The 46,413-nt window shown below is 69.2% G+C and carries 59 protein-coding genes and 1 pseudogene; 48 read left to right on the top strand and 12 right to left on the bottom strand.

The features are described 5' to 3' along the window. Positions 1–350: 350 nt before the first annotated feature. Entirely contained in the window at positions 351–1,079 is a 729-nt protein-coding gene (locus ABTY62_RS38515) for an SDR family oxidoreductase (RefSeq protein ID WP_352134021.1), read from the bottom strand. Between the two features lie 99 nt (positions 1,080–1,178). Next, a complete protein-coding gene (locus ABTY62_RS38510; RefSeq protein ID WP_352134020.1) occupies positions 1,179–1,847 on the bottom strand; it encodes a nitroreductase in 669 nt (222 codons plus the stop codon). Positions 1,848–1,997: 150 nt separating this feature from the next. Between ABTY62_RS38510 and ABTY62_RS38505 the strand changes: the two genes are divergently transcribed. Beyond that, positions 1,998–2,657, top strand: coding sequence for an FMN-dependent NADH-azoreductase (locus ABTY62_RS38505; protein ID WP_352134019.1), 660 nt, complete (start codon positions 1,998–2,000; stop codon positions 2,655–2,657). Positions 2,658–2,660: 3 nt separating this feature from the next. On the opposite strand, the gene ABTY62_RS38500 is transcribed toward ABTY62_RS38505, so the two are convergent. Together ABTY62_RS38500 and ABTY62_RS38495 are read right to left on the bottom strand one after the other, a co-directional pair. Further along, positions 2,661–3,146: a MarR family winged helix-turn-helix transcriptional regulator gene (locus ABTY62_RS38500; RefSeq protein WP_352134018.1), complete on the bottom strand. Its 486-nt coding sequence runs from the start codon at positions 3,144–3,146 to the stop codon at positions 2,661–2,663. Between the two features lie 19 nt (positions 3,147–3,165). Continuing rightward, on the bottom strand, positions 3,166–4,125 hold the full coding sequence (locus ABTY62_RS38495; protein WP_352134017.1) for an oxidoreductase: 960 nt from the start codon (positions 4,123–4,125) through the stop codon (positions 3,166–3,168). A 153-nt stretch (positions 4,126–4,278) separates the two neighbouring features. On the opposite strand from ABTY62_RS38495, the gene ABTY62_RS38490 reads away from it, so the two are divergent. Beyond that, positions 4,279–4,851 carry a TetR/AcrR family transcriptional regulator gene (locus ABTY62_RS38490; protein ID WP_352134016.1) on the top strand — a complete coding sequence of 191 codons (573 nt, stop codon included), beginning with the start codon at positions 4,279–4,281 and terminating at the stop codon, positions 4,849–4,851. A 13-nt stretch (positions 4,852–4,864) separates the two neighbouring features. Here the strand turns inward: ABTY62_RS38490 and ABTY62_RS38485 are convergent, their stop codons facing one another. Then, the gene (locus ABTY62_RS38485) at positions 4,865–5,689 is read right to left on the bottom strand and encodes a DUF3152 domain-containing protein (protein ID WP_352134015.1); all 825 of its coding nucleotides are present in this window, start codon (positions 5,687–5,689) and stop codon (positions 4,865–4,867) included. Positions 5,690–6,504: 815 nt separating this feature from the next. On the opposite strand from ABTY62_RS38485, the gene rpsJ reads away from it, so the two are divergent. The 33 genes from rpsJ (at position 6,505) to ABTY62_RS38320 (ending at position 26,305) form a co-directional block, all read left to right on the top strand. Then, entirely contained in the window at positions 6,505–6,813 is a 309-nt protein-coding gene (gene rpsJ, locus ABTY62_RS38480) for a 30S ribosomal protein S10 (RefSeq protein ID WP_003948644.1), read from the top strand. Positions 6,814–6,826: 13 nt separating this feature from the next. Next, a complete protein-coding gene (gene rplC, locus ABTY62_RS38475) occupies positions 6,827–7,471 on the top strand; it encodes a 50S ribosomal protein L3 (RefSeq protein ID WP_311726655.1) in 645 nt (214 codons plus the stop codon). A gap of 8 nt (positions 7,472–7,479) precedes the next feature. After that, positions 7,480–8,133 carry a 50S ribosomal protein L4 gene (rplD, locus tag ABTY62_RS38470; protein WP_352134014.1) on the top strand — a complete coding sequence of 218 codons (654 nt, stop codon included), beginning with the start codon at positions 7,480–7,482 and terminating at the stop codon, positions 8,131–8,133. Next, the gene (gene rplW, locus ABTY62_RS38465; protein WP_311726657.1) at positions 8,133–8,459 is read left to right on the top strand and encodes a 50S ribosomal protein L23; all 327 of its coding nucleotides are present in this window, start codon (positions 8,133–8,135) and stop codon (positions 8,457–8,459) included. The genes rplD and rplW overlap by 1 nt, the downstream gene beginning before the upstream one ends. Positions 8,460–8,506: 47 nt before the next feature. After that, positions 8,507–9,343: a 50S ribosomal protein L2 gene (gene rplB, locus ABTY62_RS38460; protein WP_089509694.1), complete on the top strand. Its 837-nt coding sequence runs from the start codon at positions 8,507–8,509 to the stop codon at positions 9,341–9,343. 12 nt (positions 9,344–9,355) lie between these two features. Continuing rightward, a complete protein-coding gene (gene rpsS, locus ABTY62_RS38455) occupies positions 9,356–9,637 on the top strand; it encodes a 30S ribosomal protein S19 (protein WP_014054167.1) in 282 nt (93 codons plus the stop codon). A gap of 46 nt (positions 9,638–9,683) precedes the next feature. Next, positions 9,684–10,031, top strand: coding sequence for a 50S ribosomal protein L22 (gene rplV / locus ABTY62_RS38450; protein ID WP_014054168.1), 348 nt, complete (start codon positions 9,684–9,686; stop codon positions 10,029–10,031). Further along, positions 10,031–10,861, top strand: a complete 831-nt coding sequence (gene rpsC, locus ABTY62_RS38445) for a 30S ribosomal protein S3 (RefSeq protein WP_352134013.1) — start codon at positions 10,031–10,033, stop codon at positions 10,859–10,861. The genes rplV and rpsC overlap by 1 nt, the downstream gene beginning before the upstream one ends. Before the next feature lie 5 nt (positions 10,862–10,866). Beyond that, positions 10,867–11,286 carry a 50S ribosomal protein L16 gene (gene rplP, locus ABTY62_RS38440; protein WP_311726659.1) on the top strand — a complete coding sequence of 140 codons (420 nt, stop codon included), beginning with the start codon at positions 10,867–10,869 and terminating at the stop codon, positions 11,284–11,286. Continuing rightward, on the top strand, positions 11,286–11,510 hold the full coding sequence (gene rpmC, locus ABTY62_RS38435) for a 50S ribosomal protein L29 (RefSeq protein ID WP_089509865.1): 225 nt from the start codon (positions 11,286–11,288) through the stop codon (positions 11,508–11,510). The genes rplP and rpmC overlap by 1 nt, the downstream gene beginning before the upstream one ends. Then, positions 11,510–11,794 carry a 30S ribosomal protein S17 gene (gene rpsQ, locus ABTY62_RS38430; RefSeq protein WP_352134011.1) on the top strand — a complete coding sequence of 95 codons (285 nt, stop codon included), beginning with the start codon at positions 11,510–11,512 and terminating at the stop codon, positions 11,792–11,794. The genes rpmC and rpsQ overlap by 1 nt, the downstream gene beginning before the upstream one ends. Before the next feature lie 101 nt (positions 11,795–11,895). After that, positions 11,896–12,264, top strand: coding sequence for a 50S ribosomal protein L14 (gene rplN / locus ABTY62_RS38425; protein WP_014178776.1), 369 nt, complete (start codon positions 11,896–11,898; stop codon positions 12,262–12,264). 3 nt (positions 12,265–12,267) lie between these two features. Further along, entirely contained in the window at positions 12,268–12,591 is a 324-nt protein-coding gene (gene rplX, locus ABTY62_RS38420; RefSeq protein ID WP_014178777.1) for a 50S ribosomal protein L24, read from the top strand. Further along, on the top strand, positions 12,591–13,154 hold the full coding sequence (gene rplE, locus ABTY62_RS38415; protein WP_352134010.1) for a 50S ribosomal protein L5: 564 nt from the start codon (positions 12,591–12,593) through the stop codon (positions 13,152–13,154). Before rplX ends, rplE begins: the two co-directional genes overlap by 1 nt. A 2-nt stretch (positions 13,155–13,156) precedes the next feature. Continuing rightward, the gene (locus tag ABTY62_RS38410) at positions 13,157–13,342 is read left to right on the top strand and encodes a type Z 30S ribosomal protein S14 (RefSeq protein WP_003948630.1); all 186 of its coding nucleotides are present in this window, start codon (positions 13,157–13,159) and stop codon (positions 13,340–13,342) included. A 211-nt stretch (positions 13,343–13,553) separates the two neighbouring features. Continuing rightward, positions 13,554–13,952 carry a 30S ribosomal protein S8 gene (gene rpsH / locus ABTY62_RS38405; RefSeq protein WP_352134009.1) on the top strand — a complete coding sequence of 133 codons (399 nt, stop codon included), beginning with the start codon at positions 13,554–13,556 and terminating at the stop codon, positions 13,950–13,952. Between the two features lie 21 nt (positions 13,953–13,973). Then, complete coding sequence (gene rplF, locus ABTY62_RS38400; RefSeq protein WP_352134008.1) at positions 13,974–14,513, top strand: 50S ribosomal protein L6; 540 nt, start codon at positions 13,974–13,976, stop codon at positions 14,511–14,513. A gap of 3 nt (positions 14,514–14,516) precedes the next feature. Next, on the top strand, positions 14,517–14,900 hold the full coding sequence (gene rplR, locus ABTY62_RS38395; protein ID WP_311726663.1) for a 50S ribosomal protein L18: 384 nt from the start codon (positions 14,517–14,519) through the stop codon (positions 14,898–14,900). A gap of 46 nt (positions 14,901–14,946) precedes the next feature. Next, positions 14,947–15,552: a 30S ribosomal protein S5 gene (gene rpsE / locus ABTY62_RS38390; RefSeq protein WP_311726664.1), complete on the top strand. Its 606-nt coding sequence runs from the start codon at positions 14,947–14,949 to the stop codon at positions 15,550–15,552. Between the two features lie 2 nt (positions 15,553–15,554). Continuing rightward, positions 15,555–15,737 carry a 50S ribosomal protein L30 gene (gene rpmD, locus ABTY62_RS38385; RefSeq protein ID WP_352134007.1) on the top strand — a complete coding sequence of 61 codons (183 nt, stop codon included), beginning with the start codon at positions 15,555–15,557 and terminating at the stop codon, positions 15,735–15,737. Position 15,738: 1 nt separating this feature from the next. Beyond that, entirely contained in the window at positions 15,739–16,194 is a 456-nt protein-coding gene (gene rplO, locus ABTY62_RS38380; protein WP_201882635.1) for a 50S ribosomal protein L15, read from the top strand. A 204-nt stretch (positions 16,195–16,398) separates the two neighbouring features. Next, a complete protein-coding gene (secY, locus tag ABTY62_RS38375) occupies positions 16,399–17,712 on the top strand; it encodes a preprotein translocase subunit SecY (RefSeq protein ID WP_352134006.1) in 1,314 nt (437 codons plus the stop codon). After that, positions 17,712–18,368: an adenylate kinase gene (locus ABTY62_RS38370; RefSeq protein WP_352134005.1), complete on the top strand. Its 657-nt coding sequence runs from the start codon at positions 17,712–17,714 to the stop codon at positions 18,366–18,368. The genes secY and ABTY62_RS38370 overlap by 1 nt, the downstream gene beginning before the upstream one ends. Before the next feature lie 117 nt (positions 18,369–18,485). Then, the gene (gene map, locus ABTY62_RS38365; RefSeq protein WP_352134004.1) at positions 18,486–19,322 is read left to right on the top strand and encodes a type I methionyl aminopeptidase; all 837 of its coding nucleotides are present in this window, start codon (positions 18,486–18,488) and stop codon (positions 19,320–19,322) included. Positions 19,323–19,471: 149 nt separating this feature from the next. Beyond that, positions 19,472–19,693 (top strand): translation initiation factor IF-1, encoded by a 222-nt coding sequence (gene infA, locus ABTY62_RS38360; protein ID WP_003956442.1) that lies wholly within the window; start codon positions 19,472–19,474, stop codon positions 19,691–19,693. Positions 19,694–19,721: 28 nt separating this feature from the next. Continuing rightward, the gene (gene rpmJ / locus ABTY62_RS38355; protein WP_003956441.1) at positions 19,722–19,835 is read left to right on the top strand and encodes a 50S ribosomal protein L36; all 114 of its coding nucleotides are present in this window, start codon (positions 19,722–19,724) and stop codon (positions 19,833–19,835) included. Positions 19,836–20,029: 194 nt separating this feature from the next. After that, positions 20,030–20,410, top strand: a complete 381-nt coding sequence (gene rpsM / locus ABTY62_RS38350; protein WP_089509683.1) for a 30S ribosomal protein S13 — start codon at positions 20,030–20,032, stop codon at positions 20,408–20,410. A gap of 66 nt (positions 20,411–20,476) precedes the next feature. Continuing rightward, a complete protein-coding gene (gene rpsK / locus ABTY62_RS38345) occupies positions 20,477–20,881 on the top strand; it encodes a 30S ribosomal protein S11 (protein ID WP_009715860.1) in 405 nt (134 codons plus the stop codon). Between the two features lie 28 nt (positions 20,882–20,909). Beyond that, a complete protein-coding gene (gene rpsD, locus ABTY62_RS38340) occupies positions 20,910–21,536 on the top strand; it encodes a 30S ribosomal protein S4 (RefSeq protein WP_311726670.1) in 627 nt (208 codons plus the stop codon). A gap of 123 nt (positions 21,537–21,659) precedes the next feature. Further along, entirely contained in the window at positions 21,660–22,682 is a 1,023-nt protein-coding gene (locus ABTY62_RS38335) for a DNA-directed RNA polymerase subunit alpha (RefSeq protein ID WP_311726671.1), read from the top strand. Positions 22,683–22,806: 124 nt separating this feature from the next. After that, on the top strand, positions 22,807–23,331 hold the full coding sequence (gene rplQ, locus ABTY62_RS38330; RefSeq protein ID WP_352134003.1) for a 50S ribosomal protein L17: 525 nt from the start codon (positions 22,807–22,809) through the stop codon (positions 23,329–23,331). A gap of 90 nt (positions 23,332–23,421) precedes the next feature. Further along, on the top strand, positions 23,422–24,300 hold the full coding sequence (truA, locus tag ABTY62_RS38325) for a tRNA pseudouridine(38-40) synthase TruA (protein WP_352134002.1): 879 nt from the start codon (positions 23,422–23,424) through the stop codon (positions 24,298–24,300). A 157-nt stretch (positions 24,301–24,457) separates the two neighbouring features. After that, positions 24,458–26,305 (top strand): laminin G domain-containing protein, encoded by a 1,848-nt coding sequence (locus ABTY62_RS38320; protein WP_352134001.1) that lies wholly within the window; start codon positions 24,458–24,460, stop codon positions 26,303–26,305. Here the strand turns inward: ABTY62_RS38320 and ABTY62_RS38315 are convergent. Both ABTY62_RS38315 and ABTY62_RS38310 read right to left on the bottom strand, forming a co-directional pair. After that, positions 26,280–28,382 carry a glycosyltransferase family 4 protein gene (locus tag ABTY62_RS38315; RefSeq protein ID WP_352134000.1) on the bottom strand — a complete coding sequence of 701 codons (2,103 nt, stop codon included), beginning with the start codon at positions 28,380–28,382 and terminating at the stop codon, positions 26,280–26,282. The genes ABTY62_RS38320 and ABTY62_RS38315 overlap by 26 nt on opposite strands. Positions 28,383–28,669: 287 nt before the next feature. Further along, positions 28,670–29,281, bottom strand: coding sequence for a TetR/AcrR family transcriptional regulator (locus tag ABTY62_RS38310; RefSeq protein ID WP_352133999.1), 612 nt, complete (start codon positions 29,279–29,281; stop codon positions 28,670–28,672). A 104-nt stretch (positions 29,282–29,385) separates the two neighbouring features. Between ABTY62_RS38310 and ABTY62_RS38305 the strand changes: the two genes are divergently transcribed. Both ABTY62_RS38305 and ABTY62_RS38300 read left to right on the top strand, forming a co-directional pair. Then, positions 29,386–29,949 carry an ester cyclase gene (locus tag ABTY62_RS38305; protein WP_352133998.1) on the top strand — a complete coding sequence of 188 codons (564 nt, stop codon included), beginning with the start codon at positions 29,386–29,388 and terminating at the stop codon, positions 29,947–29,949. A 179-nt stretch (positions 29,950–30,128) separates the two neighbouring features. Further along, positions 30,129–30,890: a hypothetical protein gene (locus ABTY62_RS38300; protein ID WP_352133997.1), complete on the top strand. Its 762-nt coding sequence runs from the start codon at positions 30,129–30,131 to the stop codon at positions 30,888–30,890. A gap of 107 nt (positions 30,891–30,997) precedes the next feature. Here the strand turns inward: ABTY62_RS38300 and ABTY62_RS38295 are convergent, their stop codons facing one another. Continuing rightward, entirely contained in the window at positions 30,998–31,870 is an 873-nt protein-coding gene (locus tag ABTY62_RS38295; protein WP_352133996.1) for a hypothetical protein, read from the bottom strand. Positions 31,871–31,942: 72 nt separating this feature from the next. Between ABTY62_RS38295 and ABTY62_RS38290 the strand changes: the two genes are divergently transcribed. The 5 genes and pseudogenes from ABTY62_RS38290 to glmM all read left to right on the top strand — a co-directional run bounded on the left by ABTY62_RS38290 (position 31,943) and on the right by glmM (position 36,707). Further along, positions 31,943–33,562 carry an ABC-F family ATP-binding cassette domain-containing protein gene (locus ABTY62_RS38290; protein ID WP_352133995.1) on the top strand — a complete coding sequence of 540 codons (1,620 nt, stop codon included), beginning with the start codon at positions 31,943–31,945 and terminating at the stop codon, positions 33,560–33,562. A gap of 6 nt (positions 33,563–33,568) precedes the next feature. Then, positions 33,569–33,926 (top strand): annotated as a pseudogene (locus tag ABTY62_RS38285) (P-loop NTPase family protein); the annotation flags it as partial. Positions 33,927–34,194: 268 nt separating this feature from the next. Continuing rightward, positions 34,195–34,638 carry a 50S ribosomal protein L13 gene (gene rplM / locus ABTY62_RS38280; protein ID WP_311726681.1) on the top strand — a complete coding sequence of 148 codons (444 nt, stop codon included), beginning with the start codon at positions 34,195–34,197 and terminating at the stop codon, positions 34,636–34,638. 41 nt (positions 34,639–34,679) lie between these two features. Continuing rightward, positions 34,680–35,195 carry a 30S ribosomal protein S9 gene (rpsI, locus tag ABTY62_RS38275; RefSeq protein WP_352133994.1) on the top strand — a complete coding sequence of 172 codons (516 nt, stop codon included), beginning with the start codon at positions 34,680–34,682 and terminating at the stop codon, positions 35,193–35,195. Positions 35,196–35,348: 153 nt separating this feature from the next. Further along, positions 35,349–36,707: a phosphoglucosamine mutase gene (glmM, locus tag ABTY62_RS38270; RefSeq protein WP_352133993.1), complete on the top strand. Its 1,359-nt coding sequence runs from the start codon at positions 35,349–35,351 to the stop codon at positions 36,705–36,707. On the opposite strand, the gene ABTY62_RS38265 is transcribed toward glmM, so the two are convergent. Beyond that, positions 36,704–37,660, bottom strand: coding sequence for a DUF389 domain-containing protein (locus tag ABTY62_RS38265; RefSeq protein WP_352133992.1), 957 nt, complete (start codon positions 37,658–37,660; stop codon positions 36,704–36,706). The genes glmM and ABTY62_RS38265 overlap by 4 nt on opposite strands. Before the next feature lie 21 nt (positions 37,661–37,681). Continuing rightward, positions 37,682–38,686: a type I pantothenate kinase gene (gene coaA, locus ABTY62_RS38260; RefSeq protein ID WP_352133991.1), complete on the bottom strand. Its 1,005-nt coding sequence runs from the start codon at positions 38,684–38,686 to the stop codon at positions 37,682–37,684. Between the two features lie 198 nt (positions 38,687–38,884). Here coaA and glmS point away from each other — a divergent pair, with 198 nt between their 5' ends. Next, positions 38,885–40,732 (top strand): glutamine--fructose-6-phosphate transaminase (isomerizing), encoded by a 1,848-nt coding sequence (glmS, locus tag ABTY62_RS38255; RefSeq protein WP_352133990.1) that lies wholly within the window; start codon positions 38,885–38,887, stop codon positions 40,730–40,732. A 7-nt stretch (positions 40,733–40,739) separates the two neighbouring features. Then, positions 40,740–41,108, top strand: a complete 369-nt coding sequence (locus ABTY62_RS38250; protein WP_311726687.1) for a holo-ACP synthase — start codon at positions 40,740–40,742, stop codon at positions 41,106–41,108. A 252-nt stretch (positions 41,109–41,360) separates the two neighbouring features. On the opposite strand, the gene bla is transcribed toward ABTY62_RS38250, so the two are convergent. After that, complete coding sequence (bla, locus tag ABTY62_RS38245; protein WP_352133989.1) at positions 41,361–42,254, bottom strand: class A beta-lactamase; 894 nt, start codon at positions 42,252–42,254, stop codon at positions 41,361–41,363. Between the two features lie 117 nt (positions 42,255–42,371). Between bla and ABTY62_RS38240 the strand changes: the two genes are divergently transcribed. Together ABTY62_RS38240 and ABTY62_RS38235 are read left to right on the top strand one after the other, a co-directional pair. After that, on the top strand, positions 42,372–43,238 hold the full coding sequence (locus tag ABTY62_RS38240; RefSeq protein ID WP_352133988.1) for a LysR family transcriptional regulator: 867 nt from the start codon (positions 42,372–42,374) through the stop codon (positions 43,236–43,238). Continuing rightward, a complete protein-coding gene (locus ABTY62_RS38235; RefSeq protein WP_352133987.1) occupies positions 43,235–44,134 on the top strand; it encodes a serine hydrolase in 900 nt (299 codons plus the stop codon). The genes ABTY62_RS38240 and ABTY62_RS38235 overlap by 4 nt, the downstream gene beginning before the upstream one ends. Here the strand turns inward: ABTY62_RS38235 and ABTY62_RS38230 are convergent. Next, positions 44,131–45,231 (bottom strand): hypothetical protein, encoded by a 1,101-nt coding sequence (locus tag ABTY62_RS38230; protein ID WP_352133986.1) that lies wholly within the window; start codon positions 45,229–45,231, stop codon positions 44,131–44,133. The two genes, ABTY62_RS38235 and ABTY62_RS38230, sit on opposite strands and share 4 nt — an antisense overlap. 142 nt (positions 45,232–45,373) lie before the next feature. Between ABTY62_RS38230 and ABTY62_RS38225 the strand changes: the two genes are divergently transcribed. Next, positions 45,374–45,991 (top strand): histidine phosphatase family protein, encoded by a 618-nt coding sequence (locus ABTY62_RS38225; protein WP_352133985.1) that lies wholly within the window; start codon positions 45,374–45,376, stop codon positions 45,989–45,991. Positions 45,992–46,036: 45 nt separating this feature from the next. Next, a complete protein-coding gene (locus tag ABTY62_RS38220) occupies positions 46,037–46,249 on the top strand; it encodes a DUF2283 domain-containing protein (RefSeq protein WP_352133984.1) in 213 nt (70 codons plus the stop codon). Positions 46,250–46,413 lie beyond the last annotated feature (164 nt).

Here is a 46,413-nt window from a genome sequence, read left to right as displayed (position 1 = left end):
CAAATCCCTCGCCGACTACCTCACCAAGGTCACTCCGCCAGCCACCGAAAACCAGCAAGAGACTTAAGCCCGCGATTTCCGGCGCATCACACTAGCGGGCCTGATGGGCGGCCCCGGATGCCGGACGCCGCTGCGGGCGGATGTGGTCAGGGGCGGAGGGTGAGTTCGGCCCAGACCGTCTTGCAGATCAGCTCGGGTACGACGCCCCAGCGGTCCGCCAACTCCTCGACGAGCAGAAGTCCGTGCCCGTTCTCGCCGGGGTCCAAGACCGCCCCCCCAGGGCCCCCGGCTCGCGTTCACGCCGGAGGCCTGGACCCGCTTCGTGGCGTACACGTCCGCACGCTGAGGCGTCAGGAGAGCCAGTCGGCGTAGCGGGTGGGGGCGAGGTGAGCCTGCTTGTCGGTGAGGACGTCGCCCTTGACGACGGCGAACATGCCGGCGGTGGGGTCGGTGACGACGGTGCGGTTGTCGCCCTTGTGGGAGAGGGTGATCCGGCCCAGCTCGTCCAGAGGGAAGATCTCGGGGCCGCCGATGTTGCGGATGCCGTTCAGCGGGGTGCCCGCGGCGACCTCCGCCACCGCGGCGGCCACGTCCTTGGCGGCGATCGGCTGGATCGGCGTGGCGGGCAGCCGGACGGTGTCGGCGTCGGCGGTCCAGGACATCGCCGCGTCCATGAACTCCATGAACTGCGTCGCCCGGACGATCGAGTAGGGGACCGGCCCGGCCGCGAGAATCTGCTCCTGGAGCGCCTTGGCCTGGTAGTAGTCCAGCTCCGGCACCTGGTCCGTGCCGACGATCGAGAGGATGACGAAGTGGCCGACGCCGCCCTTGTGGGCCGCGGCCAGGAGGTTGTCCATCGAGGTCTGGAAGAAGGCCGGGGAGGCTTCGTCGAAGGTCGGGGAGTTCGTCAGGTTGACGACGACGTCGGCTCCCGCCATCGCCTCGTCCAGCCCCTGGCCGCTGATGACGTCGACTCCGGTGGACTTCGAGTGCGGTATCGCCTCGTGCCCGGCGGCGTTCAGATTCTTGACGACCTGCGACCCGATCAGCCCGGTACCGCCGATGACTGCGAACCTCATGATGTTCCTTTCATTGCGATATATGTGTAATGCGCCACATGAACCACTATGCGGGCGCGACGGGAAACAGCGACTTGATCAGCTGAGGGCGGGGCGGCGTCAGTGGTCATCGACGAACGTGGCCGTCTCGTCGAGTGGCGCCCGGCGCATGCGGGCGTCATCCGCTGTGCCGTCCTCGTACCCGATCGACATGCCGCAGAAGAGGATGAGCTCGTCCGGGGGTGACACGACCTCCGCGACGCTCCTGTGGAACTTCGCCCATGCCATCTGAGGGCAACTGTGCAGCCCTTCGGCGCGGAGCAGCAGCATGACGGTCTGTAGATACATGCCGACGTCGGCCCATTGGGGCGCGCCCATGTCGCGGTCGATGTAGCAGAACAGCGCGGCGGGCGCGCCGAAGCAGTCCCAGTTCGCGAAAGCGGCTCTCTGGCGCGCCTCCAGGTCCTCGCGCGGAATGCCGAGGGCGCCGTAGCGCTGCTCACCGAAGGCGGATCGGCGCTCGCGGTACGGGGACTTCAGGGCGGGCGGGTACTGCTCGTACTCCGGCTCGTCCCAGGGGTCGCCTGCGGCCAGGCGTTCGCCGGCGCGCTTCTTGACCTCGGCCAGCGGCCCGCCGGTCAGTACGTAGGCGTGCCACGGCTGGATGTTCGATCCGGACGGCGACCAGGCCGCAGCGGACAGTACGCGCTCCAGCGTCTCCCTGGGGACGGGCCGGTCGGCGAATCCACGCACCGCCCGTCGGCTCGTGACCGCCTCATAGACGTCCATGATCGCCTGACTCCGCTCTGCTCGACGCGTCAGTCTTCGTTACATTCAAGATAGTATCACTCGATACCGTCTCGTGCTTAACTAACTCTGAGCGCGAATCCTCGGCTCCCTGTTTCCCTGCCTCTGGCACCGCATTTTTGGAGAAAGTCCATGGTCACGCTGCTGCACATCGACTCGTCCTTGCTCCCCGGCGAGGTGTCCTCGTCCCGTTCGATCGCGAACGTCTTCCGCAAGGCGTGGGAGGAGCAGCACCCGCAGGGCACGGTGATCTACCGCGACCTCGCCGCCGACCCTGTGCCGCACATCACCGCCGACGCCTGGTCTGCTGGTTTCACCGCCCCGTCCGAGCGCACTCCGGAGCAGTCCGCCGCGTTCGCCGCGCGCGAGAAGCTCATCGAGGAGCTGGAGCAGGCGGATGCCGTCCTGATCGGCGCCCCCATGCACAACTACTCGATCCCGTCGACTCTCAAGGCGTGGCTGGACAACGTGTTCCTGCTCGGCCGTACCGCGGGCGAGGCCCCCTCCGCCCAGGGCACCCCGGTCACCGTCGTCGCCAGCCGCGGCGGCTCCTACGCGCCGGGCACCCCGCGCGAGGGCTTCGAGTTCGTGCTGAACTACCTGGGGGCCGTACTCCAGGGCGCCCTCGGCCTGGACCTCGACTTCATCGTCCCGGAGCTCACCATGGCCCCCAGCAACCCGGCCATGTCAGAGCTGGTCCCCCTCTATGAGGCCTCCCGCGAGCGCGCCTTCGAGGAAGCGGCCGGCATGGCCAAGGAACTCGCGGAGCGCTTCGCCGCGAAAGCGGCGTGAGGCTTACGCCTCGTCGGCCGGGGGATGGGCGAACCGGGTCAGCAGATCCGTCAGCCGCTCGGGCTCGCCGGGGCCCAGTTCGGCAACCAGGCGCTCACCCAGCGGCTCCGCCGCCACATGAGCCGCTTCGAAGAGTTCGAGCCCCTGAGGCGTGATCTCCACGGCCCGCACCCGCCGGTCCCCCGGAACGGTCTTGCGTACGACCAGCCCCTTGCGCTCCAGGTCGTCCACGACCCGCATGATTCCCGCCTTGTCCGACCCTGTTGCCGCCGCCAGGTCGCGCTGCACCGTGGCGCCCCGGTTGACCAGCTCGATCAGCACGGCGAAATGCCGCAACTCGATGCCGAGCGGCCGGAGCGCCTCCGTCATCACCGAGGCCGCGCGCCAGTGTGCCCGGCGGAGCAGCAAGCCGAGAGCGAAAGGCGATTCGTCACCGGGGCGGTCGGTCGCGCGCGAGGCGGTGGGTCGGTGAGGAACGTCGGCGGTCATGAGGCCACCGTACAGCCGTCTATTCATTCGATACGGTTTCGCCTGAAACGAAATGGGCGTACCGCACGCCGGTGAGCTGTTCCGAGAGCAGCCACAGCCGGCGGGCTGTAGCGGAGTCGTGGATGGCGCGTTCGCGGTTGCGGAGGACGGGCTCGCCGCGGAGCTGGAACGGGCCGTCGGGCACGACGTAGCTCCCCCCGGGCAGGTCGGGGACGGTCGAGGCGTACAGGGAGGTCCTGGCGCCGGCCGGTGTGGGGCGGAAGGCGATGCGCAGGAGCAGACGCGTGAGGGTCGCGTATACGCGGCCCCGGGTGCCGTTGGCGCCGCCGGTGAGCACGTTGGAGCGGGTGAGGCCGGGGGCGACGGCCATGCTGCGCAGCCGCAGCCCGGCGGCGTCGGCCCTTCGCTGTAGCTCCATGGCGAAGTAGAGATTGGCCCGCTTGGACTGCACGTAGGCGAACGCCGTTCGGTAGCGGCGCTCGGCGTTGAGGTTGGTCATGTCGAATCGGGCGAATCGCTGGCCCTCGCTGCTGACGGTGACCACGCGCGGGTCGGCGGCGGCCAGCAGGTGCGGCATGAGGAGGCCGGTGAGCGCGAACGTGCCGAGGTGGTTGATGCCGAACTGGGACTCGAAGCCGTCGGCGGTCCGGGAGAACGGCACCATGGCGACGCCGGCGTTGTTGACCAGGAGATCGAGCCGGTCGTGGCTCCAGCACTCGGCGAAATCGCGGATGGATGTCAGGTCGGCGAGGTCGAGCGTGCGCAGTTCGGCGCGGGCGCCGTGGACTTCGGTCCGCAGCCGCTCCACCGCGCTCCGGCCGCGCTCGTGGCTGCGGCAGGCCAGGACGACATGGGCGCCGCGGCGGGTGAGTTCGCGAGCGGTGACGTACCCGATGCCGCTGTTGGCGCCGGTGACGACGACCAGTCGCCCCGATTGGTCAGGGATGGCTTGGGCGGCTGCCCGGGAGTCACCGGTCATGGGGGCCTCGATCCATGGGTCGGACGTATTGCAACTCGCAGTTGCGATAGCCTGATCCTGGCGCATGTTCCACCATCAACGCAACTAGGAGTTGCAATGGAGTCTGCTGGGTCGCCCTCAAGGCGCGCCCCCGCTGTCGGGCGAGGCAACAAGATGCGCGTCGCCGTGCTGGAGGCGGCCATCGCCGAGCTCACGGAGACCGGGTACGCGGCCCTGACCGTCGAAGGCGTCGCCCGACGGGCCGGTGTGCACAAGACGACGATCTACCGGAACTGGAAAGACGCTGACGGCCTTGTCGCGGACGCGCTGGCCGGCCGCTTCTCCGCGGACATCCCGATCCCCGACACCGGGGCGGTGGAGAGCGACCTGCGCGCGCTGGCCCGCTCCCTCGTCGCCACCATGACCACGCAAGCGGGCCGGGCCCTGCTCGTCACCGTCCTCTCGGACGCCGTACGCGTCCCCCAGCTCGCCGACGTCAAGCGCGCGCTCTTCGACGACCGCTTCCGGCGGGCGGAACCCGTGGTCACCCGAGCCGTTGAGCGGGGCGAACTCCCCGCGGACACCGACCCTGCCGAACTCCTGAAGGCCCTCGCCGCGCCGATCTACTTCCGGCTCGTGTTCACCGGCGAGCCGGTCGACGAGGCGACCGCGGACCAGGCCGTGCGCGTCGCGCTGGCCGCCGCGCAGGCTCGCGTGCTGCGGGCGGGAGGGCCGGGGGCCGGGTAGCCGTCACGTGCCGTTACGGGACCGCCGGGCCCCCGATGTACTCGCCGTCCCTGTCATAGGGCCACTCGTTGGCGACGCAGCCCTTCAGTCCGTATATCTGCTGCATCATCACCGGCGCCCGCTCGCCCTTCCCCCGGCAGGTCTCGTGGCCGTGGCCGATGCGGTGGCCGACCTCGTGGTTGATGATCAGGGCCCGGTAGCCGCTGATGGGGCCGGAGAACTCCGGGGAGCCGGTGTTCCAGCGCTTGAGGTTGACCATGATCTGGGTGCCGGCGTCGCAGTTGACCTCGCCGTGGGTGTCCAGGCCCACGGCGCCGCAGATCTTGTCGACCGTGTCCGGGGTGGCGATCTTCACCTCGAAGTCGGAGGGGCCGTCGGACACCAGCTGGAAGGAGTGGCGGCCGTCCCCGGTCCAGCCGCGCTTGTCGGCCAGGACCGCCGCGATCTCGGCCGCCGCGCGCTTCGGATCGATGCCGGTGCCCTTCTCCACCTGCACCTTGTACCGCCGCAGATCGCTTCCCTCGCCGATCACCGCGCCGGAGGACTTCGCGGTGACGAAGACGCCGGTTCCGGTGGTGGGGGAGTCCGCGCGGGACGGGGGCGAGGGTCTCGACGTGGCCGAGATGGCGTCGGGTGGCGGGGTCGACGGGTCCGCGGCGCGGGCCGTGCCGTTGCCGCCGTCGTCGCGTAAGGCGAACACGACGCCGGCGATCAGGGCCGCACCGGCGGCCAGCGCCACCACCACGTTCCGGGGACGGGTGCTCGGGGCGCGCCGCCGTCGCGAGGACGAGGCGGACGGGCCGGGGGTCTGCTCGGGGGCCTGCGCGGTGAAGGTCATGGGGCACTTCCAGCGGGTGAGGGCGGGGCGGGCGAATGGGCCGCGGCGGTCGGCCCGCGTGAGCGTGTCCGTGGCCCCCGGAGTGAAAATGCGTCGTGCGTTCCCCCGTTTCGACTCCCCCAGAGAAAGACGGACGGGGAGGGGCGCTGGTTGGCCTTTGCGCGCCCGCTGTGCGCGGCGTCACACGCCGGAGCGCACGTGGCGCACGACCAGGGCGCACGACCCGGCGGGTCGGCAGCCGGCCCGCCTGGTGCGCTCGTACGGCGTCCCGCCATCCCGCTGGCAGGATGTGGCGGTCCAGGGGTTCGGTGACGGCGTTGGCGACGACGTCGCCAGGTGCGGGGCGGCTCTGTTGCCCATGGGAGGGCGCGCCGTGGCTTCCGGGCCCTCGATGTATCGGCCCTTCAAGGGCCTCGGGTGCGCGCCGAGTTTGAAGAACCCCCCGCCAGGGGTACGCTTCCCGGCTTCCTGATTGGCATCCGGCATGGCCCGTGTGGCAGACTGTCCGGGTTGCTCGGTTGAGTGCCGATGCTGCGCGCCTCCCGCCGGGAGGACCGGAAGCGAGTCCCACAGTACTCGTCGCCCCTTATCAGGGGCGGACGTACGGGAATCTTCCGGGAAGTGTCAGCGGGGCCCCGGCTAGGCACCCGGTGGGTGTTCTTCCCCCACAACCCTCTTCCATAAGGGATTTCTCCTGCGGAGATTTGCCGGAGGGGGCGCGACACGCCCGACCGCGTGGGTCGGAGGTGAGGCGGGGAGGAACGGAAACCGACCGGGTTCCGGAGCGTTACGAGAGACAGGACTACGAAGCAGCCATGGCGGGACAGAAGATCCGCATCCGGCTCAAGGCCTACGACCACGAGGTCATCGACTCCTCGGCGAAGAAGATCGTCGAGACGGTGACCCGCACTGGTGCGTCGGTCGCGGGCCCGGTGCCGCTGCCCACAGAGAAGAACGTGTACTGCGTCATCAAGTCGCCGCACAAGTACAAGGACTCGCGCGAGCACTTCGAGATGCGTACGCACAAGCGCCTCATCGACATCCTCGACCCCACGCCGAAGACCGTCGACTCGCTCATGCGTCTCGACCTGCCGGCCGGCGTCGACATCGAGATCAAGCTCTGAGGTGACGCGCGAGATGGCTAAGCAGATCAAGGGCGTCCTGGGCGAGAAGCTCGGCATGACCCAGGTGTGGGACGAGAACAACCGCATCGTCCCGGTCACCGTCGTCAAGGCCGGTCCCTGTGTCGTGACGCAGGTCCGTACCGCTGACTCGGACGGCTACGACGCCGTCCAGATCGCCTTCGGCGAGATCGACCCGCGCAAGGTGAACAAGCCCCTCAAGGGCCACTTCGCCAAGGCCGAGGTCACCCCGCGCCGCCACCTGGTGGAGCTGCGTACCGCTGACAGCAGCGAGTACACGCTCGGCCAGGAGGTCACCGCCGAGGTGTTCGAGTCCGGTGTGAAGGTCGATGTGACCGGCACCAGCAAGGGCAAGGGCACCGCCGGTGTCATGAAGCGCCACGGCTTCAAGGGCCTCGGCGCCGGCCACGGCACCCAGCGCAAGCACCGCTCGCCGGGCTCCATCGGTGGCTGCGCCACCCCGGGCCGCGTGTTCAAGGGCCTGCGCATGGCCGGCCGCATGGGCAACGAGCGGGTCACCACCCAGAACCTGACCGTCCACGCCGTTGACGCGGAGAAGGGCCTGCTCCTGATCAAGGGAGCGGTTCCTGGTCCGAACGGCGGCCTCGTCCTGGTCCGTACCGCGGCCAAGGGGGCCTGAGGTAACCGATGAGCACCATTGACATCCTTTCGCCGGCAGGCGACAAGGCCGGGACCGTCGAGCTCCCCGCGGAGATCTTCGACGCGCAGGTCAGCGTTCCGCTGATCCACCAGGTCGTCGTCGCGCAGCTGGCCGCTGCCCGTCAGGGCACGCACAAGACCAAGACCCGCGGCGAGGTCCGTGGCGGTGGCAAGAAGCCGTACCGCCAGAAGGGCACCGGCCGCGCCCGTCAGGGCTCGACCCGCGCGCCGCAGTTCGCCGGCGGTGGCGTCGTGCACGGCCCCGTGCCGCGCGACTACAGCCAGCGCACCCCGAAGAAGATGAAGGCCGCCGCGCTGCGCGGTGCCCTCTCGGACCGGGCGCGCCACAGCCGCATCCACGTCGTGACCGGCGTGATCGAGGGCGAGGTCTCCACCAAGGCCGCCAAGACCCTGCTGGGCAAGATCAGCGAGCGCAAGAACCTGCTCCTGATCGCCGAGCGGAGCGACGAGGCCGCGTGGCTGTCCGCCCGCAACCTGCCCCAGGTGCACATCCTGGAGCCGGGCCAGCTGAACACGTACGACGTGCTCGTCTCCGATGACGTGGTCTTCACCAAGGCCGCCTTCGAGTCCTTCGTGGCTGGTCCCAAGGCCGCTGAGCAGACCGAAGGGAGCGCCGCCTGATGAGTGAGGCGACCGCTGTCACCAGCAAGACCTTCACGGACCACCGCGACGTTCTCGTCAAGCCGGTCGTGTCCGAGAAGAGCTACGCGCTGCTCGACGAGAACAAGTACACGTTCATCGTCGCGCCCGGCGCCAACAAGACCCAGATCAAGCAGGCCGTCGAGGCGGTCTTCTCGGTCAAGGTCACTGGGGTCAACACGATCAACCGGCAGGGTAAGCGCAAGCGCACCAAGACCGGTTTCGGCAAGCGCAAGGACACCAAGCGCGCCATCGTGACCCTCGCCGAGGGCGACCGAATCGACATCTTCGGCGGCCCGGTCTCCTAACGGAGATCGGAGCGTCCAGAAGTCCGGAATCTTCCGAGGACTGAGAAATGGGTATCCGCAAGTACAAGCCGACGACCCCGGGCCGTCGTGGCTCCAGCGTCGCCGACTTCGTCGAGATCACGCGGTCCACGCCGGAGAAGTCGCTGGTCCGCCCGCTGCACAGCAAGGGTGGTCGTAACAACGCCGGCCGCATCACGGTCCGCCACCAGGGTGGCGGTCACAAGCGTGCGTACCGCGTGATCGACTTCCGCCGTCATGACAAGGACGGCGTCCCGGCGAAGGTCGCACACATCGAGTACGACCCCAACCGCACCGCGCGCATCGCGCTGCTGCACTACGCCGACGGTGAGAAGCGCTACATCATCGCGCCGCGCGGCCTGTCGCAGGGCGACCGGATCGAGAACGGCCCCGGGGCCGACATCAAGCCGGGCAACAACCTGGCGCTGCGCAACATCCCGGTCGGTACCACGATCCACGCCATCGAGCTGCGGCCCGGCGGCGGCGCGAAGTTCGCCCGCTCCGCGGGTGCCTCCGTGCAGCTGCTGGCCAAGGAGGGCTCCTTCGCGCACCTGCGCATGCCCTCCGGTGAGGTCCGCCTGGTCGACATCCGCTGCCGCGCCACCGTCGGCGAGGTCGGCAACGCCGAGCAGTCGAACATCAACTGGGGCAAGGCCGGCCGTATGCGCTGGAAGGGCGTCCGCCCGACCGTGCGTGGTGTCGTGATGAACCCGGTTGACCACCCGCACGGTGGTGGTGAGGGCAAGACCTCCGGTGGCCGTCACCCGGTTTCGCCGTGGGGCCAGAAGGAGGGTCGTACTCGCTCGCCGAAGAAGGCCAGCAACAAGTACATCGTCCGCCGCCGCAAGACGAACAAGAAGCGCTAGGAGCGGGTTTAGATGCCGCGCAGTCTCAAGAAGGGGCCCTTCGTCGACGACCACCTGAGCAAGAAGGTGGATGTCCAGAACGAAGCCGGCACCAAGAACGTCATCAAGACCTGGTCCCGCCGCTCGATGATCGTCCCGGCCATGCTCGGCCACACGATCGCGGTGCACGACGGCCGCAAGCACGTCCCGGTGTTCGTCACCGAGTCGATGGTCGGCCACAAGCTCGGCGAGTTCGCGCCGACCCGCACCTTCCGCGGCCATGAGAAGGACGACCGCAAGTCGCGTCGTCGCTGATCTGCGGAACAAGCGAATGACTCAGACAGACACCGAAGGGACAACCATGGAAGCCAGGGCCCAGGCGCGGTACATCCGCGTCACGCCCATGAAGGCCCGCCGCGTGGTGGACCTCATCCGTGGCATGAGTGCCACGGAGGCTCAGGCGGTCCTGCGATTCGCTCCGCAGGCCGCGAGCGTGCCGGTGGGCAAGGTGCTGGACAGCGCCATCGCCAACGCCGCGCACAACTACGACCACACCGACGCCGACAGCCTTGTCATCTCCGAGGCATACGTCGACGAGGGCCCGACCCTGAAGCGGTTCCGTCCGCGCGCCCAGGGCCGCGCCTACCGGATCCGCAAGCGGACCAGCCACATCACCGTGGTCGTCAGCAGCAAGGAAGGAACCCGGTAATGGGCCAGAAGGTTAACCCGCATGGGTTCCGGCTCGGCATCACCACGGACTTCAAGTCCCGCTGGTACGCCGACAAGCTGTACAAGGACTACGTCAAGGAAGACGTCGCCATCCGCCGGATGATGACGAAGGGCATGGAGCGCGCGGGCATCTCCAAGGTGGAGATCGAGCGCACCCGTGACCGCGTCCGCGTCGACATCCACACCGCCCGGCCGGGCATCGTCATCGGCCGCCGCGGCGCGGAGGCCGACCGTATCCGCGGCGAGCTGGAGAAGCTCACCGGCAAGCAGGTGCAGCTGAACATCCTCGAGGTCAAGAACCCCGAGGTGGACGCTCAGCTGGTGGCCCAGGCCGTCGCCGAGCAGCTGTCCTCCCGCGTCTCCTTCCGTCGTGCGATGCGCAAGTCGATGCAGTCCACGATGAAGGCCGGTGCCAAGGGCATCAAGATCCAGTGTGGCGGCCGTCTCGGCGGCGCCGAGATGTCCCGCTCGGAGTTCTACCGCGAGGGCCGCGTGCCCCTGCACACGCTCCGCGCGAACGTCGACTACGGCTTCTTCGAGGCCCGTACGACCTTCGGCCGCATCGGCGTCAAGGTCTGGATCTACAAGGGCGACGTCAAGAACATCGCCGAGGTCCGCGCCGAGAACGCCGCCGCCCGCGCCGGCAACCGCCCGTCGCGCGGTGGCGGCAGCGACCGCCCGCAGCGCCGTGGTGGCGAGCGTGGCGGCCGCGGCCGTAAGCCGCAGCAGCAGAACGCCGCAGCCGAGGCCCCCAAGGCCGAGGCCGCGACCGCTGCTCCGGCTGCTGAGAGCACCGGAACGGAGGCCTGACCGACATGCTGATCCCTCGCAGGGTCAAGCACCGCAAGCAGCACCACCCGAAGCGGTCGGGTATGGCCAAGGGCGGCACCGAGCTGGCGTTCGGCGAGTACGGCATCCAGGCCGTCACCGCCGCGTACGTCACCAACCGCCAGATCGAGGCCGCGCGTATCGCGATGACCCGCCACATCAAGCGTGGCGGCAAGGTCTGGATCAACATCTACCCGGACCGTCCGCTGACGAAGAAGCCGGCCGAAACCCGCATGGGTTCCGGTAAGGGTTCGCCGGAGTGGTGGATCGCGAACGTCAAGCCCGGTCGGGTGATGTTCGAGCTGTCCTACCCGAACGAGAAGACTGCGCGTGAGGCGCTCACCCGCGCTGCTCACAAGCTCCCGATGAAGTGCCGGATCGTGCGGCGCGAGGCAGGTGAGTCGTGATGGCGGCCGGTACCAAGGCGTCCGAGCTGCGTGAGCTGAACAACGAGGACCTCGTTGGCAAGCTCCGTGAGGCCAAGGAAGAGCTGTTCAACCTCCGCTTCCAGGCGGCGACCGGACAGCTCGAGAACCACGGCCGGCTGAAGGAAGTCCGCAAGGACATCGCCCGGATCTACACCCTGATGCGGGAGCGCGAGCTCGGCATCGAGACGGTGGAGAGCGCCTGATGAGCGAGACGAATGTGACTGCTGAAACGAACGAGCGCGGCGACCGCAAGACCCGTGAGGGCCTTGTCGTCAGCGACAAGATGGACAAGACCGTCGTCGTCGCTGTGGAAGACCGCGTCAAGCACGCGCTGTACGGCAAGGTCATCCGCCGTACGAACAAGCTCAAGGCGCACGACGAGCAGAACGCCGCGGGTGTCGGCGACCGTGTCCTCCTCATGGAGACCCGGCCGCTGTCCGCGACCAAGCGCTGGCGCGTCGTCGAGATCCTCGAGAAGGCCAAGTAATCCCCTGAGGGCAGCAGCCCTCAGGCCAGTTCCGCCAGGCTCGGCAGGGGTCCGTATCACACGGCCCCTGCCGGGAACCGGCAGACGATCAGGAGATAGACGTGATCCAGCAGGAGTCGCGACTGCGTGTCGCCGACAACACAGGGGCGAAGGAGATCCTTTGCATCCGTGTTCTCGGTGGTTCCGGTCGCCGCTACGCGGGCATCGGTGACGTCATCGTCGCCACCGTCAAGGACGCGATCCCCGGTGGCAACGTGAAGAAGGGCGAGGTCGTCAAGGCGGTCATCGTGCGCACCGTCAAGGAGCGCCGCCGCCCGGACGGCTCGTACATCCGCTTCGACGAAAACGCGGCCGTCATCCTCAAGAACGATGGCGACCCCCGCGGCACCCGCATTTTCGGCCCGGTGGGCCGTGAGCTGCGCGAGAAGAAGTTCATGAAGATCGTCTCGCTCGCGCCGGAGGTGCTGTAACCGATGAAGATCAAGAAGGGCGACCTGGTTCAGGTCATCACCGGCAAGGACAAGGGCAAGCAGGGCAAGGTCATCCAGGCCTACCCCCGCGAGGACCGCGTCCTGGTCGAGGGTGTCAACCGGGTCAAGAAGCACACCAAGGCCGGGCAGACCGCTCGTGGCTCGAAGACCGGCGGCATCGTGACCACCGAGGCTCCGGTCCACGTGAGCAACGTTCAGCTCGTGGTGGAGAAGGACGGCAAGAAGGTCGTCACCCGCGTCGGATACCGCTTCGACGACGAGGGCAACAAGATCCGCGTTGCCAAGCGGACCGGTGAGGACATCTGATGACTGCCACCACCACCACTGCACCGCGCCTCAAGCTGCGCTACCGCGAAGAGATCCAGGGCAAGCTGAAGGACCAGTTCTCCTACGAGAACGTCATGCAGATCCCCGGTCTCACCAAGATCGTGGTCAACATGGGTGTGGGCGACGCCGCCCGCGACTCCAAGCTGATCGAGGGCGCCATCCGCGACCTCGCCACGATCACCGGCCAGAAGCCGGCCGTCACCAAGGCCCGTAAGTCCATCGCGCAGTTCAAGCTGCGCGAGGGCCAGCCGATCGGTGCCCACGTCACCCTCCGCGGTGACCGCATGTGGGAGTTCCTGGACCGCCTGCTGTCGCTGGCGCTGCCGCGCATCCGCGACTTCCGCGGTCTGTCGCCCAAGCAGTTCGACGGCCGGGGCAACTACACCTTCGGTCTCACGGAGCAGGTCATGTTCCACGAGATCGACCAGGACAAGATCGACCGGGTGCGGGGCATGGACATCACCGTGGTGACCACGGCGTCCAACGACGAGGAGGGCCGTGCCCTGCTTCGTCTCCTCGGCTTCCCGTTCAAGGAGAACTGACCGTGGCGAAGAAGGCTCTGATCGCGAAGGCCGCCCGTAAGCCGAAGTTCGGTGTGCGCGGGTACACCCGCTGCCAGCGCTGCGGCCGGCCCCACTCCGTGTACCGCAAGTTCGGCCTGTGCCGCGTGTGCCTCCGTGAGATGGCTCACCGTGGCGAGCTGCCGGGCGTGACCAAGAGCTCCTGGTAATCCCTCAAGAGGGATGAACCAGGACTCTCGGTAAGCAAATGGATGGCGGGAGCCCGCCCCACGATCCCGTAGGCTTGTGGGGTTGGGCACTCGCTGCCCAATATCGTCTTACTACGCCGTAGGTCCCCGCGCCGCACCCGTGCCCACAGTTGAGTTGGGTGAGAGGGATGGCGCAGATAGGAAACCCCGGCGAGAGAGGCCGAAGGCCATCATGACCATGACCGATCCGATCGCAGACATGTTGACCCGTCTGCGAAACGCGAACTCGGCGTACCACGACTCCGTCGGGATGCCGCACAGCAAGATCAAGTCGCACATCGCGGAGATCCTCCAGCAGGAGGGCTACATCACCGGCTGGAAGGTCGAGGACGCCGAGGTCGGCAAGAACCTCGTCCTCGAGCTGAAGTTCGGCCCCAACCGCGAGCGCTCGATCGCCGGCATCAAGCGGATTTCGAAGCCGGGTCTGCGGGTCTATGCAAAGTCCACCAACCTGCCGAAGGTGCTCGGCGGCCTGGGCGTGGCGATCATCTCCACGTCGCACGGGCTGCTCACCGACAAGCAGGCAGGCAAGAAGGGTGTGGGTGGGGAAGTCCTCGCCTACGTCTGGTAACCAGGGAACGGAGGAAGAGCCATGTCGCGAATTGGACGGCTGCCCATCCAGGTTCCCGCTGGTGTGGACGTCACCATCGATGGCCGTACGGTCGCAGTGAAGGGCCCCAAGGGTTCTCTCTCGCACACCGTCGCCGCGCCCATCGAGGTCGCCAAGGGTGAGGACAACAACCTCGTTGTCACCCGCCCGAACGACGAGCGTCAGAACAAGGCCCTGCACGGCCTGTCCCGCACGCTGGTGGCGAACATGATCACCGGCGTGACCCAGGGCTACAGCAAGGCGCTCGAGATCAGCGGTGTCGGTTACCGCGTCCAGGCGAAGGGCTCCAACCTGGAGTTCGCCCTGGGCTACAGCCACCCGATCGTGGTTGAAGCCCCCGAGGGCATCTCCTTCAAGGTGGAGTCCCCGACCAAGCTGAGCGTCGAGGGCATCGACAAGCAGAAGGTCGGCGAGGTCGCCGCGAACATCCGCAAGCTGCGCAAGCCCGACCCGTACAAGGCCAAGGGCGTGAAGTACGCGGGCGAAGTCATCCGCCGCAAGGTCGGAAAGGCTGGTAAGTAAGCCATGGCATACGGTGTGAAGATTGCCAAGGGCAACGCCCGTAAGGCTGCTGCCATCAAGCGCCGTCACATCCGCGTCCGCAAGCGGATCTCCGGTACCACCGAGCGCCCCCGCCTCGTGGTGACGCGCTCCAACCGTCACATGGTGGCGCAGGTCATCGACGACATCGCGGGCCACACGCTGGCCTCGGCGTCGACCCTGGACACGTCCATCCGTGGCGGCGAGGGTGACAAGAGCGCGCAGGCCAAGCAGGTCGGCGCCCTGGTGGCCGAGCGGGCCAAGGCGGCGGGCGTCGAGGCCGTCGTGTTCGACCGCGGTGGCAACCAGTACGCCGGGCGTATCGCCGCTCTGGCGGACGCCGCCCGCGAGGCCGGGCTGAAGTTCTAGCCCAGGTCCCTACGCACAGCGGACTTAAACGAGAGAGGTAAATCCAATGGCTGGACCCCAGCGCCGCGGTGGCGGCGCCGGTGGCGGCGAGCGGCGGGACCGGAAGGACCGGCGGGACGGCGGCGCTGCTGCCGAGAAGACCGCTTACGTCGAGCGCGTTGTCGCGATCAACCGCGTCGCCAAGGTTGTGAAGGGTGGTCGTCGCTTCAGCTTCACCGCGCTGGTCGTGGTGGGCGACGGTGACGGCACCGTGGGTGTCGGTTACGGCAAGGCCAAGGAGGTGCCGGCCGCCATCGCCAAGGGTGTGGAGGAGGCCAAGAAGCACTTCTTCAAGGTCCCCCGGATCGCCGGCACCATCCCCCACCCGATCCAGGGTGAGAAGGCCGCGGGCGTCGTGCTGCTCAAGCCGGCTTCGCCCGGTACCGGTGTGATCGCCGGTGGCCCGGTGCGCGCCGTGCTGGAGTGCGCGGGCATCCACGACGTGCTCAGCAAGTCGCTCGGCTCGTCGAACCCGATCAACATCGTGCACGCCACGGTGACCGCTCTCCAGGGCCTTCAGCGCCCCGAGGAGATCGCGGCCCGCCGTGGTCTGCCGCTCGAGGACGTCGCCCCCGCCGCTCTGCTGCGGGCGCGTGCCGGGGTGGGTGCGTAAGCATGGCCCGCCTGAAGATCACGCAGACGAAGTCGTTCATCGGCAGCAAGCAGAACCACCGCGACACCCTGCGTTCGCTCGGCCTCAAGCGGCTCGGCGACACGGTTGTCAAGGAGGACCGCCCCGAGTTCCGCGGCATGGCGCAGACCGTGCGGCACCTCGTGACGGTCGAGGAGGTCGACTGACATGGCGGAGAGCAACCCGCTGAAGGTCCACAACCTCCGGCCCGCCCCGGGCGCCAAGACCGCCAAGACCCGTGTCGGTCGTGGTGAGGCGTCCAAGGGTAAGACCGCCGGTCGTGGCACCAAGGGCACCAAGGCCCGCTACCAGGTTCCGGAGCGCTTCGAGGGTGGGCAGATGCCCCTCCACATGCGGCTCCCGAAGCTCAAGGGCTTCAAGAACCCGTTCCGCACCGAGTACCAGGTCGTGAACCTGGACAAGCTGGCCGCGCTCTACCCGCAGGGTGGCGAGGTCACGGTGGCCGACCTGGTCGCCAAGGGCGCGGTTCGCAAGAACCAGCTCGTCAAGGTGCTTGGCTCCGGTGAGGTCTCCGTGGCGCTCCAGGTGACGGTCGACGCCGTCTCCGGCTCCGCCAAGGAGAAGATCACCGCTGCCGGAGGCACGGTCACCGAACTCGTCTGAGAACGGTGGCACACCTGGCCGGGGATGCCCCAGATACGGGGCATCCCCGGTTGGTCGTTCCAAGGGGGGCCAGGTCGCCGGTAAGGTGGCGTGCGTTGTTACCTTCCGCGCGGCCCGTGCTTGCGCGGGCCCTGGCCGATAAGTATTCGTCGATCCTCAAGACCGTCACCTCTCGCGCCTGACGCGGGGGGCGCAGGAGGCACCGTGCTCACCGCGTTCGCCCGGGCGTTCAAGACGCCCGACCTGCGCAAGAAGCTGCTGTTCACGCTGGCCATCATCGTGCTGTTCCGGCTCGGGCAACATATCCCGATCCCGGGCATTAACTATTCGAACGTCCAGACCTGCATCAATCAGGCCAAGGGCCAGCAGGGCCTCTTCGGCCTGGTCAACATGTTCAGCGGCGGCGCGCTGCTGCAGATCACCATCTTCGCGCTCGGGATCATGCCGTACATCACGGCGAGCATCATCCTTCAGCTGCTGACCGTGGTGATCCCGCGCCTCGAGGCCCTCAAGAAGGAGGGCCAGTCGGGTCAGGCGAAGATCACACAGTACACCCGCTATCTGACCGTGGCTCTCGCGATCCTTCAGGGCACCGGCCTGGTGGCCACCGCCCGCAGCGGCCAGCTCTTCCAGGCCTGCACGGTCGGCAACCAGATCGTCAAGGACGACGCGATCTTCACCACGGTCGTCATGGTGATCACGATGACCGCGGGCACCGCGCTGATCATGTGGCTCGGTGAGCTGGTGACCGACCGCGGCATCGGTAACGGCATGTCGATCCTGATGTTCGTCTCGATCGCGGCCGGGTTCCCGAGCGCCATGTGGACGATCAAGCAGCAGGGCAAGATCATGGGGGGCTGGCTGGAGTTCGGCCTGGTCGTCCTGTGCGGCCTGGTCATGGTCGGCCTGGTGGTCTTCGTCGAGCAGGCACAGCGCCGCATTCCGGTCCAGTACGCGAAGCGCATGATCGGCCGTCGCTCTTACGGCGGTACGTCGACCTACATTCCGATGAAGGTCAACCAGGCGGGTGTGATTCCCGTCATCTTCGCGTCCTCGCTGCTCTACATTCCCGCGCTGATCGTTCAGTTCAGCGGGTCCAAAGCGGGCTGGGCGCAGTGGATCCAGACCAACTTCGTCAAGGGCGATCACCCGTACTACATCGCCACGTACTTCCTGCTCATTGTCTTCTTCGCTTTCTTCTATGTGGCCATCTCCTTCAACCCCGAAGAAGTTGCCGACAACATGAAGAAGTATGGTGGGTTCATCCCGGGCATCCGGGCGGGTCGTCCCACGGCGGAGTATCTGAGCTACGTGCTGAACCGTATTACGTGGCCGGGTTCGCTCTATCTGGGACTGATCGCCCTGGTGCCCACGGTGGCGCTGGTGACGCTCAATGCCAATCAGAACTTCCCGTTCGGCGGAACCAGCATCCTGATCATCGTGGGCGTCGGCCTGGAGACCGTGAAGCAGATCGAGAGCCAGCTTCAGCAGCGACACTACGAAGGGTTCCTCCGCTGATGCGAATCGTCCTCGTCGGGCCTCCTGGGGCTGGCAAGGGTACGCAGGCCGCGTACCTCGCCAAGAACCTGTCGATCCCGCACATCTCCACGGGGGACCTCTTCCGCGCGAACATCAGCCAGGGCACTCCGCTCGGCCGGCAGGCGCAGGAGTACATGCGGGCCGGGCAGCTGGTGCCGGACGAGGTCACCATCGGCATGGCCGAAGACCGGATGCGTCAGCCGGACGCCGCGCCGGGCTTTCTCCTGGACGGCTTCCCGCGGAATCTGGCCCAGGCCGAGGCACTGGGCGAGTTCCTCCGGGACAACCAGATCTCGCTGGACGCGGTGCTGGACCTGGAGGTCCCCGAGGACGAGGTCGTCCGGCGCATCGCCGGGCGGCGCATCTGCCGCAACGACAGCAGCCATGTCTTCCATGTCACCGGCGCCCCGCCGAAGACCGAGGGCGTGTGCGACGCGTGCGGCGGCGAGCTGTACCAGCGCGAGGACGACAGCGAGGAGACGGTTCGCAAGCGGCTGGAGGTCTACCACCGCGAAACCGAGCCGATCATCGACTACTACAAGGCCAAGGGCCAGGTCGTGACGATCCCCGCGCTGGGCAAGGTCTCCGAGGTCACCCAGCGGGCCATGGACGCGCTGGCGGCCAAGGCGGCCTGAGGCAGCCTGGAAAGATCCGGCCAACGGCCGCGGTGCCCATCGGGCGTCGCGGCCGTACTGTTGAGCAGGCGGCTGGGCACTACACACACATGGCGGAAACGCGGGAAGGCAGTCCTAGTGGTGGAGATAAAGACCCCCGAGCAGATCGCGAAGATGCGTGAGGCGGGACTGGTCGTCGCGGCCATCCACCAGGCGACGCGCGAGGCGGCCGTCCCCGGCGCGTCGACCAAGGACCTGGACGACGTCGCCCGCAAGGTGATCGCCGACCACGGCGCCAAGTCGAACTTCCTCGGCTACGGGGGCTTCCCCGCGACCATCTGCACCTCGGTGAACGATGTCGTGGTGCACGGCATCCCGGACCGCGAGACCGTCCTCAAGGACGGCGACATCATCTCCATCGACGCGGGCGCGATCGTGGACGGCTGGCACGGCGACGCCGCCTTCACCGTCTTCGTGGGCGAGGGCCACGCGCCCGAGCTGTTCGAGCTGAGCCGGGTGACCGAGGAGTCCATGTGGGCCGGCATCGCCGCGGTCCGCAAGGGCCACCGCCTGATCGACATCTCCAAGGCCATCGAGGGCTACATCCGGCGCCAGCCGCGCCCGGCCTCCGGCAAGTACGGGATCATCGAGGACTACGGCGGCCATGGCATCGGCAGCCAGATGCACATGGACCCGCACCTGCTGAACTATGTCTCGAAGAAGCGCGGCAAGGGCCCGCGGCTGGTGCCCGGCTTCTGTATCGCGATCGAGCCCATGGTGAGCCTGGGCACCGCGAAGACCCACGTCCTGTCCGACGACTGGACGGTCAAGACGGACGACGGCACCTGGTCCAGCCACTGGGAGCACACGGTCGCGCTGACGGAGGAGGGTCCGCTGGTGCTGACGGCCGTGGACGGCGGGGCGGCGAAACTGGCCGAGTACGGCATCCAGACGGCGCCGGACCCGCTGGCGTAAGATCCCGACCGGCTTAATGATCTATGGGACCGGGCAGACTGCCCTGGATTCGTGTTTCTCGAGGCGCTGACGTAGACTGACACGTCGGCTCACGCGTGTCCTTCGGCATGTCGCGAACCGATCAAGGTAGCCGATCCCGAAAGCAGGACATGGCCAAGAAGCAAGGCGCCATCGAAATCGAGGGCACCGTGATCGAGTCTCTGCCGAACGCGATGTTCAAGGTGGAGCTTCAGAACGGTCACAAGGTCCTCGCGCACATCAGCGGCAAGATGCGCATGCACTACATCCGCATCCTGCCCGATGACCGGGTCGTCGTGGAGCTGTCTCCGTACGACCTGACGCGCGGACGGATCGTCTACCGCTACAAGTAGATCTCAAGACCCGGAGAACCTCACACCCATGAAGGTCAAGCCGAGCGTCAAGAAGATCTGCGACAAGTGCAAGGTGATCCGCCGCCACGGTCGGGTCATGGTCATCTGCGACAACCTGCGCCACAAGCAGCGCCAGGGCTGACGTACGCCTGGCCGCACGACCTGCACTTCGCAGTTTCTTCGCGCGACGCGTAACAATACGTACATACGCAGTCACCCGTGCCCGCTCCGGCGGGGACGACACCCCCGGTCGGAGGCCGGGGACCCGGCGGCCGCCGCGCGGCGGCGGGGAGTGGTGCTGCGGAAGACCTCCGACAACCATCTGGAGCCAGATTCATGGCACGCCTCGCAGGCGTAGACCTCCCGCGCGAGAAGCGCGTCGAGGTCGCCCTGACCTATGTCTTCGGCATCGGCCGCACCCTTGCCCAGCAGACCCTCGCCAGCACCGGCGTGAACCCGGACACCCGCGTTCGCGACCTGGCTGAAGAGGACCTGGTCAAGATCCGCGAGTACGTGGACAACAACATCAAGACCGAGGGTGACCTCCGTCGCGAGATCCAGGCCGACATCCGCCGCAAGGTCGAGATCGGCTGCTACCAGGGTCTGCGTCACCGCCGCGGCCTGCCGGTCCACGGTCAGCGCACCAGCACCAACGCCCGCACCCGTAAGGGCCCGCGTCGCGCCATCGCCGGTAAGAAGAAGCCGGGCAAGAAGTAGTCCGCACCGGACGCTGTTCAAGCGGTCCGGCTGTAGGACCGACCACCTCCACGGGAGATACACCGAATGCCTCCGAAGAGCCGTACGGCCGGCGCCAAGAAGGTGCGCCGCAAGGAGAAGAAGAACGTCGCCCACGGGCACGCTCACATCAAGAGCACGTTCAACAACACCATCGTCTCGATCACCGACCCGACCGGGAACGTGATCTCTTGGGCCTCGGCCGGCCACGTCGGCTTCAAGGGCTCGCGCAAGTCGACTCCGTTCGCCGCGCAGATGGCCGCCGAGTCGGCCGCCCGCCGCGCGCAGGAGCACGGCATGCGCAAGGTCGACGTGTTCGTCAAGGGTCCGGGCTCCGGCCGTGAGACCGCGATCCGCTCGCTTCAGGCCACCGGCCTGGAGGTGGGTTCGATCCAGGACGTCACTCCGACTCCGCACAACGGATGCCGCCCGCCCAAGCGTCGGCGCGTCTGACCAGCTGAAGTAGGAGAGATACCAGAAAATGGCGCGTTACACCGGGGCCGACTGCAAGCGTTGCCGTCGGGAGAAGCAGAAGCTCTTCCTCAAGGGGAGCAAGTGCGAGAGCGCGAAGTGCCCGATCGAGATCCGTCCTTACCCCCCGGGTGAGCACGGTCGCGGGCGCACCAAGGACAGCGAGTACCTGCTGCAGCTCCGTGAGAAGCAGAAGGCCACCCGCATCTACGGTGTCCTTGAGAAGCAGTTCCGTGGTTACTACGCGGAGGCGAACAAGAAGACCGGCAAGACCGGTGAGAACCTTCTTCGCATCCTCGAGTCGCGGCTGGACAACGTGGTCTACCGGGCCGGCTTCGCCAAGTCCCGCGACCACGCCCGGCAGCTGGTTCGCCACGGCCACATCAACGTGAACGGCCGCAAGACCGACATCCCGTCGGCCCGCGTCGCCGTGAACGACATCATCGAGGTTCGCCCGAAGTCCCGGACCATGACCCCCTTCCAGGTGGCTCAGGCCGAGGCCGGCGAGCGCACCGTGCCGGCGTGGCTGGAGGCCATTCCGTCGCAGCTGCGGATCCTCGTGCACTCGCTGCCCGAGCGCCAGGTGATCGACACCCAGGTGCAGGAGCAGCTGATCGTCGAGCTCTACTCGAAGTAAGCACTACTCGAGGTAGTAGCTCGGGTTACGGGCGGTACGAGCCGTTTGGCCCGTGCCGCCCGTACCATCGTCAGTACAGAGGGCGTCATATAGCGGGCGCCCACGACTGAAGGACCGAACACCATGCTGATCGCTCAGCGTCCCTCGTTGACCGAAGAGGTCGTCGACGAGTTCCGCTCCCGGTTCGTGATCGAGCCGCTGGAGCCGGGCTTCGGCTACACCCTCGGCAACTCCCTGCGTCGTACGCTCCTGTCGTCGATCCCCGGCGCTGCTGTCACCAGCATCCGGATCGACGGGGTCCTGCACGAGTTCACCACCGTGCCGGGCGTCAAGGAGGACGTCACCGACCTGATCCTCAACATCAAGCAGCTGGTCGTCTCCTCGGAGCATGACGAGCCGGTCGTGATGTACCTGCGCAAGCAGGGCCCGGGTCTGGTCACCGCCGCCGACATCGCGCCGCCGGCCGGTGTCGAGGTGCACAACCCCGACCTGGTCCTGGCCGCGCTGAACGGCAAGGGCAAGCTGGAGATGGAGCTGACCGTCGAGCGCGGTCGCGGCTATGTCTCCGCCGTGCAGAACAAGCAGGTCGGCCAGGAGATCGGCCGGATTCCGGTCGACTCGATCTACTCGCCGGTGCTCAAGGTCACGTACAAGGTCGAGGCGACCCGTGTCGAGCAGCGCACCGACTTCGACAAGCTGATCGTCGACGTCGAGACCAAGCAGGCCATGCGTCCGCGTGACGCCATGGCGTCGGCCGGTAAGACCCTGGTCGAGCTGTTCGGTCTGGCGCGTGAGCTGAACGTGGACGCCGAGGGCATCGACATGGGTCCGTCCCCGACGGACGCCGCCCTGGCCGCCGACCTGGCGCTGCCGATCGAGGAGCTCGAGCTCACCGTCCGCTCGTACAACTGCCTCAAGCGCGAGGGCATCCACTCCGTGGGTGAGCTCGTGGCGCGCTCCGAGGCGGACCTGCTCGACATCCGCAACTTCGGCGCCAAGTCGATCGACGAGGTCAAGGCGAAGCTGGCCGGCATGGGCCTGGCCCTCAAGGACAGCCCGCCCGGGTTCGACCCGACCGCCGCCGCCGACGCCTTCGGCGCCGACGACGACGCGGACGCCGGTTTCGTGGAAACCGAGCAGTACTGAACCACCGGGCCCCGGGCTCTGAGCCCGGGGCCCTCGGTTCTGCCCAGAACTTCCGGCGGGCGCTCGCCCGTCGGTAACTGACACCGGTACCTCATACGGCCGGTGCAGACCCAAGGAGAAACACATGCCGAGGCCCACCAAGGGCGCCCGTATGGGCGGCAGCGCTGCGCACGAGCGGCTCATGCTGGCGAACCTCGCCACCTCGCTGTTCGAGCACGGTCGCATCAAGACCACCGAGGCGAAGGCCCGCCGCCTGCGCCCGGTCGCGGAGAAGCTGATCACCAAGGCGAGGAAGGGCGACCTTCACAACCGCCGTCTGGTGCTCCAGACCATCCGTGACAAGAGCGTCGTGCACACTCTCTTCACCGAGATCGGCCCGCGCTACGAGAACCGGCCGGGTGGCTACACCCGCATCACCAAGATCGGTAACCGCCGGGGCGACAACGCGCCTATGGCGATCATCGAGCTGGTCGAGGCGCTGACCGTGCAGCAGCAGGCTGTCGGCGAGGCCGAGGCCGCCACCAAGCGCACCGCGAAGGACGCTGCCGGCGACCAGGCGCTCGAGGGCCTGAAGAAGGACGAGGCCGCCGAGGCCGAGGCTCCGGCGGAGGCCGCTGAGGCCCCGGCGGAGGAGTCCAAGGACGCCTGAGCGTCGTTCTGACGGCTTCGCGGCTTGAGGTGACGGGCCCGCTCCCAGCGACTTGGGGGCGGGCCCGTCCTGCATGGAGAGGATTTCCGGGTGACGGACGAGGCGCCCGAAGGCTACGTACGTGTCAGGCTGGACCTGTCGTACGACGGCACCGACTTCTCGGGCTGGGCCAAGCAGCGCGGCCGGGACACGGTGCGCACCGTGCAGGGCGAGCTGGAGAGCGCCCTACAGGTCGTCATGCGCATGCAGGACCCGGTGGACCTCACCGTCGCCGGCCGCACCGACGCGGGCGTGCACGCGCGCGGCCAGGTCGCCCATGTCGACCTCCCGGAGCCCATCTGGGCCGAACACCGCGAGAAGCTGCTGCGCCGCCTGGCCGGCCGGCTCCCGCACGACATACGCGTCTGGTCCGTGGCGGAGGCCCCGCCCGGCTTCAACGCCCGATTCGCCGCCATCTGGCGCCGCTACGCCTACCGCGTCGTCGACCACCCCGGCGGAGTCGACCCGCTGCTGCGCGGCCATGTGCTGTGGCACGACTGGCCGCTGGACGTGGACGCCATGAACGAGGCCGCGCAGCAGCTCCTCGGGGAGCACGACTTCGCGGCGTACTGCAAGAAGCGCGACGGCGCGACCACCATCCGCACCCTCCAGCACCTCAGCTGGGAGCGCGGCGCCGACGGCATCATCACGGCGACCGTCCGGGCCGATGCCTTCTGCCACAACATGGTCCGCTCCCTGGTCGGCGCCCTCCTCTTCGTCGGCGACGGCCACCGCCCGGCGGACTGGCCCGCCAAGGTCCTCGCTGCCGGAGTCCGCGACTCCGCGGTCCATGTCGTCCGCCCCCACGGCCTGACCCTCGAACAGGTCGGCTACCCGCCGGACGACCAACTCGCCGCCCGCAACCGCGAGGCCCGCAACAGGCGTTCGCTGCCGCTGGCGCATCCGGTGCCTGGGGCGGGCTGCTGCTGAGAGTCAGCAGTACTGTTGGCCCGTTACCGCCTTGTACACGCACGCCTGTTCGGGAAGTCTCCCTTGCGCCAGATGATCTGATCACAAGGGGTGGGGAATGCGACAGCGAGACGGAAGAGACGGCCACAGACACAGACGCTGGGTGCGCGCCGGGTCGGTGACGGCGGCGCTGACCATGTTGGTCGCAGTGGGGGTGGCGGACTTGCCGGCCGGGCTGCCGTTCGGGGCGACTTCGGCCGCCGCGGCGGAGACCCAGCCGGTGACCATCACCTCGGACCGGTATCCGGACGACAAGCAGTGGTATGACGGCGCGGGAGAATACGGCAGCTTCACGCTCGACGCCGCGTCCCCCGACGCGGTGAAGTACCAGTACGAACTGACCGGTCAGGGCCGGGCAACCCTAACCCCGTCTGTTCCTGGCGGTCCCGTGACCTTTCGTTTCATGCCGGAGAACGCAGGTGTGTATCACCTGTCCGTGAGGGTGTACGACAGCGAGGGTTCCACCGTGGGGACGGGCACTTCCTGGTTCCTGGTCGCCTCGGGGCGGGCTCCCAAGGCCGCTTGGCGGCTCGACGACCCGGAGGGGGCGGAACAGGCCCAGGGCAGCGGATCCGCCCTGTCGGCCACGGCCGGGCCGGGCGTGACGTTCGGGCACCCGGGCCACGGTTGGAACACCGGTACGGCGGCGGCCCTGGACGGCACGAGCGATGCGTACCTGGACGCGGGTGGGTCGGCGCTCGACACGCGTAAGGCGTTCGCGGTGGGGGCCTGGGTGTATCTGCCCGATCGGCCGTCCCGCTCGATGACCGTGGTCAGCCAGGACGGCACCGACGGGCCCGCCTTCGCCCTGGGATATGACGATGAGGCAGGTTCCTGGGCCTTTCGCGCGTCGCCCGCCGAGGGCAGGTCCTTGTCTTGGACGGTGTCGGGTGGTGCCGCGCCGCGGCAGAGCTGGATCCATCTCCTGGGGGTGTACGACGCCGAGGCGGGCAGCCTCCGGCTGTATGTGAACGGGCGCCTGGTGAAGGAGGACATCCGGCCTGGCCGTACGGTGGCCGGCGGTACCGGCGGCTTGCAGATCGGGCGCGAGAGGTCCGGCTCCGGCTACGCCGGCCATCTGCGGGGTACCGTGGCGGATGTGCGGGCGTACGACCGCGTCGTCCCCGCGCCCGGCGCCGAGGAGTTGGGCACTGTGGAGCCGCACCAGGTCGCTTACTGGCCCCTTGAGTCCGCCGCTGGCGGCGTCGCCCCCGACATGGATCCGAAGCGACCGGACGAGCCGGCGGGAGCGGGGCTCTCACTGCACGGCGGCGCGTCGATCTACACCCCGGCGGATCCCGGGTGTGACCCCGGCATGGACCCGGACTGCGTGGTCGATCCGAATGCGTATGCCCTCAGCGGTAACGGGCATCTGGCCCTGAACGGCACCAGCGCGTTCGCCGGCCGGGCCGCCGGGCTGCTGGCGCCCGAGGACAGTTTTTCGATCGCTGCCCGAGCCCGGCTGTCGTCCCTGGACACGGATGGGAACCAGACGGTCCTGAGCCTTTCCGGTCAATCGGCCCAGGCTGCGGTGGTGCGTTACTCGCCCTTCACGCAGAGGTGGGAGCTCGCGGTGACGAGTCGGGACGACAGCGGAGCCACGGTCAGCACGGCCCGGGATGTGGGCACATACCCCAGCGACGCGGGTATCGGCGATTACCTGGCGCTGGTGTACGACGCGGCGGCCCGCGAGGTTCGGCTCTATGTCAATGGGGAACTGGCCGGCGCGGAGACCCTGTGGGTCAATTCCTGGGACCTCTCCACGACGCGCCTCGACGTCGGCCGGGCTGCGACCGGTTCCGACAGCAGTGACCACTTCTCTGGGGCCGTCGACGAGGTGCGTGTCTTCCAGGGGGCGCTCGGCAAGGAGGCGGTGTCGATGCTCTCCCTCCTTGAGTCCGGCTCGAACATCTTCGAACCTGGGGACCCCACCTCCGGGCTCACTTCCCGGGGCTCGGGCACGTGACCGCCAGGTTGTTGGCCTTGGTGAGGTAAGGGCGGATGCCGTCGGTGGACGGGTAGAGGTCCGTCTTGTTGCGGTCGACGATGTCGCCCATGATCCGGCCGACGCGGAGCGGAGCCGCGTCGGCCGGGACCCCGGCCTCCGGCCCGAGACGGAGCGTCAGGTCCCAGACCGGGGCCTTGGGCGAGTCCGTGTGGGCCTCGCGGATCCGGTCGTACGGGATGGTGGCGCGGAACTCGGCCGGGCCGAGGGCGGTGACGGGGATGGTGAAGGGGCGGGACGGGCCGCCGCGGGGGACGGCCAGGACGGTGGGGGTCGCGCCCGCGGGGAAGGCGGTGCCGTGCAGGGTGCCGGCCACGTTGAGCGCCTCGGCGTCGGCGTGGATGGTGCGGGCCTCGGCGTGGGCCTGGCGGTGCCAGGTGCGCAGGGCGAGATGGCCGCCCACGGTGCGATACGGGATCCACCAGGAGAACGGGGCGTCGGGCGACGGATCTTCCAGGTCCAGCAGGCCGCGCCCCTCCGCGAAGCGGCAGACCACCCGGCGGCGGGCGCCGTCGCCGGGGCGTATGACATGCAGGTCCCAGCGCCCCTCCGCGAGGGTGAGGGCGCGGCGGTCGAGCAGCGCGGTCCAGGGGGCGTCGTCGGTGGCGGGGGGACGCAGGGGCAGGGTGAGGAGGGCGGCCCCCTGGCCGTCGTGGTCGTCGCGGCGGGTGAGGGTGAGCGCGAGGTGGGTGCCGCGTACGTCCGTACGGTCGATCAGGACGGTCAGGTTGCCGTCGGCGTCGACGCGGCATGAGGCGCTGGGGCGCAGCGGCTTGCGGATCAGCTGCTTGACCGCGCCCTTGAGTGCGGTCTTCAGGGGCGTCCCCGGGGTGGCGAGCCCCCGCAGCGGGCCGCGGCCGCGCCGGGTGGCGGGGGCGGACGTGCCGCGTGCCTCGTAGAGCTGCGTGAACAGTTGCTCGTACGCCTCCGCCACGCGCTCAGGCGCGTACCGCTGGGCGGCTGTGCGGGCTGCCGCGCCCATGGTGCGGCGCAGTTCGTCGTCCTCGATCAGGCTCAGCAGCCCCTTGGCGATGGCGTCGCTGTCGCCGACGGGGACGAGGAGTCCGTCCTGGCCGTGAGTGATGATCTCGCCGGGCCCGTGGGGGCAGTCGGTGGCGACGACGGGCACGCCGCAGTGCATGGCCTCCACGATCGTCATGCCGAAGGACTCCTCGCGCGAGGTGACGGCGGCGATGGAGCCCTTGGCCCATTCGGTTTCGATGGGGGAGTGCGCGCCCATGAGCGTGACGTGGTCGGCCAGGCCGAGTTCGTCGATCCGGCGGCGGAGGATCGGCTGCTGGGGGCCGCGGCCGTAGAGGCGCAAGTGCCAGTCGGGGTGTTTGGCGGCGACCGTCGCCCAGGCCTCCACCAGCAGGTCGTACCGCTTGACGGGGATGAGCCGGCCGGCCGCCACGACCAGCTTCGCCGAGCCGTCGGAGGGCTCGACCTCGGTGGCGGGGACCCCGTTGGGCAGCCCGACGATACGGGTGGCCACGCCGGGCAGATGGGCGCGGTGCGTCGCCGCGTCGGCCGCCGAGACGGTGGTGTACGCGTCCAGGCGGGCGATCGCGGCGTCGCAGGCGGCGCGGAGGGCGGCCTCGTGGGTGCCGTAGATCCGGTGCTCCTGCCCGATCGGCAGACAGCGGCCTGCCTGCCCGAACTCGGCGAGGTAGATCACGAGTCCGGGGCGGGTCGCGATGACCACGTCGGCGTCGGTGTCCGCGAGGTAGGCGGCGAGGCGCTGGTCGGTCAGCGCGTTGAAGTTCGTGGTGCCCTTGGCCTCGGCGGCGGGGATGTGCGCGGTGGGGCGGGTGAGCAGGGGGTCGTCCGCGTCGCTCGTCTGCGCGTCCGGGCGCCGGTCGATCAGAGGGGTGATGCGGACGGCGGGGTGGAGGGGGAGGCTGGGCGCGTCGTGGGTCCGCATGACGGTGACGATCTCAACGGTGTGGCGGGCGGCGAGCGCGCCGGCCATGTTGAAGGTCGTGCGGATGGTGCCGCCTATGCCGTACGCGTTGTGCAGCAGGAATGAGATCTTCATGGTGATGTAGGCGCGGCCTGGGCGGACCGTCGCGCCGCTGCCTCCCGTTCAGCTTCACGTAATGCGCTCAACTCGCAAACCACTGTGAAACACGCCCACATGAGCCCGGTATGGGGCCGGTATGGGTTCGGTAAGCATCGATCGGTCGGTAAGACCGTTGGGCGCGGGAAAGGTTGCTTATGCGGCAGGTGATATGCGATGCCCCACATCTGGGCCGTCCAGCACAACCTTCCGCGAGGGTCGGGCGTCGCGGTCGCCTCGACGGGACGACCCCGCCCGCCGCCGGCTCAGCGAAGAGTGGCGATCGCCGTACGGCAGAGGACGCTCTCGGCCTGATCCCACGACCAGCCGTTCTCGACCACCAAGGTGCGCCAGCCGGTGGGGCCGAACCAGAACCACAGCAGGCCGGCCGTCTCCTGCACGGTGCGGGAGGGCGCCGGAGCGAGCGTGTGCAGGTGATGGGCGGCGGCGGTGAGTGCGTCCCGGTACGCGGCGGTGGCGCGCTCCCACAGTGCCTCGCCGCTTTCATGGACGGGCAGCGCCTTGCGGATCGCCTCGTGCACCGTGAACTGGCCCTCGTTCCCCATGCGGGTGCCCTGCGCCAGCGCCTTGAGGACCGCCTCGGGTGTCCGGAGGGCGAGTATCTGCCGCATGGCCTGCTCGTAGCCGGAGTCGGCTACGCCCTGGTCCACGATCCGATCCAGGATGTCGCCCTTGCTCCCGACACTCGCGAAGACGGTCTTCGCGGCGACCCCGGCCGCTGAGGCGATGTCCGCGACCGTGACACGGCCATAGCCGCGCTCGGCGAAGAGCTCTGTGGCCTGCCGGAGGATCAGCGCACGCGTCTGCGCGGCAGCCTGCTCGCGCAAGGGGGAGACGTAGGTGCGCTTCGACGCCATGGTGCCATCTTAGCGAGCGTCATTACATGAATGGAGTATTCATTAGGTTCCATGTAACCTCAATTCCTCAATGAGCCGTCACGGGCGCGAGAGAGGTATGAGCAATGAACGTCACGGATCTGGCCCACGGGCTCTTCCGCGTACTTGAGACGGGAGACGCGGCACTGGCGGCCGACGTGGTGCACGACGACTTCCACAACCGGGAAGCGGTCGTCTCGCCCCCGGCCTGCGCGACTCCGGGGCCGTCGGGGGTCCTCGCCTCGGGCGCGTGGATGCGGTCGGCCTTCAGCGACCTGCGCTTCCCCGTCCTCGGCACGGCCCGCGACGGCGACCAGGTCTGGGTGCGGCTGCGCATGCAGGGTCGCCATACGGGCCCCTTCGTCCGCTTCCGCGAGGGCGCCCTCGACCAGGCGATACCCCCTACCGGGCGCGAGATCGACTTTGAACAGATCCATGTGCTCGGCCTGCGCGACGGCAAGGTGGCCGTGCACGAGGCGGTGCGCGACGATGTCGCCATGCTCGGGCAGCTCGGCATCTTTCCGCCGACGCCGGCGATCGCGGTACGTATGCTCGCCTGGCGAGTGACCGGACGAGCCGCCCGCGCGGCCGCACACGTCACGGCACAGGCGGCCGACGCGGCCGCCCTTCTTGCCCCCGCGCCGGTGTGAGGGGTTCCCGGCCCCGCCGCTGGACGGCGCGTTGGGCCGTTGCGATCTCGTGATCAGGCGAGGGGCAACCTTTTCGGCGATACCGGATCGTCATGGAAACCGCTGTTCGATCGCGCGCAACCCGTTGTTTGATGACCCCAACCGCGATCGCGGGAGAATCAACAAAGGGTGGACAAAAAGTGAGTAAGTCTGTGTCGCGCGTCGTGCTGGCGGTCACGGCCGTGGCGGCGCTGGGGTTGGTGACCGCGTGCAGCGGCGACTCCGACGGGGACAAGAAGTCCGACAAGTCGTCAGAGCAGACGACGGAGAAGACGCCGGGCGGCGACAAGGCGCTCGCGGCGCCGCTCTCGAAGGCCGATCTGGACAAGGCCGTGATCGTGAAGGCCGACGTCAAGGGCTTCGAGGTCGAGAAGATGACCGACAAGGAGTACGCGGACGGCGGAGCGGCCAAGGCCGCGAAGACCGAGTGCCAGCCGCTGGCGCAGATGATGGGGGCCGAGCAGAACCCGGTGCCGAAGGCCTCGGCGTACGCGACGTTCGCCTCCGGCGCCGCCGCGGGCGGCGACGACGCGGATCTGGGCCTCACGGGCATGATCCGGGTGTCCTCGTACGCGGAGGCCGGCGCCGAGCAGACCATCTCGGACCTGCGGGGTGCCCTCAAGACCTGCGCCGGTGGGTTCAAGGCGACCGACGGGTCCGGCGACAAGGCGGACATCTCGAAGGTGGACACGCTGACCGCGCCGAAGCTCGGCGACGAGGCGCTGGCCTACACGGTGACCGACAAGCAGGAGGGCGCCGCCGTGAAGTTCACCGTCGTGCGCTCGGGCACGCACCTGTCCGTGTTCTTCGGCGTGAACATCGCGAACCCCGCCAAGTCCGAAATCCCGGAGGCCGTGGTCTCGGCGCAGGTCGCCAAGTTGGAGAAGGCCCTGAAGGCCTGAAGCCCCTGACGGGTTGCAGCCCCTGACGGGCTGAAGCCCCTGACGGGTTGATGTGACGCCCCGCCCGACCCCGGCTGCGGAGACCGGGGTCGGGCGGGTGCGCGGTGTCAGTTCGAGGCCGTCGCCGCCGCCGACGCCTGCTGGTTGCCGCGCTCCAGGATGCGGCGGAAGGCGTAGTCCGCGATATCGCGCCCCGCCTCCAGCGCCTTGGTGTCGGAGGAGGTCACATCCGCGCCGGAGGTGTATCCGGCGATGGTGAAGTAGGCGTAGCGGCCGATGGCGTTGGCCGAGGCGCGGCAGTCCGACTGGCGGCAGAAGGCGGGCACGCCGCCGCCCGACAGGGACGCCACATTGGGCCCCGCCTGCTCCTTCGCCCGCTCCGCCGCCGCCTTGGTGTCGAAGACGGCGATGCCGACGGTGACCGCGACCCCGTCCTTCGAGTACGTCGCGCGGAAGAGTTGGCGGCAGCCGTTGCCGGTGAGGGCGGGGACCAGGCTGCCCTGGGCCGCCGTGGCACAGCTCTTGGTGGCCGCGGTGGAGCCCTTGGCGTACTCGCGGCCGTTCCCCACGGCCTTCTTGTCGGGGAAGAGAGTGCCGGTGCTGATGGGCGCCTTGTCCCGCTGCGCGCTGGAGAGGATGTCCAGCGGCTTCGGCGGGGCCGGCGGCGCGACGTCGGAGAACGTCGGCTCAGGGGTCGGGGACTCGCTCGGCAGGTCCTGGGGCGCCGGCAGCTGACTGGCCGACTTGTCGGACTTGTTGGCGGACTTTCCCTTGTCGCCGCTGCTGATCACGGCCGTGGCCACGATCGCCCCGACAGCGGCCGTCGCGAGCACCCCGCCGCCGATGAACAGCAGCTTGCGGCGGCGGCCGCGCCTGGCGCTGTCGTCGGCCAGCGCCGCCCAGTCCGGCGTCGGCGGCTGAGCACCCCCGGGCCCGTAGCCTCCCCCGGGCCCATAAGGCCCCCCTTGCCCAAAGCTCATGGCGCGCATCTTAATCCGCGCAAGTGTTAAACCGGTTGGTCCGGTACGCGCCCGGAGGTCACAATCCGGTCCATGGGACATGTGGAGGCAGGACATCTCGAGTACTACCTCCCGGACGGACGGGTGCTGCTCGGGGATGTGTCGTTCCGGGTCGGCGAGGGCGCCGCGGTGGCGCTGGTGGGGGCCAACGGCGCCGGGAAGACCACGCTGCTGAGGCTGATCGCGGGCGAGCTCAAGCCGCACGGCGGCTCGGTGACGATCAGCGGCGGGCTCGGCGTGATGCCGCAGTTCGTCGGGTCCGTGCGGGACGACCGGACGGTGCGGGACCTGCTGGTCTCGGTCGCGCGGCCGGGCATCCGGAAGGCCGCCGAGGCGGTGGACGAGGCCGAGCACGCGATCATGACCCGGGACGACGAGCCCGCGCAGATGCAATACGCCCAGGCGCTCAGCGACTGGGCCGAGGCCGGCGGGTACGAGGCCGAGACGGTGTGGGACATGTGCACCATGGCCGCGCTCGGCGTTCCGTACGAGCGGGCGCAGTGGCGCCAGGTGCGGACCCTGTCGGGCGGCGAGCAGAAGCGGCTGGTGCTGGAGTCGCTGCTGCGCGGCGCCGACGAGGTGCTGCTGCTGGACGAGCCGGACAACTACCTCGACGTCCCCGGCAAGCGCTGGCTGGAGGAGCGGTTGCGGGAGACCAAGAAGACGGTGCTGTTCGTCTCCCACGACCGGGAGCTGCTGGCCCGCTCCGCCGAGAAGATCATCAGCGTGGAGCCGGGCCCGGCGGGCAGCGACGTCTGGGTGCACGGCGGCGGCTTCGCCACGTACCACCAGGCCCGCAAGGAGCGCTTCGCCCGCTTCGAGGAGCTGCGGCGGCGCTGGGACGAGGAGCACGCCAAGCTGCGGCAGCTGATGCTCACCTTCAAGCAGAAGGCGGCGTACAACTCCGACATGGCCAGCCGCTACCAGGCCGCGAAGACCCGGCTGCGGAAGTTCGAGGAGGCGGGCCCGCCGCAGGAGCCGCCGCGCGAGCAGGACATCCGGATGCGGCTGAAGGGCGGCCGCACCGGCGTGCGCGCGGTGACCTGCCAGGGGCTGGAGCTCACCGGCCTGATGAAACCGTTCGACCTGGAGGTCTTCTACGGCGAGCGGGTGGCCGTGCTCGGCAGCAACGGCTCGGGCAAGTCCCACTTCCTGCGGCTGCTGGCGGGGGACGAGGTCGGCCACACGGGCGCGTGGAAGCTGGGGGCACGGGTGGTGCCCGGCCACTTCGCGCAGACCCACGCCCACCCCGAGCTGGACGGACGCCCCCTCGTCGACATCCTGTGGACCGAGCACGCCAAGGACCGGGGCGGCGCGATGAGCGCACTGCGCCGCTATGAGCTGGAGCGCCAGGGCGACCAGCGCTTCGACAAGCTGTCCGGCGGCCAGCAGGCCCGCTTCCAGATCCTGCTGCTGGAGCTCGCGGGGGCCACCGCGCTGCTGTTGGACGAGCCGACGGACAACCTGGACCTGGAGAGTGCGGAGGCGCTTCAGGAGGGGCTCGAGCGGTACGAGGGTACGGTGCTGGCCGTGACGCACGACCGGTGGTTCGCCCGGTCCTTCGACCGTTTCCTGATCTTCGGGGCGGACGGGGTGGTGCGGGAGGCGCCGGAGCCGGTCTGGGACGAGGGGCGGGTGGCCCGCAAGCGGTGAGCCGCGCTGCGCCGCTATGAGCTGGAGCGCCAGGGCGATCAGCGCTTCGACAAGCTGTCGGGTGGGCAGCAGGCGCACGGGGGTCTGGGGGTGTCCCCCAGAAGGAAGGGGTCAGATCCTGCTGCTGGAGCTCGCGGGGGCCACCGCGCTGCTGTTGGACGAGCCGACGGACAACCTGGACCTGGAGAGTGCGGAGGCGCTTCAGGAGGGGCTCGAGCGGTACGAGGGTACGGTGCTGGCCGTGACGCACGACCGGTGGTTCGCCAGGTCCTTCGACCGTTTCCTGGTCTTCGGGGCGGACGGGGTGGTGCGGGAGGCGCCGGAGCCGGTCTGGGACGAGGGGCGGGTGGCCCGTAAGAGGTGAGTGGTGCGGTGGCGGCCGGGGGTGTTTTGACCCGTGCGGGGGCGGGCCGGTATTCTGCCAGTTCGTTATGCGTATTGGCTTGCTCGTTCTCACGTGAGAGGCCGTTACGCCGGTCCACCGGGCCGATGACCAGCGGCAGGCACTCGGTTGCGTCACCGATGTGCGGCCAAGGCTGTCGTGATCGTCCGGGTGGCCTTGTTCGGACCCGTCCCCTCGGTCCTGGCGGACCTGGGGAGACCCCATCACTGAAGAAGCGAAGGCAACGACCGTGCGTACGTTCAGCCCCAAGCCCGGCGACGTCCAGCGTCAGTGGCACGTCATCGACGCCACCGACGTCGTCCTGGGCCGCCTGGCCTCTCAGGCAGCCACCCTTCTCCGGGGGAAGCACAAGCCGGTGTACGCGCCGCATGTCGACACTGGTGACTTCGTCATCATCATCAACGCCGACAAGGTGCACCTCTCCGGCAACAAGCGGACCCAGAAGATGGCGTACCGCCACTCCGGCTACCCGGGCGGTCTGCGCTCCATCCGCTACGACGAGCTGCTGGACAAGGCTCCGGAGAAGGCCGTCGAGAAGGCCATCAAGGGCATGCTCCCCAAGAACACCCTGGGCCGTCAGATGCTCTCGAAGCTGAAGGTCTACGCGGGTGACCAGCACCCGCACGGCGCTCAGCAGCCGGTCCCGTTCGAGATCACCCAGGTCGCGCAGTAGTCCCGGCCACCCCCTAAGACGAAAAGAATCTGAGGAGCATCGTGGCCGAGACCACCGCCGAGACCCCCGTCGAGACCCCCCTCGACGTCGAGGAGTACACCACCGAGAGCGTGGAGACGATCGAGTCGGAGTACACCTCCGAGTCGCTCGCTTCCCGCTTCGGCGAGCCGCAGCCGGCCGCCGGCACCGGGCGCCGCAAGAACGCCATCGCCCGCGTCCGCATCGTGCCGGGCAGCGGCCAGTGGAAGATCAACGGTCGCACCCTTGAGGACTACTTCCCCAACAAGGTGCACCAGCAGGAAGTCAACGAGCCCTTCAAGGTGCTCGAGCTGGACGACCGCTACGACGTTGTCGCCCGCATCTCGGGTGGCGGCGTCTCCGGTCAGGCCGGTGCGCTGCGCCTGGGCATCGCCCGCGCGCTGAACGAGGCGGACGTGGACAACAACCGCGGCCCGCTGAAGAAGGCCGGCTTCCTGACCCGTGACGACCGCGCCACCGAGCGTAAGAAGGCCGGTCTGAAGAAGGCCCGCAAGGCGCCGCAGTACAGCAAGCGCTAATCACGGCTTCGCTGCTCATGCGGCGGCTTGCCCGCTCGTTCGAACGCCCCGGCGGCACCACCCGTGCCGCCGGGGCGTTCGGCTATTGGCACCAGGGGGCGTATACCTACAAGCAAGCTTCCGCCCCCCAGCTCGTAATCTCGGAGGACACCAGTGGGACGACTCTTCGGTACGGACGGTGTGCGCGGTGTCGCCAACGCCGACCTGACGGCTGAGATGGCGCTCGGCCTGTCGGTCGCGGCGGCGCATGTGCTCGCCGAGGCGGGAACCTTCGAAGGCCATCGGCCGGTGGCGGTGGTCGGAAGGGATCCGCGCGCGTCCGGGGAGTTTCTGGAGGCCGCCGTGGTGGCCGGGCTGGCCAGCGCGGGCGTGGACGTGGTGCGGGTGGGCGTGCTGCCCACGCCCGCCGTGGCGTTTCTGACCGGGGAGCGGGGCGCGGACCTCGGCGTGATGCTGTCCGCCAGCCACAACCCGATGCCCGACAACGGCATCAAGTTCTTCGCGCGCGGCGGCCACAAGCTCGCCGACGAGCTGGAGGACCGGATCGAGAACACCTACCGCGCGCACGCCTCGGGCGAGCCGTGGGACCGGCCGACCGGCGCGGGCGTGGGCCGGGTCCGCGACTACGACGAGGGCCTCGACAAATACGTCGCCCACCTCCTCGGCGTCCTCCCCAACCGGCTCGACGGGCTGAAGATCGTCATCGACGGGGCACACGGCGCGGCCGCCCGCGTCTCCCCCGAGGCGTTCACCCGGGCCGGTGCCGAGGTCATCACCATCGGCACCGAGCCGGACGGGCTCAACATCAACGACGGCTACGGCTCCACCCACCTGGACCCGCTGCGGGCCGCCGTCGTCGAGCACGGGGCCCACCTGGGCATCGCGCACGACGGGGACGCCGACCGCTGCCTCGCCGTGGACGCGGCGGGCGAGGAGGTCGACGGCGACCAGATCCTCGCCGTGCTCGCGCTCGCGATGCGCGAGGCGGGCACCCTGCGCGAGAACACGGTCGTCGGCACCGTGATGTCCAACCTGGGCTTCAAGCTCGCCATGCGGCGCGAGGGCGTCGAGCTGGTCCAGACGGCGGTCGGCGACCGCTATGTGCTGGAGGAGATGAAGGAGCACGGCTACGCCCTGGGCGGCGAGCAGTCCGGCCACGTCATCGTGCTCGACCACGCGACCACCGGCGACGGCACCCTGACCGGGCTGCTGCTGGCCGCCCGGGTGGCCGCCACCGGCCGTACGCTGGCCGACCTCGTGGGCGTCATGGAGCGGCTGCCGCAGGTGCTGATCAACGTCCGGGACGTGGACAAGTCCCGGGTCGCCTCCAGCGCCGAGCTGGCCGCGGCGGTGACCGACGCGGAGCGGGAGCTGGGCGAGACCGGGCGGGTGCTGCTGCGGCCGTCCGGGACCGAGCCCGTGGTGCGCGTGATGGTCGAGGCCGCGGACATCGACCAGGCCCGGTCGGTCGCGGGGCGCCTGGCGGACGCGGTGAAGTCCGCGCTCGGCTAGGCCCGCTCTCCCCGCAGCCGCCGCAGCGCTCGGTCACGCTGCTTGGCCCAGAGGAACTTCTGGGCCAGCAGTGTGAGCGTGCCGGCGACCACGATCCCGGCCAGATTCAGCAGCAGCTGCTCGGTCGAGCCCCACATCTGGTCGATCTCGCCGTAGCCGAGCGCCACCGCCGCGTTGGCCGCGGCCGGCACCGTGGTGACGGAGATCGCCACGCCGACCAGCGCCCCGGACTTCGCCGAGGTCAGCGAGAGCGTGCCGGCGATGCCCGCGAGCAGGGCCACGACGAAGGAGAACATATCCGGCTTCCAGATGAAGTCGGTGTTCGGACGGGCCCGCTCCAGCTGTTCCCTGGTGAACAGCCCGAAGGCGTCCATCAGCACACTGAAGCCGGTCGTCAGCACCATCGCCACCGCGAAGCCGACGACCAGCGCGATCGTCGATCGGGCCGCGAGCCGCGGGGTCCGCTGGACCAGCGCGGTGGACAGGCCCGCCAGCGGGCCGAACTCCGGGCCGACCGCCATCGCGCCCACGATCAGGATCGCGTTGTCGAGCACCACACCGCAGGCCGCGATCATCGTGGCCAGGACGAGGAAGGCCAGGAAGGTCACGGAGAGCGTGGACTCCTCGTGGGTGGCCTCGGCCAGCTGCTCCCACAGGACGGCGTCCGCGCCCTCGCCCGGAGCTTCCTCCTCCGCCTTGTCGGCCCGCTTGGACAGCGACAGGTCGATGTTCTCCACGGCTATCGAGCCGTCGGCGTCCAGGCCCAGCGCGCGCAACTCGCCCAGCAGGGCATCACCCGCCTCGCGCGCCACATCGACCGTCACCACATCGCCCACCGGGTTGCGCGCGGCGCCCGGCAGCACCACGAGATGAGTGGTGCCCACCGTCTGCTCCACGGTGTGCACCACCTTCTCGGTGCGGTCGGCCGGGACGATCAGCCGAAGGTGTAGCACGGTGATGCTCCAGTTCGTGTCTCAGAGTTTGCGGAGGGACAGCCGCCGGACCTTGTGGTCCGGGCCCTTGCGGAGCACCAGCGTGGCACGGCCGCGGGTGGGTGCGACGTTCTGCTGAAGATTGGGCTGGTTGATCGTGCGCCACATCATCCGGGCGTAGTCCAGCGCCTCGTCCTCCGAGACCTGGGTGTACTTGCGGAAGTACGAGGACGGGTCCTGGAAGGCCGTCTCGCGCAGCTTGCGGAAGCGGCCCAGGTACCAGCGCTCGATGTCCTCGGCGCGGGCGTCGACGTACACGCTGAAGTCGAAGAAGTCCGCGAGACCGACGCGGGTCAGCCCGTCCTTGCCGGGCAGCGCGGGCTGGAGCACATTGAGCCCCTCCACGATCAGGATGTCCGGGCGGCGCACGGTCAGCCGCTCGTCCGGCACGATGTCGTAGATCAGGTGCGAGTAGACGGGCGCCGACACCTCCTCCTTGCCGGCCTTCACATCCGCCACGAACCGGGTCAGGGCCCTGCGGTCGTACGACTCGGGGAAGCCCTTGCGGGACATCAGGCCGCGCCGGTCGAGCTCCGCGTTGGGGTACAGAAAGCCGTCGGTGGTGATCAGCTCGACGCGGGGGTGCTCGGGCCAGCGGGCCAGCAGCGCCTGGAGCAGCCGGGCGGTGGTGGACTTGCCCACCGCGACGCTGCCCGCGACGCCGATCACGAAGGGCGTGCCGGGCTGGGTGCCGCTGCCCTTCTTGGTGTCGCCGAGGAACGTGTTGAGCGCGCCGCGCAGACTGCCGGTGGCGGCGACGTAGAGGTTCAGCAGCCGGGACAGCGGCAGATAGACGTCCCGTACCTCGTCGAGGTCGATGACGTCGCCGAGGCCCCGCAGCCGCTCCACCTCCTCGGCGCTGAGCGGCAGCGGGGTCTTGTCCCGCAGCGCGCTCCACTCGTCGCGGGACAGATCCACGTACGGGCTCGGCTCGGCTCGCCGAGGGGTGCGCGCGGGGTGCGCGTCCTGCGCGGGAGACGTGATCATCCTCTCATTGTCGCGGCCCGGCGCGGGCCCGTGGGGCGGGCGGGGCGTGGGGTCCATCACGCGCGGGGGACTCCGGCCGGCCGACCGGCGCGCCGCCCTTCGGTGTGGACGCCGGATGTGCGGCGGATGACCGGCAGGTGGCGGCTAGCGCGTGGGCCGCGGTCCGGGCGTCCGGCCGCGGGCCGTACGCTGCACTCCATGTGCGGAATCGTTGGTTATGTGGGAGGGCAGTCCGCCCTCGACGTCGTCCTCGCCGGGCTGAAGCGGCTGGAATACCGCGGCTATGACTCGGCGGGCGTCGCCGTGCTCGCCGACGGTGGGCTGGCCGCCGCCAAGAAGGCCGGCAAGCTCGCCAACCTGGAGAAGGAGCTCGCCGACCGCCCGCTGCCCAGCGGCGGCACCGGCATCGGCCACACCCGCTGGGCCACCCACGGCGGCCCGACGGACGCCAACGCGCATCCGCACCTGGACAACGCGGGCCGGGTCTCCGTCGTCCACAACGGCATCATCGAGAACTTCGCCACCCTCCGCGCCGAACTCACCGAGCGCGGCCACGAGCTGTCCTCCGAGACCGACACCGAGGTCGTGGCGCATCTGCTCGCCGAGGCCTTCTCGTCCTGCGGCGACCTCGCCGAGGCGATGCGGCAGGTGTGCCGGCAGCTGGAGGGCGCCTTCACCCTGGTCGCGGTGCACGCGGACGCGCCCGACGTGGTGGTCGGGGCGCGCCGCAACTCCCCGCTGGTCGTCGGCGTCGGCGAGGACGAGGCGTTCCTGGCCTCCGACGTGGCCGCCTTCATCGCCCACACCCGCGAGGCCATCGAGCTCGGCCAGGACCAGGTCGTCGAGGCGCGCCGGGACGGGGTGACGGTCACCGACTTCGACGGGGCGCCCGCGGACATCCGCACCTACCACGTCGACTGGGACGCCTCCGCCGCCGAGAAGGGCGGCTACGACTACTTCATGCTCAAGGAGATCGCCGAGCAGCCGAAGGCCGTCGCCGACACGCTGCTCGGGCGCATCGACGTGGCCGGGAACCTCACCCTGGACGAGGTCCGGATCCCGGCGTCGGTGCTGCGCGAGGTCGACAAGGTCGTCATCGTGGCCTGCGGCACCGCCTACCACGCCGGGATGATCGCGAAGTACGCCATCGAGCACTGGACCCGCATCCCGTGCGAGACCGAGCTGGCCAGCGAGTTCCGCTACCGCGACCCGATCCTGGACCGGCGGACGCTGGTGATCGCCATCTCGCAGTCCGGCGAGACCATGGACACCCTGATGGCGCTGCGGCACGCGCGCGAGCAGGGCGCGAGGGTGCTCGCCATCTGCAACACCAACGGCTCCACGATCCCGCGCGAGTCCGACGCCGTGCTCTACACCCACGCCGGGCCCGAGGTCGCGGTCGCCTCGACCAAGGCGTTCCTCACCCAGCTGGTGGCCTGCTACCTGGTGGCGCTGTATCTGGGGCAGGTGCGCGGCACCAAGTGGGGCGACGAGATCCAGTCCGTGATCCGCGAGCTGTCCGAGATGGGCACCCAGGTGGAGCAGGTGCTGGAGACCATGGAGCCGGTGCGGGAGCTGGCGCGGACGCTGGCGGACAAGAACACCGTGCTGTTCCTGGGCCGCCACGTCGGCTACCCGGTCGCCCTGGAGGGCGCGCTCAAGCTCAAGGAGCTCGCCTACATGCACGCCGAGGGGTTCGCGGCGGGCGAGCTCAAGCACGGGCCGATCGCGCTGATCGAGGAGGACCTGCCGGTGGTGGTGGTCGTGCCCTCGCCGCGTGGCCGGTCGGTCCTCCACGACAAGATCGTCTCCAACATCCAGGAGATCCGGGCGCGCGGCGCCCGGACCATCGTCATCGCCGAGCGCGGTGACGAGGCGGTGGCCCCGTACGCCGACCACCTGATCGAGATCCCCGTCACCCCGACCCTGCTCCAGCCCCTGGTCGCGACCGTGCCGCTCCAGGTCTTCGCGTGTGAGCTGGCCACGGCCCGCGGTAACGAGGTCGACCAGCCGCGCAACCTGGCCAAGTCGGTGACCGTGGAGTGAGCGTCCGATGATCATTGGGGTCGGCATCGACGTGGCCGAGATCGACCGCTTCGACGACGCGCTGCGGCGTACGCCGGGGATGGCGGACCGGCTGTTCGTCGAGCGCGAGCTGACCCTGCCGAGCGGCGAGCGGCGCGGGATCGCGTCGCTCGCGGCCCGGTTCGCCGCCAAGGAGGCCCTGGCCAAGGCGCTGGGCGCGCCGGGCGGGCTGCGCTGGACGGACGCGGAGGTGCTGACGGAGGCCAGCGGGCAGCCGCGGCTGTCGGTGCGCGGGACGGTGGCGGCGCGGGCGGCGGAGCTGGGGGTACGGGCGTGGCATGTGTCGCTCAGCCATGACGCGGGGGTTGCGTCTGCGGTGGTGATCGCGGAGGGGTGATCCTTCGGTTTTCCTGGTGCGGGTGCGTTGGTTTTCGCGGTGCGGGTGCGTTGTGCGTGCGCCTGGTGTGGGTGCGTGGTGCGGGGGCGGGGGCTCCGGGGCTGTCACCCTGGACCGCATATTTACGGCGCCGGTGCCCGGAAGCGTGGGGTGATCCGGAAGTCGGCGCCACAAATATGCGTAAGCGTCCAGGGCACCACCCCTGCACCCCCACCCCCTCCCGTCCCGTCGGCGGCCTCCCGCCGATGGCCCTTACGACAGCGTGTCGGCCACTGCGGACGCCGCTTTGGCGATCAGCCGGTCGTCGGGCTCGGCGTCTTTGCGGGCGCGGTGCGACAGGATCGCGATCACGATGGGGGCCCTGTCCGGGGGCCATACGACGGCGATGTCGTTACGGGCGCCGTAGTAGCTACCGGTTCCGGTCTTGTCGCCGACCACCCAGTCCTTGGGCACTCCGGCCCTGATGAGGTTGTCGCCGGTCGTGTTGGTCCGCAGCCACTTGGTGAGCTGCGCGCGTTCGCCCCTGCCGAGGACGTCCCCGAGGACATAGGCGCGCAGGTCCTTCGCGAACGCCCGCGGGGTGGTGGTGTCCCGCGTCTCGCCCGGGACCCACCGGCTCAGGTATGGCTCCGGGCGATCCATCCGGGTGTCGTTGTCGCCCATCTTCTCGAGTGTGGCGTCGAGGGCCTTGGGGCCGCCGAGTTCCTTGAAGATCAGGTTGGCGGCGGCGTTGTCGCTGTAGCGGATGGTGGCGTCGCACAGCTCGGCGAGGGTCATTCCGGTGTCGACGTGTTTTTCGGTGATGGGGGAGTTGGGGAGCAGGTCGCTTTTGGAGTACGTGATTTTCTTGTCCATCCCGCTGAGTGAGTGCTTTTGCAGGACGGCGCCGCAGGCCAGGGCCTTGAAGGTGGAGTTGTAGGCGAAGCGCCCGCCGTCGTTGTACGCCACCTCCCGGCCGCTTCCCGTGTCGATGGCGTAGACGCCCAGGCGCGCGTCGAATTCGCGCTCAAGGTCCTTGAATTCGCTGGTGTGTGACGTGGTGGATGGGGGTGACGACGGCGGGGGATCGTTCTGGGCGCAGGCCGCGAGCGGGATGAGGGTGAGGGTGGCGAGCGCACCGCTCAGGGCGCGCCGGATGTGCCGCATGGTCCGGACCTCCTGTGGGGGGGATGTGGCGGTGAGGCCACTCTCGCCTCGTGGCGGCTATGCGATCCAATACGTTTGGGTGGGCTTTCATGCCGATGTGACATAGGGGTGGGCGCGGTGGATCTGGTGGGGGCGTGTCGCGCGTTCGTCAGCGTGAGCGAGCGCGGCAGTTTCACCGTCGGGGCGGCCGCCGCCCGGATGTCCCAGCCGGTGGCCAGCCGCCGTATCGCGGCCTTGGAGGAGCGCTTCGGTGAGCGGCTGTTCGAGCGCACCTCACGGCGGGCCGTTCTGACGTCCTTCGGCCGGGAGATGCTGCCGACGGCCCGTCAGCTCGTCCTGGCCGCAGACGTACTGGAGCACGAGGCGGAGGCCGCGAAGCGCAAGCCGTGGCGGCTCGCGGTGCCCGGGATCTGCTCCACCGTGGATCTCGCCCGTCTCGTCGCCGACGCGCGGGGGCACGGCGTCACCCTCGAACTCCGCGTCGGCCCGCCGTCGCGGCGGCTGGAACTCGTCCGCTCCCAACAGGTGCGCGCCGCCCTGCTCCCGGTCCCGCCGGACGAGGCCAGGTGGTCGGTGCCGCTCGGGCTGGCGGGTGCGCAGGACCTCGGCGTGAAGCGCGTATACGTCGAGACGCTGCGGATGGGACGGGCCGACCCCGGGCCGGCCCGCCGCATCTGGATCCAGCCGGAGGACGACGTCCCGCACCTCCGAGACCCCCTGACGCGCCTGCGCGACGCCGTCGGGCTGCGGCCCGTACAGCTCGCCGTCGCGCCCGACCTGACGACCGCCGCGGCGGAAGTGCTCTGCTCACGCGATCTGTTGCTGTGCTCGCCCGCACAGGCCCGGGAACTCTCCCTGAACTGGCGCCCGCTCGGCGATATCACGGTCACCCGCGGGTACGCCCTCACCGCCACCGACGATCCGCAGCAGATCCAGGCGCGCCTGGGCGATGTGATCGCGCGCTGTCTGGGGGCGGCCGCATGACGGAGGCGCTGCTTCGCGAGATGCGCGGGCGTCTGCACGACGGCGGCCTGCGCGGCCATCTCCTCGTCCGGGATCTGCGCACCGGGGAGGAGCTGGGGATCGAGCCGGATGTGCAACTGCCGTCCGCTTCCCTGGTCAAGGTCCCGCTCGCGCTGGCGACGGCGGAGCGCATCCGGCGCGGCGAGCTGGACGGGGCGACGATGCTGGACGTGGCACCCGGGCGGATCACCACGCCCGGTCCCACCGGGCTGAGCCGGTTCCGCCACCCCGCCCGGATCGCGATCGACGACCTGCTCTATCTGAGCACCTGCGTGAGCGACAACTCGGCTGCCGACGCGCTGTTCGACCTCACCCCGCCCGCGCAGGTCGCCGGCCTCCTCCACGAGCTCGGCCTGCACGGCATCACCGTCCGGCACACCATGCGGGAACTGGCCGACACCCCCGTCGAACGCTTCGACACCACCCAGGCGCATCTCGCGCATGCCCTCGCCATCGACGCCGGCACGAGCGGCCGCGGCCACCGGGTGCCGCAGCTCGACACCACGCGTGCCAACACGGGCAGCGCCCGTGCCTGTGTCGAACTGCTCCAGGCCCTGTGGACACCGTCGGCCATCGACCCGGAAGTAGCCCGGAGGGTCCGGGATTTGATGTCCCAGAACGTGATCCGGCACCGCCTCGCCCCGGACTTCGGCTCCGACGCCACCACCTGGTCCTCCAAGACCGGCACCCTGCTCAACCTCCGCCACGAGATCGGCGTCGTCGAGCACTCCGACGGCCAGGCCTTCGCCGTCGCCGTCCTCACCGAATCCCTCGTCCCCGCCGGCACACAGCCCGGCGCCGACGCCCTGATGGCCCAGGTCGCCCGAGCCTTGCGTGATCACCTGCGGCAGCTCTAGAACACCTTCACGTCCGTGCAGCCATGCCGGGCCGCGGACCGCTCCGCGAACTGCCGCAACGCTTCGCGGGCGTACCCCGGCTGTGGCTTCGGGTCATGGTCGTAGTCGCGGTAGTCGGCGACGAAGACCGCCTGCCGCGGTGAGCCGGGGCACGCCGCCTCGGCCCGGACGAGGAAGTCCGTTCGCAGCGGCTTGGTCGCCGAGTCGAACTCCTTGCCGGTCTGCGTCTTCATGCGCTGGTCATCCGCGAAGGTGCCGTAGTAGGAGGACAGGCGGAACAGGGCCCGGCCCTTGTCATCGATCAGCAGGCAATCCTCCACGGGCGCGCGACCCGCGGCCGTCTCATGGGCACGGGTGATCAGCCAGCCCGGTTCGATGCCCGCGCAGGTGCCGCCCGCCTTGGCGAGTGGTGGCGCCTCCGCGTACTCCGACCTCCCGTACTCGAGCGGGCCCACCTGCCGTACGCGGCCGCCGAAGCGGGCGTCGCAGCCGTACTCGCGGGCGGCGGCCTGCGCGGTCCGTGTTGCGAACCGGGCCAGCCGGACCCGCTGTGCCGCCTCCTTGTACGGCCGTGAGCCCCAGCTGTCCACGAACAGCGTCAGGCTGTCCCCGGCGCGCGGACCGTCCGTGTTCCGGCAGTCGAGGACCACGGTGGCCTTGGCGCCATCGTCGCTGAGGGTCTCCATGCCCGACCATCCGGCGCCGATCGGCACCGGGACCATTGCGGTGAAGGAGCTGGCGTCCCGCCCGGACTCGATGTGCGGGCCCCACGCCTGGGACCGCCATTCCATCTTGACCACGGCGCGCTGCTTGAACCCGCCCGGCCCGTCGAGCCAGCACATGACCGGCGGGCCGGACCCGTCCCGGTCCTTTCCTCCGGCCGTTTTGCCCAGCGCTATGTGCCTGGTGGTGCCGCTGACGTCGTCGGTGCCGAGCAGTGCCCGCACCTCGTCGACGGCCACCGTGCCGTCGCACGCGTCGGCCACGGACTCCTCGTCCCGCCAGCGGTCGTAGCCGCCGCTGAAGTAGAACCACCCCGCCGCGGCGGCGAGCAGCGCCAGCGCAATGCCGCCGTAGCGCTTGGCCCGTCGCCGCATCTGCGTTCCCCGTGTCACCCGATACCCCCGCTTAACTGTCGTGATCGCGCCAGGGACGCTAGCAGGCAGCCGCGGCGGGAGAACCTTCCGGCGCCTGCGGGCGTCTTCCTTCTCACAAGATCATTGACGAAGGACCTCGCCCATGACCGAGACGGCTACCCGCTACCTCTACCTCGCCCGGCACGGCGAGGCATCGCCGGACGAGAGCGAACTGACTGACAACGGCCGCCGCCAAGCCGTACTGCTGGGCCAACGCCTCCGGAGCAGCCCGCTCTCCGCCATCCACCACGGCCCACTGCCACGAGCGGAGCAGACCGCCCAGCTGATCCACGACCAGCTCGACGGGGTTCCTCTGCAACAGTCGGAACTGGCCGGGGACTACATCCCCTACCTGCCGAAGAGACAAGAGCTGCCGCCGGATTCGGCCGACGCCATGCTCGACCGCCTCTCTCAGTTCCCGGCCGAAGAACACGCACCCCGGCTGGCACAGGCGGCCCTCACTCAGTTCACCGGACCTGTCAAAGCCGACCAGCCTTGCCATGAACTTGTCGTCACCCACAACTTCCTCATCGGCTGGCTCGTCCGGGCCGCCCTCGACGCTCCGAATTGGCGCTGGATGGGCCTCAACCACGCCAATGCCGCCCTGACGGTCATCCGCTACGCGCCCGATCGGCCCACCTCCGTGCTCTTCTACAACGACATGGGGCACCTTCCCCCGCATCTCCGCTGGACGGGTTTCCCGCCCGAGCTTCGCGTCTGACGGCGGGTAGCCTTTCGGCAAAGGCGGGCGAACGAGGGGGAATCGGTGCGAGTCACATACGACGCCGAGACGGACATGGGGTACATCTACCTGGTGGACGAGATCGGCCCAGGCGAAGCCGTCCGGCAGGAACTCACCGAGGACGGATCCGTGATCCTCGATTTCGACGCGCAGGGACGGCTTCTTGGCGTCGAACTTTCCGGCGCGAAGAGCCGGTTGCACCCCGATCTCATGGCCATGGCCGAGAAAAGCGGGTGAGCCCGTCACGTGACGGTTGGCCGCCGACGGCGGGAGGGGGTGGGGGTGCAGGGGTGGTGCCCTGGACGCTTACGCATATTTGTGGCGCCAAGTTCCGGGTAAGGCCACGCTTCCGGGCACCGGCGCCGTAAATATGCGGTCCAGGGTGACAGCCCCGGAGGCCC

Source organism: Streptomyces sp. NPDC097640, assembly GCF_040302705.1.
Classification (GTDB): Bacteria; Actinomycetota; Actinomycetes; order Streptomycetales; family Streptomycetaceae; genus Streptomyces.
The sequence above is the reverse complement of the archived record's forward strand: the minus strand, read 5'-3'. Positions and strand labels throughout refer to the sequence as shown.

Bases quoted from the DNA above. Each gene is read 5' to 3' on its own strand.
- ABTY62_RS38370 (WP_352134005.1), top strand. From the start codon at position 17,712: ATGCGAATCGTCCTCGTCGGGCCTCCTGGGGCTGGCAAGGGTACGCAG.
- rpsS (WP_014054167.1), top strand. From the start codon at position 9,356: ATGCCGCGCAGTCTCAAGAAGGGGCCCTTCGTCGACGACCACCTGAGC.
- rpmD (WP_352134007.1), top strand. From the start codon at position 15,555: ATGGCCCGCCTGAAGATCACGCAGACGAAGTCGTTCATCGGCAGCAAG.
- ABTY62_RS38495 (WP_352134017.1), bottom strand. From the start codon at position 4,125: ATGACCGGTGACTCCCGGGCAGCCGCCCAAGCCATCCCTGACCAATCG.
- ABTY62_RS38515 (WP_352134021.1), bottom strand. From the start codon at position 1,079: ATGAGGTTCGCAGTCATCGGCGGTACCGGGCTGATCGGGTCGCAGGTC.
- ABTY62_RS38505 (WP_352134019.1), top strand. From the start codon at position 1,998: ATGGTCACGCTGCTGCACATCGACTCGTCCTTGCTCCCCGGCGAGGTG.
- rpsH (WP_352134009.1), top strand. From the start codon at position 13,554: ATGACCATGACCGATCCGATCGCAGACATGTTGACCCGTCTGCGAAAC.
- rpsC (WP_352134013.1), top strand. From the start codon at position 10,031: ATGGGCCAGAAGGTTAACCCGCATGGGTTCCGGCTCGGCATCACCACG.
- rpsJ (WP_003948644.1), top strand. From the start codon at position 6,505: ATGGCGGGACAGAAGATCCGCATCCGGCTCAAGGCCTACGACCACGAG.
- ABTY62_RS38235 (WP_352133987.1), top strand. From the start codon at position 43,235: ATGACGGAGGCGCTGCTTCGCGAGATGCGCGGGCGTCTGCACGACGGC.
- ABTY62_RS38225 (WP_352133985.1), top strand. From the start codon at position 45,374: ATGACCGAGACGGCTACCCGCTACCTCTACCTCGCCCGGCACGGCGAG.
- rplW (WP_311726657.1), top strand. From the start codon at position 8,133: ATGAGTGAGGCGACCGCTGTCACCAGCAAGACCTTCACGGACCACCGC.
- rpsD (WP_311726670.1), top strand. From the start codon at position 20,910: ATGGCGCGTTACACCGGGGCCGACTGCAAGCGTTGCCGTCGGGAGAAG.
- infA (WP_003956442.1), top strand. From the start codon at position 19,472: ATGGCCAAGAAGCAAGGCGCCATCGAAATCGAGGGCACCGTGATCGAG.
- rpsK (WP_009715860.1), top strand. From the start codon at position 20,477: ATGCCTCCGAAGAGCCGTACGGCCGGCGCCAAGAAGGTGCGCCGCAAG.
- ABTY62_RS38290 (WP_352133995.1), top strand. From the start codon at position 31,943: ATGGGACATGTGGAGGCAGGACATCTCGAGTACTACCTCCCGGACGGA.
- rplD (WP_352134014.1), top strand. From the start codon at position 7,480: ATGAGCACCATTGACATCCTTTCGCCGGCAGGCGACAAGGCCGGGACC.
- rplF (WP_352134008.1), top strand. From the start codon at position 13,974: ATGTCGCGAATTGGACGGCTGCCCATCCAGGTTCCCGCTGGTGTGGAC.
- rplV (WP_014054168.1), top strand. From the start codon at position 9,684: ATGGAAGCCAGGGCCCAGGCGCGGTACATCCGCGTCACGCCCATGAAG.
- ABTY62_RS38310 (WP_352133999.1), bottom strand. From the start codon at position 29,281: ATGGCGTCGAAGCGCACCTACGTCTCCCCCTTGCGCGAGCAGGCTGCC.
- ABTY62_RS38230 (WP_352133986.1), bottom strand. From the start codon at position 45,231: ATGCGGCGACGGGCCAAGCGCTACGGCGGCATTGCGCTGGCGCTGCTC.
- ABTY62_RS38490 (WP_352134016.1), top strand. From the start codon at position 4,279: ATGCGCGTCGCCGTGCTGGAGGCGGCCATCGCCGAGCTCACGGAGACC.
- rplB (WP_089509694.1), top strand. From the start codon at position 8,507: ATGGGTATCCGCAAGTACAAGCCGACGACCCCGGGCCGTCGTGGCTCC.
- rpsQ (WP_352134011.1), top strand. From the start codon at position 11,510: ATGAGCGAGACGAATGTGACTGCTGAAACGAACGAGCGCGGCGACCGC.
- rplE (WP_352134010.1), top strand. From the start codon at position 12,591: ATGACTGCCACCACCACCACTGCACCGCGCCTCAAGCTGCGCTACCGC.
- ABTY62_RS38295 (WP_352133996.1), bottom strand. From the start codon at position 31,870: ATGAGCTTTGGGCAAGGGGGGCCTTATGGGCCCGGGGGAGGCTACGGG.
- glmS (WP_352133990.1), top strand. From the start codon at position 38,885: ATGTGCGGAATCGTTGGTTATGTGGGAGGGCAGTCCGCCCTCGACGTC.
- ABTY62_RS38250 (WP_311726687.1), top strand. From the start codon at position 40,740: ATGATCATTGGGGTCGGCATCGACGTGGCCGAGATCGACCGCTTCGAC.
- ABTY62_RS38510 (WP_352134020.1), bottom strand. From the start codon at position 1,847: ATGGACGTCTATGAGGCGGTCACGAGCCGACGGGCGGTGCGTGGATTC.
- rplO (WP_201882635.1), top strand. From the start codon at position 15,739: ATGGCGGAGAGCAACCCGCTGAAGGTCCACAACCTCCGGCCCGCCCCG.
- ABTY62_RS38315 (WP_352134000.1), bottom strand. From the start codon at position 28,382: ATGAAGATCTCATTCCTGCTGCACAACGCGTACGGCATAGGCGGCACC.
- ABTY62_RS38335 (WP_311726671.1), top strand. From the start codon at position 21,660: ATGCTGATCGCTCAGCGTCCCTCGTTGACCGAAGAGGTCGTCGACGAG.
- coaA (WP_352133991.1), bottom strand. From the start codon at position 38,686: ATGATCACGTCTCCCGCGCAGGACGCGCACCCCGCGCGCACCCCTCGG.
- ABTY62_RS38500 (WP_352134018.1), bottom strand. From the start codon at position 3,146: ATGACCGCCGACGTTCCTCACCGACCCACCGCCTCGCGCGCGACCGAC.
- rplC (WP_311726655.1), top strand. From the start codon at position 6,827: ATGGCTAAGCAGATCAAGGGCGTCCTGGGCGAGAAGCTCGGCATGACC.
- rplX (WP_014178777.1), top strand. From the start codon at position 12,268: ATGAAGATCAAGAAGGGCGACCTGGTTCAGGTCATCACCGGCAAGGAC.
- rpsM (WP_089509683.1), top strand. From the start codon at position 20,030: ATGGCACGCCTCGCAGGCGTAGACCTCCCGCGCGAGAAGCGCGTCGAG.
- ABTY62_RS38305 (WP_352133998.1), top strand. From the start codon at position 29,386: ATGAACGTCACGGATCTGGCCCACGGGCTCTTCCGCGTACTTGAGACG.
- rpsE (WP_311726664.1), top strand. From the start codon at position 14,947: ATGGCTGGACCCCAGCGCCGCGGTGGCGGCGCCGGTGGCGGCGAGCGG.
- rplR (WP_311726663.1), top strand. From the start codon at position 14,517: ATGGCATACGGTGTGAAGATTGCCAAGGGCAACGCCCGTAAGGCTGCT.
- ABTY62_RS38485 (WP_352134015.1), bottom strand. From the start codon at position 5,689: ATGACCTTCACCGCGCAGGCCCCCGAGCAGACCCCCGGCCCGTCCGCC.
- bla (WP_352133989.1), bottom strand. From the start codon at position 42,254: ATGCGGCACATCCGGCGCGCCCTGAGCGGTGCGCTCGCCACCCTCACC.
- rpmC (WP_089509865.1), top strand. From the start codon at position 11,286: ATGGCGGCCGGTACCAAGGCGTCCGAGCTGCGTGAGCTGAACAACGAG.
- rplP (WP_311726659.1), top strand. From the start codon at position 10,867: ATGCTGATCCCTCGCAGGGTCAAGCACCGCAAGCAGCACCACCCGAAG.
- rplQ (WP_352134003.1), top strand. From the start codon at position 22,807: ATGCCGAGGCCCACCAAGGGCGCCCGTATGGGCGGCAGCGCTGCGCAC.
- rpmJ (WP_003956441.1), top strand. From the start codon at position 19,722: ATGAAGGTCAAGCCGAGCGTCAAGAAGATCTGCGACAAGTGCAAGGTG.